The sequence below is a fragment of the Nitrososphaera sp. AFS genome, from assembly GCF_009898475.1.
GTDB lineage: Archaea > Thermoproteota > Nitrososphaeria > Nitrososphaerales > Nitrososphaeraceae > Nitrosopolaris.
On sequence record NZ_QURE01000010.1, the window covers coordinates 1 to 53516 of the forward strand.

Sequence of the window (53516 nt, forward strand, 5' to 3'; positions counted from 1 at the left end):
AAGAATTTGTCTCTTTAGCATAACTACAAAAGAAATAGAGAGAAGTACAGCGATTGATAGCGAAGATATTATGGTTGCATTTTGTATCATGTTAGCTGCAGTTGCTAACGTTGGGAAAATCATACGAAAATTCTCAAACAGACCCACAGGTAATAAGATAACGACCATTCCGACAAGGAATAAAGATGAATTCTCGCCGATGAAAGATACAACCCTTCCTTCTTGGTTAACTTTTCCTCTAATCTCACTTTCGCCTTCACCTTCATTTTCACTTGTATCAAAGGAGGCCTCTTCATTCCTATACTTTGCAGGTTCTGAAGATCTGCCGTCATGTTCACGGAGTATTTGCAAGCCTCCTTCGGTTATGGTATAATGTTTTGAATTCTTATTGATGTAAGTACCCATCCTTTCTAGATGGTAGTAAATTGATCCAGTTGATAGGCCAGTCGCGTCTCTGATCTCCGTAAAGCACGCTGATCCGTTCTTGTCTGCTATCGCCCGCAAGATTTTGATTCTAGTGCGTCTAGCGCGAAGTTGAGTCTCTCCAGTCAATGTCGATTATAGACTCCAAAATTATTTATCTCTTTCTCAGTGAGCCAGAAGCTATGTGCAATCCTTTTTAACTCTAGTTATACTACCTTACGTACTCGCAAGACTTATACACATAACTTATGTTACCATAGAGGATGTCAAAGTGGGGTCGTAGCGAAGCCAGGCATCGCAACGGGCTCCAGATCTAAGATCAGGGCTAGTTGAAGAGACCCGTGGGTCAAGGGTTCAATTGACTATAGTCAGCACTCAGTCAGGACAAATCCCTTCGACCCCACTTTAACTGGGCATTTGATGAGTAGTATTTATCGAGTCTGTTGAATACACTTTGTCAGTTCCGAATATGACCCGAAAGTATTTTTTGCTTCAGGAATATGCTTTTCGATTGCTTTGTATGCGGAATCCACAAAGACTCTAGTAGGATCCTCTTTTCTCACAAACTTTAAGATCTTCTTTGCTGTAGAACCTAACTTTCCAAAATAGATGACAGAACTTTCTTCAATGATTGAATCTGCATCTGCACACGTAACACCAAACTTGAGAAGATGAGCTTCTAATTTACCTGCGCAGTGGGCAAAATGCACAGAGTATGCGCTACTATCATATTCAGTCACTCAGACTTCACCTGACCCAATAAATAGGCTATAACTACCTTTTTAACATTCCACCATAGCTATGCGCTAGTGGTGATTGGTTTGGCCGATTCGCTTTATACAAAATCAATTCCCCTTAACATTTTGTCTGGATCTAAATTCATACCATGTGCCGAATCGAATTATTGCTACTCCTACCGCGATTACCCCTATTGAAATTGCCAGCAGATTTGGTTTAACCAATGTATTCAATGGATTTGGCGCTGACGAAGCCAAGGTACAATTGTGATCATGACAGTCATTTATAATAGGATATGCTAATAGGACAACGGAAATAATCACTAGCATTATCGCTCCTATGGAAGATAGGATTGCACCTGACTTTATGAAAACCTTTACGTCCAATGGAGACTAATCAATGAGTTATACAATTAATTGTTGGTAATGATGTCAACGGATTTGATTTACATCGATAGTAACAAATCGATAAGTGTTGTCCTTTGAGACTTTTCTAAATTGCTCATTATAGTAAATATATGGTAGTTCCTTGTTAATGTGATGATCCCAAAGCTCATGGATTGAATCAAAGTACTCCTTTCTTTTTTTACCCCTCATGCGAAGTATCTCGTGGCATAAGACATGGGAAAGCTTCGCGCAGTTTATATCGGCATAAAATCTTACGCGCTTAGATTCTGAACTTTCTGATTCCAGTCTTTTCCAGTAGATCATTCCGAAATTATCCGAGGAGTACCCTTCTGTCCGGCAATCTGTCCAAAATGGTTTAAAGTTTGCTAGATAGAAATGGTAGACCGACTTGCCACGCTCAATGTGATCCCTAGCTAGATAGCTGATGGACATTCTATCGAATATTCTTCCAGGAACGACTGGCAAGATATCAGCCTCAACGTTAAAATCCAGATCAAAATTGCGTTTTATCCACCATCTATAAAACCTCGTCATCGACGTAACATAGTCCCAATCATCCTTCTGTCTTGACACCCATTCATCGTTCCTTGCAACGTAGATGAAGAACAGTTTTGAAGGATACATGATGGTGATACCCTTCTTGAGATATATATTATAATAAACAACTACTTAATTGGTAGACTGCATCTCCCTTTAATTGGTTTATCACCCTTATCGATAGATTCTTAATGCGGCTAAATTAAGACCCATACGGGGTGAAATAATGGTGCTCACCAGATTGGGAACAATAATTCTTTTGGTGGCAGATATGAAAAGATCAATAGAGTTTTACAAAGACCTGATTGGGCTTCCGTTGAGGCAACAATCCTCCGAATGGACTGAATTTTTCGATGGTGGCACTACTTTGGCATTACACCCAGCAAAGAGGAAGGACAAGATAAATGCCTCTCCTACAATATTAGTTGGTTTTATGGTCAATGACCTAGACAATACAGTTAAGCGACTGAAAGAGAAGGGAGTGAAATTCTTTAAAGAACCAAGACAAGAGCCATTTGGCAAACACACTATATTTCAAGACCCTGATGAGCATTTAATTTCAGTTGTTCAACTCGAAACCAAGTCGGCCGAAGGGTTCGACCTGTTAGGATTGATAGGTGCTGAATAACTCGTGGTCATCATACTGATAGCAAGGTTAATTTGACCCTTGTACGATAAGTTGAATTAGCCGGCCATAGGGGCAGGGCGCGACCCGGTCCCATTCCGAACCCGGAAGTCAAACCTGTCGTCGCTGCTGTATTACTTACCTGCGTGAGCGGTTGGGAAGCAGCAGTGCTGGCACTTAATTTGGTATTCTATCTAGAAGATAGATGGGAGGCCATCTCACTTAAAAAGGACTTGAATATCTGAATTACTCCCATAACAGAGTGAGTAATGCAGACATATTTGGATATTAGACTTGTCCGTTCGATCGGTCAATGAGAAATTTTATCAAGGTACGAACTCCGAATCCTGTTGCTCCTTTGGGATTGTAGCTCTTTTCATATGTTCCGTCTTGAGTCCAAGCTGTTCCTGCAATATCTAAGTGTATCCACGGAACTTCACTTGTGAAATTGGAAAGAAATGCCGCCGCTGTGATAGCCCCTCCAGGTCTGCCCCCAATATTTTTAATGTCCGCTATACTACTTTTTATCTGTTCATGATGTTCTTCAAACAATGGCAATTCCCAAATTTTTTCTCCGGTTTTTTTAGATATCTGAATTAACTTTGCTATAAGCTGTTCGTCCGATCCAACGAGCGCAGCAACGTTGGCACCGAGGGCAATAATAGCTGCCCCTGTCAGAGTTGCTAGATCTATGATTGCTTTAGGTTGATACTTTGAAATACCATATGCGATCGCATCTGCAAGGATGATTCTTCCTTCAGCGTCGGTGTTCAGCACCTCCACGGTTTTGCCGTTATACATGGTTATGATCTCTCCCGGTTTATACGAGCTACTGGAAGGCATATTTTCGACAGAAGGAATGATACCTATTACATTTAACTTGAGACCTAATAATGCAACTGCTTTGAGTATACCTAGCACTGCACAACCGCCACACTTGTCATATTTCATCTCATCCATTTTATCGCCGGGTTTCAAAGAAATTCCGCCCGTGTCGAAGGTAACTGCCTTACCAACCAAAAGATATGGTTTTTGGCTGTTTGAACCACCGCTGTGTTTTAGAACTATCAATTTGGGTGGGTTATTGCTTCCTTTGCCTACGGACACTATTCCATTCAATCCTATCGACTCCATCTCATATCGTTCCAATATCGTCACTTTAATTCCGAACTCCTCTAGAGCTAAGGCAAGTTTGGCAATTTGTGCAGGAGGACATTCATTGGGCGGGAGGTTACACATGTCCCGAGTAGAGTTGACTGCCTCGGAAGTTAAATGGGTCTTGTCCGCAATCATTTGGAATCTCTCAGAGTCTGATTCGACCAAAATAGTGGCCAGCACAGGTCCAAAGTTTGAGGACGTACGATTTGTTTTATACCTTTGGAAGGAGTATAAGGAGAGATGCATACCTTCAACAATAGCTTCTATTAGCGAGTCATCAACTGTACTAAAAGGTAATACAGCTAACTCTTCAACGTTTGACTCCCTTGCATCCAGAACTGCTTTGCCTGCAATAAGTCTAGCTTTTTCGTCTGTAAATTTCTCCCTCTCTCCTAGACCAATTAGCATAATTTTTCTGATTGTACCATTTCCCATTAGCCTGAACATCATACGTGAACCAAAATTCCCTTTGAATTCATTATTTTCGATTACGTCGATTATTGCAGCTTTAACTGTTTCGTCAATAAACTTTGATTCTAAAATATCAGAAATACACCTATAACTAACTCCGCGGTTTGTATTTTATCCGAAAGAGATTCTCTTACCTCAATCCTGATCATGGTTTAGCGTAACTCTTTAATTATTTTAAATTATCTGGCCGGTAATTTGGCTAAAGTTGATCCTACGTTTTCATTGCTTTAAGTCTGTAAGTATATCTTTTTATTTTCCTTGCCCAGCTCTTCTTATGATCTGATTAGAGACGAAATGAGATGACAAGAGGTCGTGATAAATATGGGTTTTAGGATGCGCTATCTTGATCTTAAGAGGAAGATATGTGATATACGTATGTTGGCAATCAGCGGTATTGCAGAAGCTGGCTCAGGCCATCCAGGTGCTTCATTTTCTGCCGCTGAGATTATGGGTGTTCTCTATCTTCGAAAGATGCGTCATTTACCTGACAAACCAGATTGGGAGGACAGAGATTATTTTATCAACTCAAAGGGACACTCTGCTCCTGGATTCTTCGCAACATTGGCAACTGCTGGGTATTTTCCGCCAGAAGAAATGGAAACTCTACGCAAGCTAGGGAGCCGGCTACAAGGTCATCCAGTAAGATACACTCCTAACGAGGTTCAAAGTGTGCCTGGCATCGAATTTTCGGGAGGGTCTGAAGGGATCGGTCTTTCTGTCTCGATAGGCATAGCTCTAGCAAATAGGTTAGACGGAAGAAAGAATCGCGTCTTTACCTTAATTGGCGACGGTGAGTCCAACGAAGGCCAGATCTGGGAGGCAGCTATGGCAGCCGCCAAATTCAAATTGCATAGGCTAGTCGTCCTGCTAGATCGTAACCGCATCCAACAAGATGGTTTCACAGAAGATGTCATGCCACTCGATCCTACTCGCGATAAATGGTCAGCCTTTAATTGGAACGTAATTGAAATCTGTGGTCACAACGTAGAACAGATAACCGACGCTTTGAACAAGGCTAATGAAATGAAAGATAGGCCTACCATAATTATAGCAAATACCATTAAGGGGAACGGAGTCAAGCACATGACAAATAATCCTCAGTGGCACGGTAAAGCGCCCCCAAGAGAACATACTCCAATATTGCTAGAAGAGTTGAGGAGTGAATGTTTTATTGCGCCTTCGATTATAGCGGGCCGACAAGAGAATTATGAAGAGAAGATTAAAAATGCAGAACGAGGAGGTGCTGACATCATCCATCTCGATATAATGGATGGTAAGTTCGTACCTAATACTACTTTCTTTTCTGATACAATTAAGCAGCTAAGACGTATTACCACACTACCATTTGATGCCCACCTGATGATCGAAAATCCACTAGATCACATCCAAGATTATGTTGATGCCAGGTGTGATGTGATTACTGTTCATGCAGAAATGTGTAATGAAAGTCAATTTTTACAAATTATCGACAAATTGCTTTCAAACGGAATCAGCCCAGGAATTGCTCTCAACCCATCTACAGATATTCCATCTTGGCTCTATTCCCATCTGCATAATCTCGATGTGATTTTGATAATGTCGGTGAATCCAGGGTTCGCAGGCCAGAAGTTTATTCCTGGAATATTATTAAAAATCCACGACATTAATCAAAAGGTCCGCAAGCACGGATTCCGGGGTTATATTGAGGCTGATGGCGGGATTGATGCTACCATAGTACAAAAAGTGTACGAGGCTGGCGGCAGGATATTTGTGGCTGGAAATGCTGTTTATGGAAGCGGCGACATTCACGGTGCAATTATCCAGTTAAGACACAAGGTAAATGTAGCGCTTGAAAGAAAGCTATTGGATGAAGCAAACGCGATAGGTATAAGGAATGATTGGTTGAAGACACGTAAACATATATTGATTCCACTAGCAAATGAGCTAGGCATAGAGGAGGAATTGCATGCTCTTAAGTAATGAACAAAAGAAATCTGATATGAGAGGTGCTTACGGAGATGCCCTTGTAGAATTGGGGGCTGAGAACCAAAATATAGTTTGTGTAGGAGGAGACACGACAGATTCACTCAAGATCAAGAAATTTGGAGACCATTTTCCAGACAGGCTCTTTAACGTGGGTATAGCTGAGGCAAACCTTGTTTCAATTGCTGCTGGACTTGCGATTGCTGGTAAAATTGCATTTGCGAGTACATACGCCGCCTTTCTGCCAGGGCGATGTCTCGATCAAATACGCAATGCTATTTGCTATCCCAACCTTAACGTGAAACTCGTGGTTTCACATGCTGGTCTAACTGTTGGACCAGACGGTGCATCTCATCAGCAACTGGAGGATTTCTCGACTTTGAGAGCTATACCTAACATCCAAATAATTGTTCCTGCCGATGCGGTGGCTGCACGTTATTTGATCCGGTCGATTTCTATGATTAAAGGACCATTTTATGTCAGACTTGCAAGGCCTGCCAGTGAAGTGTTGTACGATGACAATGCTGTTTTCAGAGTAGGTTCAGGAAATATCTTGCTAGAAGGTTCCGATGCGACGATTATTGCTTGTGGCTTAATGGTGTCAAGAGCTTTAAATGCTGCCAAATATTTGAAAGCTAATTATGGCCTGTCTTGCAGAGTGGTTGATATGTTTTCAATTAAACCTCTAGACGCTCATTTGGTAGCTAAATGTGCGAAGGACACAGGGACAATCATAACGGTAGAGGAACACAATTTGATTGGAGGACTAGGCTCGGCAGTTGCAGAGTCATCATCGGAATCTTGTCCAATCCCAATTAAAAGAGTTGGGGTGCGAGATACTTTTGGAGAATCGGCGAGGGACGGAGAAATCGATGCTTTATTAGAAAAATATGGGTTGGCTACTAAAGATATCGCGCATGCAGTTATCGAATGTAGGAAAAGGAGTAAGAAATGAAGATTTTCCTGGATTCTGCCAATCTATTATTCATTAAAAAATATAACGATATGGGGATAATCGATGGTATCACGACCAACCCTACCTTACTGTCACGAGAAAGAGACAATCCGGCTATGTTAATGCGAGAAATTGTTAGCATTGTTAAGGGTCCTGTGAGCTTGGAGGTGACTGCAACACAAACCGAGGAAATGGTGGAACAAGCCCATCGTCTGAGGAAGTACGGTCAAAATGTCATCGTCAAAATTCCGATGATACCAGATGGGCTTAAGGCTGTTAGACAGCTCACGCATGAGGGCATCCCAACCAATGTAACACTTGTTTTTTCCGCTAACCAGGCGTTGCTAGCCGCAAAAGCTGGAGCATCATACGTTAGCCCATTTATTGGTAGGTTGGATGACATTGGTCAGGATGGGCTAGAAGTTATTAGGCAAATTGTTCAAATCTTTCGGAACTATGAGTTTGGAACAAAAGTTCTAGTTGCTAGTGTAAGACATCCACTTCATGTGATAGAGTCAGGAAGAATTGGAGCCGACGTAGTTACTTTACCACCTGAAATCTTGGCTAAGCTAATATTTCATCCCCTAACAGACAACGGCCTCGCTTCATTTCTTAAAGACTGGGAGCAGCTGAAGAAAGAAACCCCGAACGTTGAAATCTAACTAATCTCGCAGCAAATGTATCACTCTATTAGGTATGTCCTCCAATCTACTGACCGCAAGGCTCTTTTCATAGGTTAAGTACTTCAAATTTGAACCTATGCTAATAGCGTCGTTCAAATTCCTACCTAACCCCAGCGCGACCATGTGTATTCCCAATTTCCTGTATGATAGAACCATCTCACGGACGGCATCAAAATCCGAAGGCTCCCCGTCAGTTAGGGTCACCATGATATCTGGCTTGAATGATTTTACTATAGGATGTAACAAACCATACATTTCTGCGAGCGGAGTCCCTCCACTTGCACGTATCTGGGCGAGTCTACGAGCTCCAGTTGCCGACCACTTTACATTTTGCGGCTTTATTATCCAACATCTCAACTGTGTTGATTCTGTACTGAAAGCGTAAACTGCAAATCTAATTCCTAGATAATGCAAAGCCTCGCACAGGGCAACTGTCGCCCGCTTGTACTCTATCTCCACCTGTTCTATGCTACTAGAATGGTCTAGCAGAATTGCAACTTTTGTTTTGAGCGTGAGTTTAAAATCGGTCAGAAAATTATGAGAGAGCATTTCAACGTAGCTCTCAGGATCAAATTCCTCCCCTGACTCTTCGTGTCTTTCTAGCCACCCTGTTTTCCAATCTCTGAATTTAGCCTTCACTTTCCTGATTAAATCTGTATCATAGATAGGCGACGGATCTATATTCATCGTCTCAGGGACGCTTAGTCCTAAGTTTTCCAAGCTTTCGTAGCCTTTGTTTTCAGTCCGTTTGCTTTCCTTTAGTAATGATTCGTACTCTCTGAGTACTTCATTTCCTTCAATAATTTCGCTTGAACTCTTCTCGATATCAGCCATCTTGCTAGTTCTTTTTACGATTTTTTCAATTTGCTTTACAAGGTCACTCTGGTTCATACCTAATCCTATTAGTCTTGTTCTAGGAGTCAGTATAGCTACCGAAGTGAGGGCATCCAACTCAAGCATTTTAATCAATCGGGGTATATGTTTCTCAATCCAGTCTGTGCTGTGGCGATTCTTGATCGCATCGTCTACTGTCTCATTAGCAAATATAGATGCCCTTTTTACTTTCTCCAAGTCATTCCCGTACAATTCACCTTTGAGGTAGCCTGTAAGGAAATACTGAGAAAAGGCCTCAAGAATTTTTGATTTTCCGTAAATCGAATTGAGCAAAGGACGCGAAAGCCAGGACATCCCTTCATTAAAAATGAGTTCTTTAATCATCCCTTCCCAATTTTGTAGTCCGAGGATTTCAACTCGTTTGATCTCCAATGTATTGAGCAGAAATCCAAATGCATGTTCATTGCTCAATGTTTTGGATGAAAAGTGCATTCTCATAGATTCATGCCATAGACCGACCCGCCACTGTCTGTATTGTTGGAAACCACTCCCCAGATAGTAAGTAAGGAGGGGTAGGAAGATTTGATTCTTGTCGATTTTTGTGAACGGCATCTTGTCCTTGCTTAGTATTATGATTGCATTATCGTTGCCAGACCAGCGCCGAGTTAGAAATGTAGCGAGGTCAATTAAAACGTCGTTACGCAAATGCGTGAAATCTATCTCAGACATTATCATAGCGTGGGTTTACTCTACCTATTCAACGAAGATAGATGTTATCATATCCATAACCTTTTGATATTCAACTTCTCCCCACTGATCGTATGCATTGGCATAAACTATCTCAGCAGCCTGTTTTGCATTACTCCCAGTGTTAAGAAGCTTTGCGAAGGCTATCGATTCCCTTAAACTCGGGCTATAGTACAACTCCTCGATGGCGGCAGCTTCCCGTAAAATCTTTGCTAGCTTGATGGCATGACGTATATCTGTAATCTTGGATGAATCTACGGACGTGTGGCGCCTCACAATTTCAAGCTCAATCTCTTCAGGAGGGTATTCTAAACGTAACCTAATTGGAAATCTACTTAGGAGTTGAGGAGGAAGTTCTTTGGTTCCCACGTGGGATAGCGGATTAATTGTTGCGATTACCGACCACTCATGATTAGCCTTAATAATCTGCCCTTCAGCCTCCTTTAAGATGATTTGCCTCCTATCATCTAAAGCTTCATCTAAACGTAACAATACATCTGGTTCTGCAGCATTTAATTCATCTAGGTACAGTAACCCTCCGTTTCGCATGGATTTGACTAATATTCCTTCCACAAAGCCAACTTGTCCTTCTTCCAGGGTCTTAGATCCAACTAGGTGGGATTCTCTGGTTCGCAGACTGAAATTTACAGAGTACAGTTCCTTATTTAGCCCTGTGGCAAACTTCCTTACGAGGGTTGTTTTACCGGTTCCCTTTGGTCCAATAATTAATGCAAAAAGGCTGGCTTGGTATGCTTTGGTTAGAACTTCAAGGGCATTATTCCAATCCAGATAATCTATCTCCATCATGTTCCTCTCCATCACCATTTTGATAACCTCTTTGCTTAAAAAGCAATACTCATGTCAGAATCTTCAAATTAACATCTAGAACTCAAAACAGTTTTCTTGTTGCTAAGGTAGTCGGTCAGAAGTACTCTATCGAGTGTTGCAGGATTAATATAGTAAGACCTGCCTTTGACTCCTCTTTCAAAGTCGTTTATATATCCTAATAATGAATCTTCCTCACTAATCATAACTGTGTCGATTTGGACTTGATTCCTGCGACATTTTTTTGCTTCGGAAATTGTCTTCTCGCCTATATATTGGTCAACTTGTTTGTATCGATAGCATAAATAGACTATTTGGCCATTCCCATAATCGAAATTGGAATTAAGCTTATCTTTGTCAGGTAAATAAAAATGAGAGTATGGCCTTTGGGCAAGAATTCTGTCTTTTTCGATACTGTCGTCTACAAAACATGCGCTGGGATGTCCATCTGTTATTAACACTATTCGCTTATTTTCGGCACCATCTTTGTGAAGTATCTTACTTGCCAATCTTAAAGCAGATTGATAGTTCGTGTAATGTAAGAAATCGGACCCAGGTTCAAAAGTCTTTAAATATGGTATATCCCTGGGTCTAACCTTGAAAGCTAGCGCTCCAAAACCTACTATGAAAATGGAATCTGAAGGATAATATTTTTGATTCACCAAATAAAGCCCCCATAATGCTCTCTTCGCTGTTTCGATACGGCTCATATCGCCGAACATAGATGAATACCGCATCGTTGAGCTCAGATCTATACAATACACTACCGATACTCTGACGTCGTCTAGCGTTTCGTGTTCTTCTAGATCTATCTCCTCTACTTCTAATGGAATCTCTACTGAAGCATTGCTCTTTAGTCTACGAACAGTATTTAACAGCGATTTGGGCACATTTACGAGTCTTATGTCATCACCGCGCTCATAGCTCCTGGTCGAATCTAGAACTACCCCTCCTCTACCTAAATTCTTCGTTTCATGCGTTCCTAAGTCTCCTGCTTGCAGGGCTTTAGTAATGTCCTTCAAGATGTTCCTGCCTATGTTCATAAAGGCTTTATCAGTGAGCCACCTGTCTGACTCCTTTAGATAGCCTTTTTGAATTAGCTGTGCAACTATAGACGCACCTGATAGAGTATTTTCCCCAGTGGTCTGCTGATTATGGCTCATGTTCTGCATATCTTGTTCATGATGAGCCTGGCTAGCCACTAAACCTTGTAGGGATCGCTTAAGATCTTCGATAGATGGAGTTTTTTCCTTTAACGCTTCTCTCCCTATTAGCCTCAGCGTTTTGTCTAAAAATTCATTTGTTATTTCGCTTTGTTTCTGTTGAGTCTCCTTGTCGTCAACAGTAGCGGAGAAATATACGTATTCATTAGCATCTTTAGCATAACTAAGTGTCATCACGTCACTCCATAGCCATTTTGTGTCCTTGTTAAAATTGGGGGATCGACCCACCTGAGGCCCTCTAAGGCGACCTCTATGATAGCTGCGGCAAATTCTGCCTCTGCACTGTTCCTCATCAGTACTATGTCATTTTTTATGCCGAGCCTATGAGCAATTTCGGCAAATTCTTTTTGTTCTTTTCCAATGCACAATGACATATTAGATACGACTTTTTTCAAATCGGGAAATGTTTCCAGCTGTGATTGGTAATCCGCAGAATTGTGTTCGCTGTAACTGGGCGTAGTTTGGGATACAGTGAATGTCTTTCCATTGCTGAACTCATTTCTGAGCGCTGATAGCTGTTCATTAGTTAGCTTTTCGATATATTGAAACGAGACTTCCTTTATTGCATCATTTATTATTGACTTGAGGACATTCATCCGATTGTCGCGATTGTCCTCAATCTCAGTTAGCTCAAACTTAACTGATTGGTGAATACTATGAATATCACAAAACCTTGGCACGCCGGTTATCAAATGGAATATTGACCTGGTTCGTTCAGTTTCGCTTATAAGTAACTCCATGGAATGAATTCCTACTCGCACGCTGACCCCTTTTTCCTGATTAATGTCGCGATGAGTCCTTGCTAATTCTGCAATTTTTGCTATTGTTTTCAATATAAATACAGGAATAAACACGTTCGCGCTATCTGCAATTTTTGCCTCCTGTAGGATAATGAGCATCTCATCAAGCTTACTTTTAGGATAATGTGTGCTGATGTGACTACGCAATCTATCGAATAGTGGCTCGATTATTTTTCCGGAATGTGTATAATCGATTGGATTTGCAGTAGCCATTACCTTTACATCGGGCTTGAAAACTACAGGATATGACCCAGTAGTAAATTTTCCTTCTTGCAAGACACTTAATAAGGCAACCTGTTTACGAGGATCTAAGACGGGAAGCTCATCGATACATAGTATTCCATGTCTTGCTTGTAATAACTGGCCAGATGTATATGACTGGATGTCATACAATTCCACGCCTTTCTTGGCAAGCTTCATCGCATCAATCTGTCCGACCAAATCCTTTACAGAAATGTCTGGAGTAGCCAAAACGTACCTATATCTATGGAAGCCCTCTAACCACTTGATTTTTGTATCCAGTTTATTATTTCTGATCGATTCTTCGGATTCCTTGGAGACTATAAATTCCGGTGTAGTCCGAATAACTTCGACGTCATTGAGGAGACTGATTAGCTGTTCTTCGGGAATTGAGGTGGGAATGTCATTAGTAGTACTACCTTCGATAACCGGTATATGCGATAACAATGTCTGTGCGATTGATTCTACTATCTTGGTCTTTGCTTGTCCAATTTGTCCAACAAGGAGAATGTCATGTCCGGCCAAAATTGCTCTGTTAACAGCTGGGATGACTTCATCGCTGTAACCTATAAGTCCCCGATAAGGGAATTCATTCTTCTTTAATTTTGTCATCAGATTGCCGCGTAATTGCCGGTCGACAGACAGATGCTTGTAATTAACCTCCAACAGGTCTCGTAAAGTTCTGATTTGCCGATATTCTTCAGGAACTCCCACCATTATCTCTGCATAGGTCGGTTTAGAGGTGTATGAGTGGTGTACGAATTCCTCGGTTCCATTAGAACCCATCGAAACTGAGGTATATGCGTAGGCAATTTAAACTGATGAGGCTAACCCACTTGATCTGCTTATTTAGTGAAAGGAATTGATACACACTTGTTGTGTGGCTGCCAAAACCCTATGATGGCAAACCAAATTTCCCTCTATTCAGCTGAGAAAATCCTATTGAAATATTCTGATTGTTCTTGGGTCAACTCATTCGATTCGCCTTCAACTACATTGGCTATATCTTTGGCTAATTTCTTTTTGTACTCAAGCTGCATCTGGCGGGCAATTTGAATTCGCTGAGCTTGTGGCGATCCCGCTCCGTGCATAGATTCCGTCAAATATCCTACAGCGTTTCTCCCAAGTGTCATATTTTCGATTAGTCTCAATATCCTCACCCTATTTTCAGTCGAGATTCCTTTCTTACCCTTGAGGTATTTTTCCAATATTGGACCTGTTTCGGGACTCCTGAAATCCTTTTCAGATGGCATGGTGACCATCAAACCGCCTGCAATATCCTGCGCAAGTCTTGCTATTTCATAGGGAAAACGTGTGACATTGTGTTTGCAAACATTTGCCAACATGTCATCATTTTGATAATTACCAGAAGCAGTTTTGTGTGCCTGATAAGAAGAAGCTATTCCTGCCGAAAAAATTGTCTCGTTAAGGTGAGTCATTTCGACTAGTTTGTCCTTAATGTGAGAAGCATTCGCTACCCCATTGTAATCGGCAATAGCAGCTGAAGCACCAATTAGAACATCGCCAAGACCAGTTTTGCATACATAGCTCCTCCTATGATAACACGTGAATCGTTCCACGAGCATGGAAGCAAATTCTACTTCGCCTTGCATAAAGATTAATTCATTAGGGATAAAAACATTGTCTAGAATAATCATTGCTTCCTGACCAGAGAACTTTGCGTTTCCTGCATCCAGATCTCCTTCCATACTTCTTGTGTCACAAGACTGTCTTCCGTATATGTAAGTGATACCGTTCGCGTTGGTCGGGATTGCGCCTACAATCGCATATTCTTTATCCTCCTGTCTAAGCCTCATGGTAGGCATCACTATGATCCAATGTGAATTTATGCATCCTGTTTGATGTGCCTTGGCCCCGCTAACGTAGATTCCATTTGAATCCCTTTTCACAACATGTACAAACATATCAGGATCTTCTTGCTGTGAAGGTGATAGACTTCTGTCTCCTTTCACATCAGTCATCGCACCTCCTATCATCAAATTCTCCTCTTGGACCATCTTAATGAATTCAATCAGACGTTTATGATAATTAGTTTTGTATTTGGCATCTATTTCGAACGTAGTAGAATACAATGAATTTAGAGCGTCCATTCCTACGCATCGTTGAAAACACGTTGCGGTTAGCTGGCCCAACTTTCTCTGCATTCTGTTTTGGTTTACCAAATCCATGGTATTTTCAGTGATATGTAAAAATCTATTCACTCTTATTCCACTAATCGAAGATTGCGCGGATGCAATTTCAAAATCTCTTTCCGCTATATCATAGGTTTCTGCAACTGCATTAATAGATGGTCTAATCATGGGATGGTCAACAGGCTCTTCCACTAGCTCACCAAAGAGGAAAACCCTTAAACTTCTGCCCCTGAGACTTTGAATATATTCTGCCCCATTTCGGATAGGCATACCGATCATATTAACATGTTCTTATTATTATTTATATCTTGTTGGAAGTTTTTTGTTTAAAACCCTTGTATGTTGATAATTTTATATGGATATTTTTGAACTTCCCCTTTATCTATCGCTTCTCCAAGCAAAAAAAGAGACTATTCTTAATTCAGCTCTTCAAAGTTTTATGTTTGCCCGCCTGCAAAAATCCCACTATCCGTCGTAATCTTTTGCCTATCATTGTTCATTCCTCGAATTATGGACTGAAGATAGCCTAATTACACACTAACCTGGATGTTAGGAGTAATTTTTTTTAGGGCAGTATGTAGGTAGGTTCTATGGAACCAGAAAACATCAATTTGCTTAGCCTGATAAGAGACTGTCCAAATTTCCCAAAACCTGGCATCATGTTCAGAGACGTTAGTCCAGTGTATAGCAGCTATAAAGCTTTGAACTATGTTGCAGATCAGTTTGAAAATATCTTGAGGGATAATACTTTCGATACAGTAGTAGGTATAGAGTCAAGAGGATTCGTTGTTGCCACACTCTTGGCATTGAGATTTAAAAAGGGTTTGACCATGGTTCGCAAAGCCGGGAAGCTGCCTCGAGACACAATTAAAAGGGCATATGATATCGAATATGGCTCAGCTATCATGGAGATACAGCGTGATGCCTTATCTGAAGGCCAAACAGTACTAGTAGTAGATGACTTGATAGCTACTGGTGGCACGGCTCGGGCTGCAGTGGAACTAGTAATTGAGGCAGGGGGTAAAATCGCAGCGCTTGCAATATTAGTGGAACTGGCTAACCTTCTTGGAGCTTCGAAGCTTAGGGATATTGGATATACAGTTCACTCTCTGGTGGTGTATCAATAATAGATGGATGCAAGTAACAAAGCTGAAATCGGAATCATTGGAGGTACGGGAGTCTATAGCGCAGATCTGTTTGGTGCCGACAAACTCGTGAAGATCTATACTCCGTTTGGCGAGCCATCTGATCTCATTAATATCGGTGAATATGCAGGACGAAAAATTGCGTTCATCCCACGTCATGGGAGAAATCATACAATCCCCCCTCATCGCATTAATAACCGCGCAAACATTTGGGCCCTAAGAGACCTTGGAGTCACCAGAATAATTGCACCGTCTGCCGTAGGAAGCTTGAAAAGAGAATTCAAACCGGGAGATATAGCTATTCCACATCAATTCATCGACTTCACAAAGAGTAGAAGATACACTTTTTATGACGGCGGAGAAATATGCCACATTTCTACGGCAGATCCATTTTGTAGTGATCTAAGCAGTTTAGTGAAGGATTGTAGCATACGATTAAACTACGTTGCTCATCCAGAGGTAACCTATCTATGTATTGAAGGCCCGCGATTTTCTACTAGGGCTGAGTCACATCTGTTCAGAAATATGGGGGCTGATGTAATTGGTATGACAGTAGTTCCAGAATGTATTCTAGCGCGAGAAGCACAAATATGCTATGTTTCGATCTCTACAATAACTGATTATGACGTGTGGACAGAGTCACAAGTATCTTCCTCCGACATCTTGGAGGTATTGAAAAAAAATGTTGATAAGACAAGGCGTTTGATCAAGCAAATTATACCACTTGTACCTGATGAGCGACTTAACTGCAGCTGTGGACATGCTTTGGAGGGATCATTGCTATAAAATCTATTCTTGGAGTTTGAGAGCCTTAGGAAGAACCACGTCGCCCTCAATTATCTTTCTTTGTACACTTAGATGTATTTCATCTGGATCTAAACCTAATTTTCGAATTCGTTGTATCGTTTTCTTTGATAGATCTAAACTTATATTGTGACCCCCTATTCTTCCAAATGCTATAGCTCTAAATCTGAACTCTTGATCACCTATCAGAAAATGACCATTCAATTTGCTTGCAATTTCGCCTCCTGTGGTGCTATGAACAAAAACTGTTAATTTTTCATTGTTTTCTGACCACCTATGTCCCATCATTTTGCATCTTTCTCGCTTGTTATGTCGATATTGCGATTCACATTTTTTTCAACCAGAAAACTCCACCATTGATTATCTTTTATTTTGTGTTCAGCTACATCTACCAGAATCTCCGAATCATTTGAATCTCTAAACGTAAAAATTCCTCCGTTGATCAACTTTATCAATCTCCATCTATCCTGACCTTTTCGATCTCTGTTTATTGCAACGGCCCATTTTCTGTCTTTCTCGATCTTTGGCATCCCAATATTATCAGCAATTTCGAGGATCCCTAACCTTTTTTCTTCACAAAATAATTCCTTTGTAATCACACTCCGCCAAATATCGACGGCGCCAATAGTTTTTTGACCCTCATTTATGTTTATAACGCCAAAGTAAACCGCCTTGTCTTCGTTAGGAGGCTCTATAGACATCAACCGTTCAAATTACAATCATTCCTATTTAGTTCTTGCATCTTCGAATGGTCGCTGCAATACTGTTCCTAAGCTGTCAATTAGTAGGTTCTTCTTGAACGGTAAGTTGTCATTTTGGCAAAGTCTTCTGTAGCGGTTTACAATGGCAAATTTTGGATGTAGTGATTCGTACTCAGCAGAGACGTTAATGATCATTCCCTTCTCAACTAATGATTCCAATGTATCAAGTACTTTATTTTTTGAACATTTTGATGATTCTGCAATTTTTTCCAAATTCGACTTACCGTTCTTAATGATGAAAAGAAAAGATTCTGACTCTTCGTCGGAAAGCTTCAACTCCGTTATAAGATATTTTTTAACATTTCTAAGATTAATGACCAATGGTGTCGATGTATGAGATACATATGGGCCTAATAATTATATAATATTTAAAACAAACTTACATCTAGGCTTAAAACCTTATTATACATTAGAGATAATTTTGACGTTGGTTGCTTTCGTAAAAATGGTGGTCACTATCGATCTTACTTTCACTACCGACAGATTGAGAAATCTTATACAAAAGTCAATTCGCCAGAATAGCCCCATAGACCAAAACGGGTATACGATAGTATTGCAAGATGAACCGAACTTGAAGTGGGTTAAAGCTAACTTAGAGAAGTTGCTAGATGAAAATGATATATGGGATTTCGTCGTGGCAGAGAATACGGAAAAAGAAAATGAAATAGCCATTTTAAAGAAGGGAGATATAGAACAACTTGGGATTTACCTTTGCACACATTGTGGCGTTTCATTCGAAAGCGAAATACAGCGTATAGTACATCAGCGTATACATTATCTTGGTTAGTTTGATAAAAGACAGAACCGTGGTAAGGAAATCGTTCAATTCTCATGACCTTTTGCAATTAGTTAGATTCTTTTCAGAATCTGAATTTTACGCTTATTAACATATAATATATTCATATACTATTGTTCAAATTCCAAAATTTGTATTATTAATCTGGAGATCTATAAATATAATGCTATGAATCACTTATAATGTAGGCAGAAGTTATGAACCGCATGTCTTCACAAAAGACTGTAATCTTAGCAATAATCGCGGCGACTGTCTTCTTATTGGGCACATTTCAGTACGCCTCGGTTTTAGCTCAGCAAGCAGCTGGCGACAGCGTTACTATAGTGCCTAATGCATCTACGATAACTCCTGGGACCAAAGCCTTTTCTCCAAATCCAATTAATGTGAAAGTAGGCGACACCGTTACTTGGACAAATAAAGATACTGTGGAACATACAGTCACATCGGGCACCGGCGCAAGTGACACAAATAAAGGAAAAGAATTTGATTCTGGACTGGCTGGTCCAACGGCCCTGACTGCTACCGGAAAAACATTCTCTCACAAATTTGCCGCAGCAGGAACGTTTCCATATTTCTGCCAACTACATCCAGCGATGATGGGAAAAGTTATCGTGGCTTAACCCTTCATTTTTTTCTTTTCTCGTTTGGTAATTAGATTTAAATTTCAAAGTGCAATAAATCGATACTATACCTTTATAATTAAATTCTCTCAGAATTATAGACTCTTATCCCAAAGTGAAAGGAGGTTTTCGTACCGTGAGGCTAATATCTGAATGATTACAAAGCCGCTGCCTTCCCTTAAGCATATTGGATATAAATAAAATCTGGCTAGCTTATCAATCACGAAGCTATATAATGGCTTGATGTAAACCCCTGCCATGAGAGATGCTGCACACCCTACGCATAGGGTCGCTGTCTTGGATGAAGAGCTATGTCAACCCAAAAAATGTGGACTTGAATGCATTGTATATTGCCCTGTAAATAAAACAGGTGGCGAATGTATAGTACTTTCTGATGACCGCAAAAAGGCAGTAATCTCTGAGGAGCTTTGTACGGGTTGCGGAATATGTATCAAGAAGTGTCCTTTTGACGCGATTGTTATCGTTAATTTGGCCAAGGAACTTGGGTCAGAGAAGATACATCAGTACGGTATCAACTCGTTTAGACTCTACAAATTGCCAACTCTCAAGAGGGGACACGTAGTAGGACTATTGGGAAGGAATGGCATGGGCAAATCAACAATTGTTAATATCCTTGCGGGATCGATTAGGCCCAATTTAGGGAACTATGAGTCAAAAATAGAATGGGATCAAATTATAAAGACTTTTCAAGGCACAGAGTTGCAATCCCACTTTGAAAAAATAGCAGCTGGCCAAATGCGTGTGTCAATCAAGCCTCAGTTGGTATATCTCATCCAGGATGCTTTCAAGGGAACCGTGAAGGAGTTGATCAAAAAGTACGATGAGCGGAATGTGGCTGATCTTTTAGTAAACGACCTCGGTCTACATGGATTGCTTGACCGCCGCGTAGGGGAATTAAGTGGTGGGGAGCTACAAAGACTTGCAGTAGCTATCGCCTCAGCCAAAGACTCTGATTATTACTTTTTCGATGAACCTTCATCTTATAACGATGTCCATCAGAGACTTGTAGTTGCAAAAGTGATTCGGGGACTCGCGGAGATGGGTAAGAGCGTAATGGTTGTTGAACATGATCTAACTTTGTTGGATTATCTTTCAGACTTTATACATATAGTATATGGCGAACCAGGTGCTTATGGCATTGTCTCGGGATTGCAAGCCACAAAATTGGGTATAAACAATTTTCTAGAGGGATTCATACCCAGTGAGAATACCCGCTTCCGTGAGAAGGCCTTTAATTTTGGTACTACAAGCTCAACTGAGGATGTAATTGCTGATGCTTCAGTAGCGAATTACACGGATCTATCTAAAACGTTTCCATCATTTCGTTTGAAGGTATCGGCTGGTAGGATACGTCAAGGAGAGATAGTTGGGGTGGTAGGAGCTAATTCACTTGGTAAAACTACTTTCATGCGAATGCTTGCAGGTTTAATCAAACGAGACTCAGGTAAGATAGAGCTGCATGCCAGAATATCATTCAAACCTCAATATCTCTCCCAAGATTATGATGGCACAGTATATGATTTACTTTGTACAGCATGCGATGGTGTCGCTGACTTGTCTTCCAAGGAGGAGCAGATACTATTTCCTATTGGAGTTAAGAAACTCTATGAAAAAAACGTCAAAAGTTTAAGTGGAGGAGAACTACAAAAGGTGGCGATAGCTGTAACTTTAGCGCGCTCAGCTAATATATATGCATTAGATGAGCCCTCAGCCTTTTTGGATGTGGAAGATAGAATTGCGCTCGCAAAATTTTTACAACGCTTTGTAAGGGCATATGGCAAATCTGCTATTGTAATTGATCATGATATGCAGTTAATTGATCTCATTTCAGATTCTTTAGTTATATTTGACGGTAGACCAGGTATTGAAAGCTTAGCAAGTCAACCGTTTCAGAAGGAACAAGGTATGAATATGTTTCTAAGAGGACTTTCTATCACATATAGGAGAGATGAGAATACTGGAAGGCCAAGAATTAATAAGGAAGGTAGCAGGTTAGACCGGTCGCAAAAAATGTCCGGAAATTATTATTACACCAAATAAACTTCCTGATTCCATGCCGCATATGCTGAAAGATGCATTAGCCAGTCACCTGGTCCCATCAGAATTAGATATGATTTTCTCGGCGTTCGATATGATTGGGGACATCGTCATTTTAAAGATTCCAGATTGCCTACTGAAAAAAAAAAATATCATTGGTGATACTATCCTTACGAAAGTTAAAACAGCAAAATCTGTCTTCCTTCAGACCTCCGCGGTCAAAGGGGATTTTAGATTGCGCAATCTCGAATATCTTGCAGGAGAATATAAAACCGAGACAGAATACAAAGAACATGGCTGTCGATTCAAAGTAGATATTGCCAATGTCTATTTCTCTCCCAGATTGTCATCTGAACGGTTGAGAGTAGCACAATTGGTTCGAAATAATGAAGTAATAACAAATATGTTTGGAGGTATAGGAACGTTTTCCATTTTGATTGCAAAAATGAATAAAACATGTACAGTTTACAACATTGATTCGAATGTCCACGCAGCTAATCTGTGCAAATTTAATGCAAAACTCAACAAAGTTCAAGACAGAGTTATTTCGATCTTGGGCGATGCGGCGCACGTTGTAGAGACCGAGCTATCTGGGAGCTCTCACAGAGTCCTAATGCCTCTACCGGAGCGTGCCAGCGAATTTGTTTCCTCTGCGGTAGAGGCACTAACTGACCACAAAGGGATAATTCATTTTTTTTTTGCTCATGTTACTGCGAGGAATAAGAAACTTGGTTCCTCTGAAGGTGCTTTATCTGCAAAAAATGCATTCAAGAATTATGAGCATACTTTACTTCAAACGAAGGTAGTAAGAGAAGTAGGTCCAAGGCTGTATCAAACTGTCTCCGACGTACAGCTTTAACGGCTATCCATGATCCTCGTTATTTCCTTGGCCTGGAGCAGTTGTCATTGTGTAACCTATCCATGCCATGACTGCCAGTAGCGCCCCTACTGCAACCACTATTGTTGCCTTCAAGACAATCAAGCTGTATGAGGTGGCGAAGATTATGTATGAATATATGATGAAAGCTATAATCGATGCAGCAAGAAGCAATGTCCCAAGGAACCTTCCGCGTAATCTTCTGCCGTTCATCCCTCTTTGGACGCTTTTACTATCTTATTTACATATCTTTGGTAAATGAAGGTGTTCAGATTGCTCTGTTGTAGACTGCATCATGCAAATTCCAAAGCCATAAGATAGGCATCTTCCCCATCTCGATAATAAGTTCTAAGTCTTGATTTTATTTGAAATCCTAGCCTTTCGTACATTCTAACGGCCGCTGTGTTACTGATCCTGACTTCTAAATAAATCTCATCAGTGTTTCTCGCAATAACGCCGTTAATTCCCTCAATCATTAAGGCATTCCCCAATCCCTGGTTCCTGTGTTCATTTAGTACCGCAACTGATACTACATGTCCCTTTTTTACGAAACCTAGCTTGCGAAAGTTAGAGAAGCCAAACTCAATCTTGCACATTATGTATCCTACTACTTTGCTATAAAGTTCAGCAACTATGAACGATTCAGGCAATTCGCTCAGGATTGATTCAAAAAAGTAGTCTGAATAATGTTCTGGAAGGGTGAGCATGTTGATGTCCATTACTGTGGGAAGGTCTGCCGTCTCGCACCGGCGAATTATGTAGGGGCCCACCATACGTAGAGCTGTCTGCAACTAGATACTGATCTACTTCCAAATTATTTAATCTTATCAGCGTTACGCTATTTGGGGTCAGCAGTGCCACTGAGACAATCACTTTTAAGTAGGTTAGGAAATGGCTTTAGCATATATGGTTTGCGGCAAGGAGCTCCGAACTGCGAGGCTCTTGAAGGGCGGTAAGATGCTTTGTGTTCCGATGGACCATGGAATCAGCAGTGGCCCCATTAGCGGGCTGGAAAATATTCATGGTATGATTTACCAATGCGAGAAAGCTGGACTTACATGCATTCTCGTCAACAAAGGTATTATCAAAACGATGCCTGCCCCCATAAGTATTGGCTTGATAGCTCACTTGTCAGGTAGCACAACTTTGAGTCCTAATCCAAACAAAAAAGTTTTGATAGGAAGCGTTGAAGAGGCAGTGAGACTCGGTGCAGATGGCGTATCTGTTCACATTAACATTGGCGCAAAAGAAGAATCAGAAATGTTACATGATTTAGGTTCTATCTCTGACAAGTGTGATGAGTGGGGCATGCCTCTCATAGCTATGATGTATCCAAGGGGTGAAAATATCAAACACCCATATGATCCACAAATCGTAGCTCATGCAGTAAGAATTGGTGCTGAGGCAGGAGCAGATTTGATCAAAGCTGTTTACACAGGGGATATTGATTCGTTCAAACCGGTCGTAAAAAGTTGCCCAGTCCCAGTAGTAATAGCGGGCGGACCTAAATCAAAAACTGATCAGGATTTAATCGAAATGTGTGCTGGAGCAATGAAGGCGGGAGCTATCGGTGTCACTTTCGGCAGAAACATATTTCAGCATGTAAATCCACCAGCAATTATTCGTGCTCTGAGCGAAATTATTCTAAAAGGCAAAAACGTTCAGGAGGCCACAATCCATCTTGATAGTTACAAAAAATAAAGAAATAATAGTTAACCCGACGGTCGATAAATCAAACCTGTCGACTTTCCTGTCGAAGCTAAAGAATATTAAAATTCTCAACATGGATCCGAAATTAGTTTCTGGTAGTGGATTCCAGACGATATTTGAATCAAGAGAAGCAGATATGACCATTTGCAAATCAGTCGATGAGATGACAAGTTTAAAGGCAATTAACAAGATCGCAGGTTTTTTTAAAAAAGTCTTAAGCAACGAAGACCTTGAGGAAGTTATTTTAGCTTCAGAATCAGGTGCAGATTTCGTTATCGTTGATTCGGAAAATTGGAAAATTATCCCATTAGAAAATATAATTTCTAGGCTGCATAAATCCGGCACAGTTGTTTACACGATGGCTAAAGGTCAAGCTGAAGTTAGAACTATGTTTGAGATTTTGGAATTAGGGGTCGATGGTGTTATTCTTTCAACAGACGATCCAAGCGTAGTAGAGGCGTCGCAAAGCCAACTACATAATACCGGGACTCTGGATCTCAAACCCATCAAGGTTTTGGAAGTTAAAGAGCTTGGCAGCGGAGAACGGGTATGTGTGGATACTGCATCTATGCTAAGTAAGGGAGAAGGAATGCTGGTGGGTAGCAAATCAAATTTTATGTTTTTTGTCCACAATGAATCAGAGGGCTCTGCATTCACATCTCCTAGACCATTTAGAATAAATGCTGGTGCAGTTTATTGTTATACTTTGATTCCGGGCGGTAAGACCAAATATTTATCGGAAATTGAATCCGGAATGGAGATTCTTATATTAAACCAGCAGGGATTGCCTAGGCGTGCTATCGTCGGAAGAGCAAAGATAGAAACTCGACCTTTGAAGATGATCAAGGGAGTAATGAATGGGGAAATCGGTACAGTCATATTGCAAAATGCTGAAACGATAGCATTCATGACTACTGAATCCAAGTTGATACCTGTAACCGAGGTGAGGGTTGATGATGAATTACTTGGTTATGTTAGCCTCAAAGGTGGGCGCCATTTTGGAACAGAAGTTGACGAATACATTATCGAGAAGTGATCAACACCGGGATTATTTGGCGAATATTTTTTTAATCTGAAAGTCGATTATTTTAGAGTATTTAGGATATGGATATATAGACAAATTATCATGGATGCAGGTACAACGAAATCTAGAGAATATCATTATTGGAGGCAACTGCAAGGAGGCGTTGAAGAAAATTCCTCAAAATTCAATTCAATTGACTATTACCTCTCCACCGTATAGGAATGCAATTGATTATGGGATGCATGTGAGTGGAAATGGTGAATATTATCGTGGGCGAGGCAATATTGAGACAGGAGAGTATCTCGATGAAATGGTTGAAATTTTCAATGATAGGATCTTCCGGGTTACTAAGGACGGCGGATATTGCTGCATCGTCATTGCCAATGAAGTGGTTAACGGGACTATCCTGCCACTTCCGCACATACTTTTATCTAGGCTCGTCCGGACGCCGGGCAAATGGAACCTACATGAGGAAATTATTTGGCATAAAGTGACTGGTGGTACCAATAGATATGGTTCTTTTGTAATTAACCCTTACCCAAAGTATTATAGAGCCAATATTATGCATGAATTCATTCTAGTGCTACGAAAGGGAGATGTAAAGACTGGGCGAACTCAACGTGACGGAGCTCTTCCTGCAACCCACGAAGAATGGACTAAAGAGATAGCAAATTCAGTTTGGCACATTGCTCCAGTACCGCCAGGATATATCACACACCCTTGCCCCTTTCCTGAAGAAATACCATACCGGCTCATGAAATTATATTCTTACGAAGGAGATGTAGTTCTGGATCCCTTCAACGGGAGCGGTCAGACCACAAAAGTGGCCTCCCACTTCAACAGAAGGTACATTGGGATCGAAATAGTAGATGAGTATGTGCAGTTAGCAACTACTAGGCTCACTGAAGAGAAATTGCATATAAGACCGCAAGCGCTAATTGCAAATTGGAAAAAAATTCCCTCACACTATTCAGATTATACATAGGATTATCATCTTTAATTAGTTGTGGGACTATAATATTTAACGAGAAATGGCCGCATCTATTCCATCAAACATAAAGTCTTCTAAACCCCATCGTTGTAGTCGATGCGGTCGGATGTTCGAGACGGTGGAAGCTCTGAGTGCGCACGAGAGGATGGAGCATGACAAGCATAGTCACCCTCCTGCTGGAGTTGGCTAGCTATAATCAGACTTAAGATGACCTATCATTGAAGATCTGTACAACAATTGCCTCCTCTTCCTCTCTAGATCTGGAGAAGCAGATAAAGCAAGCCTTCGCAGACGGTACTAATTTCGTTGAAATTCGATTTGATTATTTGCCATTGTCCGAGATGCAAGAATCTCTAAGGATAGCAAACAGTTTTAGAAATAAAGCCGTCTTCACTCTCAGGCCTGATTCTCAGAAGGGCAAATTCTCAGGGAGTGCTCACGAAAGAGTCAATTGGCTAAAAGAACTTTCGTTATCTCGGCCAATGCTGCTTGATGTAGAATACGATACGCTAATAAATCATGAAGAGTTGGTTGATTTTCTAACGGATCATAAGGCCCGAATACTGGTCTCTTGGCATGACTTTGAGAGGACACCCGCAAATGAATCACTTCTAGACCTTATAGGGCAAATGAGAATATATGGCAACTTTCTAAAGATTGTTACTACTGCTGAGCACATACAGGACTGTATCAGATTGCTCGATTTCTATAAGGTGGTGACGAATCTAGATCTAATATTGTTTGCAATGGGAGAATTAGGTGTGCTATCCCGCATTTTGTGCACTATTTATGGGAACGCACCTTTTACCTATGCCTCCCTAGGAAAATCGGTGGTCCCAGGTCAACTCACTCTCCTTGAAATGAGAAAGCTGTATGAGGGAATGATTCTGTGATAGAATCTTCTGAAAATCCAATTGAGACGTATTGCATAATAGGTGATCCAATTGATCGCTCGCTTTCACCTGTAATGTTTAATACGGCCTTTAATTCTATTGGCCGAAGATCTACCTATATTGCATTTCGAGTGCCCAAAGGCGAATTACAAAGTTCGCTTCACTCACTCAAGGTTACAAAAATATCTGGCTTTAATGTAACAATACCACATAAGGTGGATATTTTACCATACATGGAAATATTGCATTCGGCAGCCAGAAAGGCAAATGCTGTTAACACGGTTCGGAACGTTGAGGGCAGATTCGAGGGCTATAATACTGATGTTCAAGGATTTATTGAACCTCTGAACCGGCGACATATAAGCTTGAACGGGATGAACATTCTCCTGATTGGATCAGGGGGAGCTGCTCGGGCAATAGTTACCGCTCTTTCGGATAAAGGTGGGATCTCACAATTAGTAATTGTTAATAGGACCCCTGTCAATGCTATGGATCTCCTTACATTGGCTTCCAATGTGGGATTGAAAGCTAAAACTGCGACCTTTGAGAATCTGGGTGCACTTGCTCTCAATTCCGACTTGATTATTAATTCTACGCCTCCAGGATCCGATTTTACTAAATCTCAATTAGATCACGAGCATATCCGTAGGGATAGTGTTGTGTATGATATAGTGTATGTACCAATGGTGACAAACCTACTAGAGCAGGCGAGAATCGCACAAGCTTCAATAATTTATGGATATGAAATGCTGTTAGCACAGGGCGCTAAAGCATTCGAAATCTGGACAGGTTTAGATGCTCCAGTAGGAGTGATGAAAAAGGCGCTTCTGGGTCCTTTCGGAGAGCCTTCGTGATAATAAGGAGAACACGTGCAACTATACATGGCGCTATCTCGATTGTGAATGCACTAGCAACCTTCCGGGGATCAGCATTAGGAATTTCTCTTCAAGTTGTCGCTGAGGCAGAGCTAAGATCTGGAGTCGGAAAATCCGGTCCTAGTTACAACTACGGAAAACTCATCCGGAATATTATCTATAACACAATACCTAAACAAGTGCTTGAGAAGCATTCAGTCCATATAAAAGTAGAATCCGAAATCCCTATTGGTTTTGGCCTAAAAAGCTCTAGTGCAGTTTCTAATGCAGTTGCTTTGGCGTGTAGTACTCTTGTAAAAGAAAAAGCAGATGATCGCGCGGTGTTGGATGTAGCCACGCGAGCCTCTCTCGACGCTGGAGTGACTATAACCGGGGCTTACGATGATTCCTCTGCTTGTTATTACGGTGGGTTCGTAATCACTGATAACCGCGTAAATGAGCTCATTTTACATGAGAAGGCTCCAGATGATCTCTTCGCAGTGATTTTTATTCCTAATCACAGGAGAGGAAACCTGACAAAACTGAGTACTATGTCAGAGCAGTTCGAAGAAGCCTTCAAATTGGCCACTTCAGGCGATTACTGGAAGGCAATGAATCTTAATGGAAAACTTCTGGCGACTGCCCTATGTACTGAATATGAACCCATGATGGATGCAATACACGCAGGGGCGCTGGGAGCAAGTATATCGGGCAATGGGCCTGCGATCGCTGCCGTTTCGTATGAAAGAAAAATAGCGGAGATTAGGGATGTGTTTAGTAAATTTGATGGCAGTATAATAGTTTCTAAAGTTAATAATGAAAAGGCCAAAGTGGATATCATAATTGGTTAGGATTCAAAGCGCAAAATCACGAATCAAAGGAATTATTAGGTGTCCATCAAGTAAAAGTTACAGCCATAGAGCCTTAGCTATATCTTCTCTAGTCGAAGGAGAATCAATTATTAAAAACCCCTTGTATTCGAGGGACACCCTAGCGACTGTTTCATCATGTAAGGCAATGGGTGTTAAAATTATCCAAGACAACGATATGGTATATGTCAATGGAAGGCATACTTTCGAATCTCCAGATGATGTACTTAATGCAGAGAATTCTGGAACCACCATCAGATTAATGACATCTATTGCTTCTCTAGTAAAGTACGGTTCTACGGTGTTGACTGGAGATGAAAGTCTACGTAAGAGACCCATGCAGCCCCTGTTGGATTCTCTTAAGAACTTGGGTGTAAAGGCCTTTTCCACGAAAATGGATGGTGCACCTCCAATTGTCGTCACGGGAGGCGGAATAAAGGGAGGATCGACTATTTTAGATGGCAGTGTCTCAAGTCAATTCGTCTCTTCACTTCTAATCTCATGTGTTTACGCTGATTCTAATGTAGAGATACAAATCAAGGGAATCCAAGTTTCAAAGCCTTACATCGAGTCCACCATTGAGACGATGAAGGCTTTTGGCGTCAGGGTGGCAAATGATGATTTCAAACAGTACTCATTGCAACCTGCTCGATACAAGCCTACCGTTTTTAATGTTCCGGCCGATCTATCAAGCGCAGCTTTAATTCTAAGCGCAGGTATTCTGATCGGCGATGATGTAAAGGTCATTGGGATTGATTTCAGTTTACCTCAGGCTGACTTGGGTATTGTAAAAATTATTGAGGAAATGGGTGGACGAATCAAGGCTGACCACCAAAAAGGCGAAATTCGAGTCCAGGGAACAGAACAGTTGAGTGGTGGTGAGTTCAACCTTTCAGATAGCCCTGACCTGCTTCCTGTTGTGGCTGTCATGGCTTTAAAGGCAAGATCCCCTGTAACAATATCCGGCATAGCTCATGCTCGCTTGAAGGAAACAGATAGAATAGCAAATATTGCTTCGCAGTTAACCAAATTCGGCGCGACTATCAAAGAAGAGAAGGATCATCTAATAATAAGTTCTCCTAAGACATTGAAGAATGCGTCTCTTGACTCATTTAATGACCACAGGCTTTTTATGGCATTCACTGTTGCGACATTGTTAACAAATAAATCTACAGTGGCAGGTGTTGAATCAGTCGAGGTGTCATACCCAAATTTTATTCAAGATCTTACAACACTTGGGGCCAGACTTAGGCCGTCAGTAGACCGAGAGTAAGTTAAGATTACTACTGTATTTACTATTTTCCATTACTTTAAAAAGCTAATACATATAGAACATAAGTAAGTCGTGACTAGAAGAAATGCCAGGAAATACACTCGGCGAACGATTTGTAACGATGAGTTTCGGTGAAAGCCATGGGAGATGCCTTGGGATGGTGCTAGATGGTTGCCCGGCAGGTTTGCCTCTTCAGGAATCAGATATCCAGCCACAGCTCGATCGAAGAAGACCTGGTACTTCAGTTGTCACGACACAAAGAAAGGAACAGGACAAAGTGGATATAATTTCAGGGACTTACAATGGTTTCACTACCGGTGCTCCTATTTGCGCCATTCTCTGGAACCAGGATCAAAATTCAGCACATTATGAATTGATCAAAAGTAATCCCAGGCCTGGACATGCCGATTATCCTGCCATGATAAAGTACGGTGGTTTTACTGATCATAGGGGTGGTGGCAGATTTTCAGGCAGACTTACAGCAACCTTGGTAATGGCAGGATCAATAGCTCAGAAGCTACTTGGATATTCGTTAGGAGTAGAGACGACGGCTTATACTACAGCTATTGGCGACATCAGAGCAGAGCAAGTAGATCTGATTACGGCTAAAAAAAATAGATACACAAATGATGTAAGATGCCCTGACGTTGCTAAAGCAGAAGAAATGAAATCGGCGATTATGCGAGCGAAAAAGGTCGGGGACTCGCTGGGGGGGATTGTAGAATGTATAACTACAGGAGTTCCTGTAGGGATTGGAGAGCCAATATTTTCGTCATTAGAATCTGATTTAAGCAAAGCTCTATTCAGTATTCCTGCAGTCAAAGCGGTAGAATTCGGCTCAGGTTTTAATGGCACTCGCATGAGAGGTTCAGAAAACAATGATCCTTACTTCAAACAAAATGACAAGATCGTAACTACAACCAATAATTCTGGGGGCATTCTAGGAGGGCTGTCAAATGGGATGCCTATTGAATTAAGGGTCGGGTTTAAACCTGCCTCATCTATCGCGAAAACTCAGAAAACTATTAATCTTATCACGGGAGAACAAACTGATCTTAGCGTACCTGGCAGACATGATCCATGTGTAGTTCCAAGGGCTCCTCCAATAGTGGAATGTGTTGTATCAATGGTGTTAGCGGACCTTGCTCTTAGGGGAGGATTTATTCCACCAATATTGCGTAGGTGATTGAAGATTAGTGCACCAGAAGAATTAGACGAAATCCGATCTGAGATACGTAATATCACTTCAGATATCATTCGTAAAGTACAGAAAAGAAACGAGCTCTGCAAACAAGTTGGCGAGATCAAAAACAGGCTAAAAATTGATGTCAGGGATGAAAAAGTTGAACAGGAAATAAGGCTGCTTGTTTCAAATTTATCTAACGAAATTGGGATAAGTCCGGATTTTACAGGGAGGCTTCTAAATATCCTACTCACAGAGTCTGTAAGATTACAATTGAAGGAGCAACGTGACCAGACCAGGTTTGAAAATCATTTAACCATATTTTCAAAAGCTAAAGAGCTCGAGGCTGCTGGTAAAAAAATCATCCACATGGAAGTTGGAGAACCAGATTATAGTCCTCCTGAGCCTGTAAAGTCGGCCCTTTCTAGCATTTTTGAATTGAAAAGGTATCATTACACCGAAACCAAAGGCATAATGCAGCTACGTACGTCAATAGCTCGAATGAGCAGTAACGGTTTAAATCCGAACAATGTAATAATCACCCCTGGCGGAAGGTTTGCTGTATTTGCGGCCATCTCATCATTATTGGTGCCAGGAGATGAACTTATCTGCATTGAACCTGCCTGGCCAGCTTATGCAGAGTGTGCCTGCTTACTTGGCTCTACAGTCAGCTCGTTGCGAACAACTCTCGAAGACGGTTGGAGTCCAGATCTAGGGAAGCTTGCGAACATGATTAACCCTAATACCAAAATGATTGCGTTGAATTATCCAAACAATCCGACAGGAAAAATTCTTGAAAAGAAGATCCTTAATCAAATTGTGTCAATAGCTAAAGATCACAAATTGTATATTCTAAGCGATGAGGTGTATCGTGATTATGCCTTCACTAAATTCGTAAGTATAATGGAATATGGATATGAAAGAAGCATAATGGTCTCTTCCTTTTCAAAAGGCCATGCTATGACGGGTTTCAGAGTAGGTTATGCGATTGCGAAGGAGAATATTATAGATAGAATGGCCAAAGTTCAGGCAACAGCGCTTACAAGTGTTGCTGAGCCTATGCAGTACGCCGCCCTTGCTGCTGCCGAAATTAGCCCAGCAGAAAATACAGACCGTATGAAGAGGCGACTGGACTTGATTTGCGAAAAACTACACGAGATGTCCCTTTGCTTTGCAAAGCCTGACGGCGCATTATATGTGTTCCCTAAATTGTGGGACGGACTATCCGATCATAAAGTAGTACAAAGAGCTCTCAATCTAGGTGTGGCTGTGGCGCCAGGAAGTGGATTTGGTGGTCAATATGGTCAATTTATTAGAATCTCTGCTTGCCAGAGCAATGATAAGCTAGAAGAGGGATTGGACTTGTTAAACGCCGTCTTACGCTCAAATTAATAGAGCTATGCTTAAACAGATTGCAATTATAGGTGCCGGCGGCAGGATGGGTATTTGGTTTTCCAGATACCTGAAAGGGAAAGCAGTCACGCTTTTGCTCCATGATATCAATTCGAGCTGTCTAAAGCAGTCCAAAAATGTGGTTGTATGTGACAATTTAGAAAAATGTGTCCGAAATGCTGATCTAGTGTTGGTTTGCGTCCCAATTTCAGAGATGTCTGATACTCTTAAAAAATGTACATTTAGCATGAAAGCCGGTGCTATCCTCGCTGAGATTTCATCACTGAAAGGCAAATCATTTAAGCAGCTCAAAAAGGCTTCTAAAGCTGTTCAGCCTTTATGCATTCATCCCATGTTTGGTCCAGCTGTCAACAATTTAGGCTTAATGAAGATTATATTGGTTCCTGTCATAGATGAATCCGTTGAGTTGCGAATTTTAGAAGAATTATTCAAAGGTGCTACTATTGGAATTATAAGAGATCCAAAGCTTCACGATAAGCTGATGGCAACTATACTAGGCCTTACATATTTCACTAATCTAGCATTCGCTAACTTTATATCAAAACAAGATTATCGATCGCTAAAAAAATTCTCCGGCACAACTTTTAGGATCCAGTCTATGCTATCTATGAGTGTCTTAATCGACGATCCTGATCTAATTTTTTCTCTTTTATCAGAGAACTATATGGTCAGTGACCACATTCACAAATTTATGATTGAAGCTGGTAAGCTGGAAGGGTATCTTGTTCAGAAGGATCGGAAGAAAGTCAGGTCATTACTTGAAGAGATAAGATCAATGTATCAAAGAAATAACCTTGAAGAGTCTTATGCCAATATTTATCGTATGATGTCGTCTCTGAACAAAAAATGAGGGCATTGTTGTATGAATACTTACCTTACCGATGAAGGCTCTATTGAATTGAGCGTGATACATTGTGACCAAGTAATTACCAGAGTAGTAATTTTCGGATAAGTACGTGATAGTGGACGGTAAGTATTACCGTTATTACGTGGTGGAAAATGTTTAGAGAAAATTTTCGATTGTTTGTTTCTTTGGCAAGTTAGTTTTTTGATTTTTTTATTCACATGACTATTATCATTTTATCCAGAAAATGACCAAACGACCAGAATTTGTGAAACTTCACATTCAGATTATATAGATCTGGAAGTTTCTGTTCTTTATAGTAAGTATGGGGCTTGGAATTTCGAACAACTCTATAATTTAATCATAATATCAATAAATAGCATGAATCATCATCTGGTACTAAAATGGAGTCACGCAGTACTGACAATCACAATCCTAGTAAAGCGGAGCCAAATAAACTAATTGAAGAGACCAGCCCATATCTGCTTCAACATGCATATAATCCGGTCAAATGGTATCCATGGAGCAAAGAATCAATTCTGAAAGCACAAACTGAGGATAAGCCTATCTTCCTTAGTATAGGCTATAGTGCATGCCACTGGTGTCATGTGATGGCTCATGAGTCATTTGAGGATCCGGCAATTGCAAAAATAATGAACGAGAATTTCGTGAATATAAAAGTTGACAGAGAAGAAAGGCCTGATGTAGACGACATATATCAAAGGGTTTGTCAGCTCGTGACTGGGACTGGAGGCTGGCCACTCTCTGTGTTTTTGACTCCTGACCAGAAGCCATTCTACGTGGGCACATATTTCCCCAAAAATGCTAGATACGGTACCCCGGGTTTCGGTACAATCCTTAGTCAGCTGGCAAATGCGTATAAGGACAAGAGAAAAGAAATTGACACTGCTACAGTGGAGTTCTTGCAGGCATTGGAAAGCTCGAGCAGAGACGCGATACAATCAAGTGGTGTCACAATTGATCAATCAACTTTGGATGAAGCTGCAATTGGGTTGTTACAAATTGGTGACCCTGTTTATGGTGGATTTGGACATGCGCCAAAATTTCCAAATCCGTCGAATTTACTATTCTTACTGCGTTGCTACGATATATCTGGGATCAATAAATACAAGGATTTTGTCATCCTCACGGCAGATAGAATGGCAGCAGGCGGAATTTACGATCATATCGGTGGTGGATTCGCACGATATTCCACAGACCAAAAATGGCTTGTTCCACATTTTGAAAAGATGCTTTACGATAACGCACTGCTCGCGCAAGTATATTCAGAGATATATCAGGTCACCAGGGATGACAAATATTTGGATGTCCTGACGAAGACCTTGGATTACGTGTTGCGTGAGATGATGTCTCCTGATTATGGATTTTATTCTGCACAAGACGCAGACTCGGAAGGAGAAGAGGGAAAATACTACGTTTGGTCAAAACAAGAGATCGTCGATTCTCTTTCTAATGAAATGATTTCTAATATTTTTTGTGATTATTATGGTGTTTCGCAATTTGGCAATTTTGAGGGCGAGAACATTCTCAATGTGAGAACCAGTGTTTATGAGCTGTCGCGAAAGTACGGTCAACAGCCGGAAACTGTAAAGCGAATGATTAGTGAAGCAGCTTCGAAACTATTCAAGATAAGGGAGCAACGAGTCAAACCGGGCCTAGATGATAAAATTCTGACAGCCTGGAATGGCCTAATGATCTCTGGATTTGCAAAAGGATACAGAGTAACGAATAACAGACGATATCTTGAAATGCGGTTGAATTTATACAAACTAGACTAAGTAATTCTGAAAGTAGATTGTTTAGGACATTTAAGAATGGCGAATCTAAACTCAACGGATATCTTGATGACTATGCATTCTATGTAAATGCGTTATTGGATGTATTTGAGCTCAATCCAAACCATCTATATCTTGAACAAGCTATAAAACATACTGATTTCATGCTTGAACATTTCTGGGACGCAGTCGATCGCAATCTTTTTTTCACCACTGACGACCACGAGAAACTTATTGTTAGGACCAAGAGCTTGTATGACCTTGCACTCCCAAGCGGCAATTCAGTTGCTGCCTCAAACCTGCTGAGATTACACGTATTGACCCAAAATTCTAACTACCTTGAAAAAGCCGAGCAGATTATGGAAAGCGGATCCAAAGCATCAATTCAAAATCCCTTTGGATTTGGACAATTATTGATAGCCATATATATGTACTTGAAAAAGCCTATTGAAATAACGATCAGAGCAGAAAATAAGACCGGCGAAGGCGAAAACATGGCGGAGTGGCTGAATAAGCAGTTTATCCCAAACGCAGTAACTATATTCGTAGGCAATAATTCACAATTAAGTAGTCTACAAAAATACTCTTTTTTTAGGGAAACCAGTTTAACCGGTAAAAAACAAGACTTTGCTGTGATTTGCAAAAACTCCGCATGTTCATTGCCTCTTTATTCGTTAGCTTCAATGCAACAGAAGCTGAAGTCATTGCTATGAAAGATGACGTTATTAGGTGCTATGCGGCTATGTCTTTCGAATGTCTATTGAGATTTTGTCGCCGACCCTAGGGCTTCCAATATTCTCATAGCGTCTTCTAGGCATAGTAATTTGAACTATGGTTTCCGCGTAGGTTTTTACTACAGTCTGTGGTTGCGAATTCAATATCGCCTCTAAGATTGGTCGTACTTGGTTCTTCACCTCATTGTCTGTAATCACTCGATCAATAGATTCTAGCATCAATTGTTGTTGCGAGACTGCTTCAAGCTCTACGTCCTCGCTTAGAGTGAGCGCCACATTAACACCGGTATCAACTATTTGATTGATTCTATAGCGTGCAGAATCTTCCAATTCAAATTACTACAATTAAATAAGCTTAATAATACTTATCGATGATTTGTGACTGTTCGATCAAGAATCGCCGCTCAATAACAGAATTTGCTAACCGCAGGGATATAGAAAGTAACTGTTGGACATGGCATTTAATTATTTTCTAAGATGAATTTTAGCGATTCCGTTAAGATAGTTGATATGTTCCACTGTAGGATTATTTGCAGAGTCTGGTAACTTGGCAAATAATTCATATCTTCTAGAGCCCGTGGTAGAAATGCGGACTCTCTTGCCCTCGGTTTCATACGCTGCATGAATCTCTTCAGGAGATGAAATACCGTGTATGTGTGCTATGATTTCAAAAAAATCATCTCCTTCAATCACCTCGGGCTCAAGAGAGTATCCAGGATCCTCTATCTTTGGTCTTATCTTTTGCATCTTTCTGACGGGCTGAGCCAATGACGGTTCTCGGTGGCTCATCAAGTACTTCCAAGCATACCCTGTTCCAACTCCTGCAATAAATCCTCCAATGTGCGCCAGATAGGCTACTCCACCCGATTGACCAATTAAACTAAATATTATTTGTAAAATAAACCAAAAAGGAAGAAACGCCAATGCAGGTATGCGTACGGTAGTTATAATAAATGCGACTACTACAGTGTAAATTCTGGCCCGAGGGAATAAAATTAGGTACGTTCCAAGTACTCCTGAGATTGCGCCGGAAGCACCTATAGCTGGAATATCTGCCATTCCAGTTGCCAATGCATAAGTGCTATGAATAAGAGCGGCGAAGATCCCCCACATGATATAAAGAGCCAAGTATTTAATATGACCAAATCTATCTTCTACGTTATCTCCAAAGACATATAGGAAAATCATGTTTCCTGCGATGTGCAATATTCCTCCATGGATGAACATTGATGTGACGATACGTGGAATGTCTCCTTGAAGAACTAATCTTGGTATTGCTCCATATTCTAGGTAAATTTCGGCTGTGGATCGTCCACTAATAAAATTGTTGGTCACCAATACCTCCCATGTAAATACGGCAGCGTTGAGTACTATGAGACTATAGTTGACATATGGCCTGCCTTGAGTGCGCCCAGCATCATCATGGATAGGGAACATAATTCGAATCCTTTAAAGCGGCTATTTGTAAGATTTCTATAAAATTAGCTTCAGAATCCAAATGGGTTCCTGTTCGGCATTTCACCATCGCCTTTCTCGCTATGTGCTTTTCTTGAGTGCCTATTCAAGCGTTCCTTGTCTTCAAATTGTAAATTACAGTACTTACACTTGAAGACTTTACTATTAGTTTCTTTCTTTTTGAATAAGTCTATCTTAAACATTACTTAATAATTCTAATAATTCATTATAAATTAATCTTACGATAATACAAAAACGCCTCTAAGTTGCGAAATGATCAAGTAGGCAAAATCACTTCGATCTGATGATTTAATCCATAACGATCATAGTTAGAGTAGATTTTACCCCGTTAAGTTTGCGAAGTTTCCACGTTATCGTTTCCTTGACTCTTTCCATCGTGTTCGCTTCAACTTGGGCAACTATATCATAAACCCCATAAACTTGATAAACCTCCTTCACTCCATCAAGCTTTTTTAGCTCGTTCACAATCGAGTCCTCGCTTCCTAGCTCAGCATTCATCAGTACAAAGGCCTTAGGCATATGAGCCTATTCTATTGTGAAATATAAAAATGTGATGTGATTACTCGGTCTAATCTAATCAGTAGCAACTAGTGGCAACTGCTACTGAGTAGAAATATTATATGCCTGACTTAGGCAAAAATCGGTTGTAAAAATTTTCAATCCCACATCAAATTGTATGGCGGCTTAATCAAGGTACTTAAGCGGTTGACCTGCCTAGATTACTGGAAGTAAGAGTAGTTTTCAATGTGATCACGGAGCTAATCAAGTTTAGTTTCATTTCTAAAAGACTAAAGGTGTGTAATCTAACATATTTTACTTAGAATGAAAATCAGCCATTGTGACTTTCCTGAGGATCTCCTTTACGATGCAGAAAACTTTGTTTGGTGTAAGACAAACACTGAGAGTGGAATGATGACTATTGGCATCATAAATTGCCTTGGCTATATCAGTGGTAAATTGTCCAATATTAATTTGAAACCTATTGGTATTACTGTGGAACGCGGAAAAAGTATAGGCACCATCGAGAGCTCGCGATATTTTGGTGTGGTAAGATCTCCTGTAAGTGGTAAGATTATCGAAATTAACTCATCTCTTTCGCAGTTGCCAGAGCTCGCAAATAAGTATCCGTATACACAAGGTTGGTTTGCGAGATTAAAAGTCACCAAGATTGATGAGGGAATAAAGAGCCTGAAGAACATAAAGAGCTGTAGCGATGAAATTGCGGCACTAATTCAAAGGCACCACATCATTTGCTTTGATGCTTTTCCAGACTTTGAGTTGTTCGAAATAGGAGTGGAATGTGCTGCTACACTAGCGAAGCTTGACGAATTATTAGAAAAAATCGCAGTTGGTAGTGTAGTTCATTTGGTCTCAGATGATCCAACTGCAGATTTGGAGATGATTAGATGGTCTGAACAAACTGGACAATCATTATTGGATTCAAGAAGGGAAGGAAACTTGTTCCATTTCACGGTCAAGAAAACGCAAGGCGAGATAGCTGAATATGATTTGAATCGGTGACCTTTATATTTCAAACAAAAGCTATTAAGTATAGGTTGGCAATTTCTTTCATTCATAATTGTTGAAAAGCCTTATGTTTGACTTGTGGGATCATTTTACCGTCAATCAAAGAATTGTCACTATCTGGATTAGTTATCGCAGTAACAGCTAGCCGAAGGGCAGAGGAGCTTGCGAGAATCATTAGATCTTTTGGGGGCGTCCCCTATCTCGTTCCAACCGTCGGAATTGAGGTGAATCCGCGTCTAAATAAAGAGACTGTTCTTACTACCATTAAGAGATTTAAAGAAAAAGTAGATTATGCGGTTTTCATGACAGGACCAGGGGTTTATTCTTTAATGTCCTCCGCTAGGGATCTTAAATTAGAGGGAGATCTGCTCCGAATGCTACAGGAGGTACAGGTTATAGCTAGGAGTGCTAAGCCCAAGGAAGCCTTAGCCACTTGCGGGCTAAAGGCCAAGATCACTATACCAAACGACAATACTTTTGAAGGAATTGGCAAGTTATTGGTCTCTATGGGAGTGAGTGGAAAGAAGGTCTATATCTTCTGGCATGGCTCACACTCATCTTATTTGAGACAAACACTCGAGGATCAAGGGGCATTAGTCTTTGAAACTCATACATATACGTATTCGACTGACGTTAACGAAGGTGGGGCAGAAATTCTCAAAATGATGGGATATGAATATGTGAATCCAAATGAAGCCAGAGTGATAAAGTTTATCGAAGACATTTTTGCTTCTAAGGTGGACGTAATAACTTTTACAAGTCCGCCTGCCGTAAGCCAACTTTTTACGATAGCCTCAAAACATGGACTAGTCGATTCTCTGGTAAAAGCGCTCAATAAGAGCGTGATTGTGGTTGCAATTGGTCCTGCGACGCTGAAAGTTTTGAAGGAAAATGATGTGTATGTCGACGTTTTACCAGAATATTATAAGATGGGATTTATGATTAAGGCTCTGGCTAACTTTGTAGGGACTAGTGACGGCATGACGAAGGCAAAAAAATAAAATTATCATACATGAACTCGGATGATTCTCTGGCTGGCTGTTAGATATTCAGAAATAGGTCCTTGAATTTTTGGGCATCTTCCCATGAGCCATACTTTAGCAATTCATTGAGGTGAGAATTCTAGAGAAAAGATGTGCTCCGTTGCGGTTTAAGATAAATTTGACTATTTGGGCTGCTTCTTGAAATTAGTTCATGTCAGTTGGGGAGACTTCATTAGATAGTTGACTAGGACGAGAATACGCTGGACTTGGATGCATCCCATCTACTACCGAGGGCTTTCTATTTATCTTATAGATCCATTCCCTGCCTCTCTTATTTCTGGACAATTTATTCTTCTCAGAATACCTAGAAAGGTAAGTCGAAACCACGCTCAAAACTATTGGTTCTTGGTATTCATCTTCATAGAGCTCTAAAATATCTGAAGTGGTGAATGTGCTATGCGGGAACTTCTGTTCTATTAAATTCCATATTTTGGAGCCTACGGAGGTAAGGTTTTGCCTCTCATTTAATTTCTTAGTTTCATCTAGAGTACCACTGCCTTTAACCTCCAGGAGATCTAGAACCTCAATAAATTTGATGATTTTATTCTTGGAAATATTGCCTTCTAGCGCAAGATCATATTTCCCTCCATCCTCATCCTCAAGCGAAATCTTGATTTTTTTTCTATTCATTATTAATCTAAAGGGTTACAGTCATTTGTGCAACAACTCCCCGCTTTTTAATGGGACTTGTTATAATATTCGCAACAAACAGCTAAGCTTTTTTTAGCTTCTGTGTCGCTCTTCTATCATAAGGTATTGATAAGCGTCGGTGAAATAAACCATTCCCCAACGTCTAATAAATTAATTACATGACCTTAAATGCGGTTTGATTAGATCTGCATCATGAATGTGAGTAAAAAGGAAGCTTTAGGATTTTCAATTTTGGTAGTGTTGGTGTCAACGTATTGGCTAGCCCATGTGTCCAGCCAATCTGCATTTGCGTCGGAATCTCGTGTCAGTAAACCACAATTTAGTATCACTTTGATAAGGAGCCCCGATCATATCGGGCCTGTGAATATATCTGTTAATAATACTGTTGTGGCTACAGATATTGATACAAATCAAAAAAGTAAATTGGTTGTGCCGATAACGATTCCTGGCACTCTCCTGAATGGTGTTATAAGGGTTTGCGCTACTGGAGTCACGCCACCGGCGCCGCAGATTTGTACCAATATTCAGAATTTGAAGCAAGGGGATAAAAGTGTAGCAACGCTTGACATGTCAAAAGCTATATCTGGGTAGTGCAATCATCGTGAGATTAACGCTGGGGTACCGTTTATATGTAATCTACGAGGACGTAAACTAGTTGGAAATAGATCGAACTGACAGAAATGATCCCAGTTTTAGGAAACAAAGGAAAACTACTAAGAAGGGTATTATCTTAACAGTAGCGATCGTTGCTGGGATCGTATTGGCAAGCTTTGTGGTTTACTTTATACCATAAGTGTAAATTTGGAATACCGCTAGTGGTTTTATCTGTAATCCAATGAATGCGTGCCGATTGAGTTTGAAAATAAGTTGATCTGAGTCCCACTTGGGATAACTTTGCCGTTGCGCGGTTGTGATAATTGCTTTAGATGTTTTGAGAATATATTCAAGATTCACTCATTCTCTCTTCAAGCAATAATATATGATGACCGATTTAGCCTATAATCAGTCAGAATTTCCAAAAACTCACCGCCACTTTTTCCCTCCCGACTGGCCAGTCCTCAGGCTCACTATAACTCTAGAAAAACGAGTGAAGAAGGTGGGATGATGATTCAAACAACATAACCTTCAAGTGTTCATGTCTGAGTTTACTATCAAAGATATTTTACTATAAGTTGAGACTTTTGCGTTACTATGAATTCGTACTAGATTCAAGGTGCTTACACATGTTCTAAATTCCAGTGAGTTACAAATCTCTGCTGGTTATCCTTCAACTTGGAGTTCAAGTGAAGACTGAAATAAAGCATGAATCTCCAACCTATTTCGTCACATTCGCCGCAATTATGAATATAAGATGAGGAATAGTTATATGCTTCTCCTACAATGCATTTTGATGCACGTTTAAGCTCGAAATACCAACGAATCCACGTAAGCGACATTGGTTTAGGTAGCTTCCCCGCGCATTCTTCGAACCTCTTTGCCCACGTTGGAGAAATATCGCTAAAAGACAAAGCCACTTCCTTCGGCTTAATTTGTTGAAAAGTGACTACATCTTGAATCATTGATATTAAATGCCGTTTATAGTATTTGAAAATTGTCGTTCCGATAAATCAAGATCGTCTATTTGTGTCTGGATTCGAACCTATTAGTATATTTATTGTTATGGTATTTCTTGATGCAGGGCTATCAGGTAAATCTTGATCTCTATCTTTGTCGCCGGTGTCTCTTTTCAATCTTTTCAAGAATTCTATATAATAAATAGACCTGTCTACTAGTTACTACCTGAGTATCCGAGATATGTTTTACTTTGCTTTTTGTAAGGCCATCTGCGTACTGCATATAATGGTACAGAAATTTGTTTCCCTTTACCCAGGGCAGAATTGCAATCCTTTTACATTATTAGGCTAGCAGAACTATACTCACACACTTACCAACGTGCGCTAGATCTATCCAAGAAACATTATTTAAAAGCTCAAACAAAGAAGTTTGGGTTCTCATGATCCAGACAGTTAAAGACATTTCGAAAAGGATAGTCGAGAAAACAGAGGAAACGACTTCGGTCAAGGAAATCGCAAATCGAATGAAGGACAAAAATGTAAGTTCATTGGTCGTTGTCGATGAACTGGGGAAACCTGTGGGCTTGGTTACTGAACGCGATCTAGTCAGAAAGGTGTGTACCCTAGACGTACTTTCCAAGTCAGTGAGAATTGGAGAAATAATGTCGTCTCCTGTAATTACGATTGCTTCAGATAAGTCACCGTCAGATGCGGCCGATGTTATGTTGCAAAAAGACGTAAGGCATTTACTGATTCTAGATAAAGATAAATCAAATGAATTTGTAGGCTTGATTACACCACTTGATTTTCTCAGGCCTCAACAATCTATAGTAAGCGAAGACAAAGAAGCTATAGAGAAGGTTTTGGATACCTACGAGGCAATATCCTATTATTAGTACATATCGAGTTTAAGGGTGGTAACACCAATGGGGTAAGCCCACATAGGTCAGGCTGTCGCTTCATCATAATTCCACGAAGTCTACCTCAATATCCATGTGACTAGTATTACTGTGACTTTGGTTTAATGTGGGAAAGTCAAAAATAGAACTATATACAGAGTAAATTAGGAATAAAGATGATGGATTGAATAATATAGCTTGTCCATTGCAATGGCTATTCAGTATATTAAAGCAGCCCACCAAGCAATCAATGTCTATTCAATCTAATTAAATCCATTTAATTGACTCTGTGTAAGGCTTGGCTTCTCTTAATATCTTTTTGGCACTTTTATACGTCAATTGATTGATAGCCAAGTCATATTCTTTCCACGAAAAGTCGCGATGCTCGAAGGAGAGCCGAACATCCCTTATGCAAGTCTTAGCAAGGTAGAAAGTAACAAATTTGTGAATAAGCTTACTTGATCGCTTGTAATAATATTCTATAGTGGATACGAACCCATCCACAAAAATAATCTCATTGATCCCTGTTTCTTCGAGTATTTCGCGGGTAGCTGTTTGTAATCCGTTTTCGCCAGTTTCAACGTTTCCCTTAGGAAAGTCCCAATGCCCTGAACTATAATTCAGTAGCAAATATTCTACTCTTCTAAGATCACTGTTAAATGAGCACAGTACCGCTCCTGCAGAAATTTCGTCAGCCATGTAATTCTATTTTCAAAACGCGCTCTTCAACTTTCCCTTAGGCTGTCTGGCTAGACATGTGCTTAATTAATTCTTTTTGACAGTATCAGATGAATCGTCCGAGTCTTCTGCTATAAGGTAATTATGGATATCTTCCCACTCTTGTTGGGATAGCCATCTGCTACAATACCACTTCCGTAATATCGGATCATAATCTCCATGTTCTGGCACTAGGTGTTGATTAGCATTTCTGCTAAATATACTTAAACTCAATGAAGTCTCATTTGCCATATCTTCGCTTTCTTCTTTGGTATGTTCTAATTGCCCTCATCAAGTCTATTTTACGAAATTCCGGCCAGAATACGTCCATAAATACTAATTCGCTATAGGCGCTTTGCCAAATTAGAAACCCACTCAAACGTTTTTCCCCAGATGTTCTCAATATCAAATCAGGCTCAGGTTGTGGCAAGTGGGAAGTATATAAGCACGATTCGATTATCTTTTCATCAATATCTTCCACACAAAGTTCGCCCATTTTTGCCATTGATGCTACTTTCTTAACAGCATCAACGAGCTCTTCCTGTCCGCCATAAGCTAAGGCAATGTTTAAAAACATAGAGTCGTAATCAGCCGTATTAGCTTCCAATTTCCTCAATACCTCTTGGAGATCAGGCGGTAAAAGTTTGACGTTGCCTATTGCTTTGATTTTCATCCGACGCCGATGGATTCGAATATCGTTTAGAAGCCTTTCTAATTTGATTTGTAGCAGATGGTAGATGTTATCTACTTCGTCATCTTTTCTATCTAGATTTTCAGTAGATAATACATAAAGAGTCGTAATTCTAATACCTAAATCGTGTATCCAATTTAGTAATTCTTCAGCTTTGTCTGCACCCTTGAAATGACCTTTTCTTATTCCCATGAAGTTATATTTTGCCCATCTTCTGTTTCCATCAAGTATGATCGCAATGTGATTTGGTAGAGAGTTTTTGACAATTTGAGATTCTAGTCGCCTTTCATATAGGTTATACAGGCCACTATGCTTAAAGAAAGTCTCTGCGAGCGCTCTGCTGCCAATATCCTGTATCACGATCTATGTAATGCTACGTAGCCGATGATTTTACTGTTTTGTAGTTATTGAGACATTTGTAGATCAATGCTTAAGAACCTCCCCACCCTTCCTATTCTTGAAATATTGGAATAAGAAAGTAGCTGCGACTAGAGTGACCGCCAAGCCTATCAACAATGAGGAAATAAGATTAAAAGGATTTGTTCTTTCTATAAGAACTGAAGTAAATTGTAGTATAGGAATATACAATAACGCCAGTACCACGAGTCTCAAAATATCAGACATTGTTAAGATGCTTCCTTTAAACCAGTTACTCAAAAGCGATCCTGCCAGTATTGTAGCGATACCTATCCACAATAACGTGATTGTCCCATGAACGAAGCTGCCTACTATAATCCTATTCGTTATTATGTGCAATGCTCCCATGTTCGGCACGATTGCTTCGTTAGGAATACTTGACAGGCCGTTTGCGATGGAAACGACGATGATTAGAATTCCGGCGAAGGTTGAAAAGATCCGAATAAAGCCTGTTGGAGTAGGTCTGCCAAGAGAACTTAGGGCTTTATCTATATCAAAAGCTCTAATGATGAAAGCTAAACCTAGGATACTGAACACTAGCGCTAAGGCTTCTTTTGTAAGTCCAAAAAAACTCGCTAGGCTAGTTGCTACCAAAAGAGCGCCTGGAACCCCCAAGAAGAATTTCGAATATCGGGGGTCATAGGCGAGCATTTTTAGATATCTTCCAAACACAGCATAAGAGTATTCGACGCTTCTGCTGTGTTTGATAATTATACGTTGAATGGAGATAACTGGAACTATGGTTTGGATAACTGGTACAACTGTCTCATCATCCTCGCCGTCGGATATAAGTACGGCACCGTCAGCACGATACATACTCAGAACGTTTTGTATTTCTATGCCTATCTTCTCATCTGCCTCGATCCCGCGGTTAAATTTTCCTGCCACAAGAGCCACTTGTGAACTGTATCCTTTCGCGATGAGTTCTTCGTATGTTTTGATTGCTGCAAAGATCGCATTTGCGTCAGGATCTTCTGGATCCTCTATGGCTAACCTAACCCCTGCATTGATGCAAGGATCTCTCCCAACTACTGGGGTTTCGATGCCGCCTTTGGAGCCTATATCGTCGTCCCGATCTATGCATAAAACCAGGATTTTACTATGCGTTGAAGACGGTGCAGTAGGTGACATTCTGGATAACCCTGCTCCATTTATTTTCGCCGGGGTATTGATATTAGCCACTATTGACACCAGTTATTGTACAATCATGAAATGACCCTACCAGTTAATTAATTTTAGTCAGACTGAATAAATATTGGACTGGAAAGTTCGGTTGTGATGAAAAATAACAAAGTAGTTGAGTTGGGCTTATAGGTTTGCCACTTGATATACTAGTTGATATAGGGATTGCTGCGATGTAAAAATAGCTGTCGAATCTCCTCCCCAAGGTGCCAGTACCACGTACGTATTCAATGGTTAAGGGTTTCTCGTAACTGAGTTAGGGCCCTGACGGGTTCTTTTGACTGAATGATTGCCCGTCCAACGATAAAGTAATCGGTCCCACTAATTGATGCTTGTTTCGCATCGCCGCCTTGTACCCCTAGCCCTGGCGAATAAATTGGAATCTTGTCAGCTCTGCAGGAGACTTCTTTTAGGATATGAGTCTGATTTGCACCTATAACCATTCCATCTACTTGACTTTTGATGGCATATTCGAGAAACCTTCTATAAATCGGAGTAACCTGATTATTGCCTTCAAATAAATTGGCACCAAAACCGAAATGTGCTCCTACATGGCTCATATAAATTAAAGCAAGTATGCCGCACTCCAATCCATGAGCTTGTAGTACTGTAGCTTCTAAGCCATCTGGTCCAATAAACGGGTTTACGGTAAATGCATCAAATCCCATTTTTGCCAAATGAGCTATAGCAACCTCATTTGTGCTCGGGATATCATTTAATTTGATGTCTGCGATGGATTGAAGGCCGTAGGAATGCGCTAGTCCATTTATTTGCAACAACTCTGAGCGTGATAATGGTAATATCAAATGAAAATTGAGCTTCACAGCACAAATATGCTCTTCTAGAGAAGATATTGTCCTTATTGCAGCTTGTAAATCAGGGCCATCTGTTAAGTCAACTGCCAAAATTATGCGGCTCCTTTTGAGCCTACATGCTTGACCCATCCTATTGATAAACACGAGTGAATCAGTCACTTATATCGACCAAAGGATGTTTTGAGGCGAGTCTTATCAGCTTCAAATAAATGTAACCATGTTCACCTATCCTATTACAAAAAGACGGTTGCTCTACTCTTTGACTAGAATATCGCAAAAATGAATCAGTTGGTTCCTCTTCTAGAACCAGATAATAAAAATAGGAGATACTATCGGCCTCTATAAAACTGATTGCGGAGCCAACCACAAACTTGTCCTTGTCCTTAAATGATAATAGAGGGAGAGGTGGCTCGTCGTACATCGTCTTGTATGCTGCAACCTTGGCTAAACTTGAAAGATCCCTCAATTTTATAGCTATGTAGCCTGATTTTTTATCCAGTCTTGCCTTTCTTGTTAGTGAAGAGGGAAATTTGTCTACATTTATTATAGGTGTATAAATAAAACTCGGGTTACCTACCGAGTCAACTATAGCTACTTCCTCCGTTGTACCAGTAAGTCGGTACGCCATATACTGACCGTAATTCTTTTCATCATTTTCTGCGAAATATATTACTGGCCTGCCATCTATGAAGTCGGTCTGAACTGCGTAAACAAAACGTTCATTCAAAACTAGTGAGAATGCAGGCATTGGCGTGCGTTCTAATGCACAGACTAACCTACCAAAACTGTGCAAATCAAGCAATTTCACATAGCATGGAGACTTTAGTCGCAATTTTTACTACAGATACTATTTGTGCTATTAAAAGTCATTCGCAATCTCAAACATTACTATCTAATTGGCTGGCTGGCTATATTCAAAGGCTGAAAGATGTAGAAAGATAGGCCATATATTGTGCAATCAGTTATACCAAAACCTTAGATATTCTCTCTTTGCCGTGAGCCTGCAGATGCATTATTACATTTCCAAAGATAGAGACCAGTTGCCATGAACAAGATTACCTACGCCCTTCTATCGATTATCTGATCTAGTTCAGTCCCTGTTCCAAGAAGTACGACCTTAAGCCCGCTCTCTCTCTCCACATCTTCAACAAAATTTTTAGCATTTTGTGGTAACTTTGAGAAATCCGTTATACCTGCAGTCTCAGGAAACAGAATGTCTAACTTGGTAATTGCTATTTGGGTTGCTCCATTTAGTTTAATTGCTCTTCTAGCCAGTCCAGTATCAAACGGTGAGGCTCTTCTTTGCCTGCCAGTTACACTGCCGTATTCTAACCAACCTCTAGCTTTAGCGTCATCACTAGAAATCTCACCCTCCAACGGCCCTTTTCCTACTCGAGTAACGTAAGCCTTGAATACAATGAGGACGTCGTCAACCCTTTTGGGCCCAATTCCTATATCTGAACATATTCCAGAAGCAGTAACGTCTTTGGAGGTCACGTAAGGGTAGCCACCGTGATATAGAGAAAGAAAAGTCCCTTGAGTGCCCTCTACCAACACCTTTTCTCCATTATCGATAGCTTCATTAACAGCGCCGCTGACGTCTCCGATGTATGGGATCAATTCTGGTACATCTTTAGCAATTTTGAGCGATCGCAGAGCCCTGTCAGAGTTAGCAGGACCAGTGCCAGTTCCTGTTGTACCTATATTGTTCTTTAAGTGCTCTGCTTCGATGTCTCTTTCGATATGGATTTTCTCAATAACTCCTGATTGTGAATCAATCAAAGTTCTATTTGAGGCACTGAATTCGCTAATCTCATTTGACAGAATTTTAGGGTCGATCAAAACTCCTGCACCTATCATCAATCTGGTCGATGGATTAAGAGCCGCACTTGGTAACATCCTAACTTTGTGAGTCTTGCCTTCGTACGAAAAAGTGTGGCCTGCATTCGGGCCAACTCCACCTCTCACTGCAATTAATGGACATTCTTTTTTGGCAAGGTAAGCAACAATCTTTCCCTTCCCCTCATCACCATAGAAGCCTCCAACTATCACAAGACAGGCCATATGAGACTCTTCTAGGAGCTGACTATTTAAGCCTAGTTTATGGGAATTGGACCGGGGGCGCGCTGAATGTTCGAATTTGGTTCATAGAATTAAATATTAGAACATCGACGTAAAGCCAGCGGTGAATTCGGTTTCTAATGAAGCTGTGAGTATCATTCAGATATTGGCCAATTTGCATGAATTTGTACGAGAACCTACTCTTCGTAAAAAGTTAACAGAGTTTTACGAATTTAATGACTCTGAGATGCGTCAAACCATTTTTTTGGCATTAAATGCAGTATCTTCTATTGAGCCTGAGAAATTAACTGCGGTGGTAACTACATGGATGAAGGTTTTATCTGAATTTGATACTCCAAAAATTGTCTTAATGTTAAGGCTGTATTGCGAAGAGATTTACCGCGACCCACAAATAATAAACAAGCTAAATATAGGCAGTTTAATCGGAGCATTTCTTGCCCTGAACGATTCCAAGCGAGAAAAGTTCATTATTTGCCTTAAGGAGGCAATACTAACATTGCCCAATGCAAATAAGTTCATACAGAGAATACCGGGCGTTGCTTTGAATGTTCTGAAGATTAGCTGATGGGGTAATATCCAGCCAATAATTGGCTATTCTGGACGCTTGTCAGGATTCTTTTGGAGCTCACCTTGAGACTTTTCTAAACCAAAGAATGCCTTTTCGTACTTTCGAAGTGCCTTTCTATGCTCAGGAACTGACATATCAAGCCTCATTTCATTCATTACCATGACTGCGTAATTGGTCCATTCTTTCCAGCAGTCAGGGCACGAAGGATATATTGTTGAGCTAGGATCGTCGACATGCTTCTCGTCAAATTCTTTTCCGCATTTAAGGCAGACTTTCATCATTTTGCAAATGGATTGGGCACACTATTTTATTCTTTATGTCCCTCTAAATCTACATTCGACATAACTTAGGAGAAGTTGGCTTACACTACACTGATGTAATACCGCACAATCGAACAAACCAATGTCAGCGCATTTATGCGAATCGGTATAGTTAATTTAATTTACTTATCGTTGTCTTTATTATAAGAATGAAACCGCTTCACATGATTACGCATTGCTTCCATACCTTCGACTTTGGTATTGCATTGTTTGCACTCATACGAGGTTCCAGTTCCGTGCATAATCTGAACGTGCTGCATAAGGAATTCAACTCTCCTAAACTTGGCGCCACATTCTTCACAAACGTGTTTCTTTAAAATTCCCATCTTGGTTTAATTAGCGCTTTATCCGCTTTTGATCGTCCCAGCATGTTCTACATAACTGACCTTCTAAGTTCCACTTGGGTTTTGGATTATACCGTACAAATCCCAGGTGGCTATTACAGATACTACAATAATTAAGCCTTTTTTCATACTGTGAGGATTTCGTCTCAAAGCAGGCCTTGCAGAGTATGCTCCCACTTTCCATATTCCATTGCCATCGTGCCTTATTCTTATCTGCTTCCTCAAGGATTTCTTTTCTGCAAAGACTGCAGTATTCAGGCTCCTGTTCTAGTCTAGTCTTCTCTTCTTGCTGTTTCAGAATAAATTCTTTAGTCATTTCCGTATGGCAACTACTACAGAAGGTTCCTTGGACATTCCATTCTCGGCGAGGTTTGTATCTATGATTTGGCAATTTACCACATCTGCTACACTGGGTTACATGCTTCTTCCTGAACAGATGCAAATTTGTCTACCCATTGTAGACTGGTAATCATAGGCACTAAATACTTGACGGAATGTTGGAACAACACAAACTTAGAAAATAGGTAATTAGCTAGAAAATAGCAATTTTGCGCCCATCTGTCATTTAGGAGTCCTTCCATACACATATGCCCCGATCTGTTCTTTGTAGGGAGCAACTATTTTTCAAATGGGTAGCTTCTCGCATCAAATCCCCCAAAACTCTTTTAGGTCTCAATAAGTACTTGCCGGACTTACGGTCAGTTAATAGAAAAGGCCTCGTTACTCCAGCGAACCACTTTATTTATCGATTAAAGTATTCATCTGGAGATGATGAATTAATCATTTTCACCTAAATTAGGGAGCGGCTCGGCTCGAGGGAAACAACATTTAGACGCAAACCATATGATACGTATCGATTAAGCATGTACTATCAAATCCGAACTATGAGAATTCCTATTCATAATATTTTAATAAAACTGTGCTGATTCGAATTCTGATATATAATAATGAAAAAAATTGAAGCAGTCTTTCCACCAGCAAGATTGGTTAGAGCATTTGATGCGTTGGAAAAGGAAGAAATTGGCGGACTGACATATTTTGAATCTAAAGGCAGAGGACAGCTACCAAGGCCGATGCTTGCTTCGTCAAGAGGGACTTCTACCTTTACTCCAGAATTTAATGCGAATTCGACTATGTTAGTTGTGGTAAGGGACTCGCTTGTTGACAAGGTAGTGAATACTATACTCGAGGCAACGAGCACAGGCTTGGCAGGTGAAGGAAAAATCTTTATCTCAGATGTAGATGATGCGATAGATATTGGATCCAAAGCCCGTGGGGAATCAGCGATATAAAAATGGCGGTATAGAAAATTACTATATTTATTCTGATTATTTCAAATCGCCATTAAAGGTTCACTAAGTTATATCAATTTCTAAAAATAGCGTCTTACACTGAAATACCTGCAAGCTTTAAAGCGTTTAAAACAGCTATTGTTATAGCAACGCAAAGCATAGGTCTCCATGGCATTGCTGGCATTTTTGGTGCAGATAGCTTAATCTGATGATTGTCGACAATGTTCGCAATATAATCTCTTACCTTGGCATTCCAGATTCTGTATTCTATCCTATGTTTTCTCAGGATGGATTCTATTTCATAGATAACCGGTGCCCTGACTGAACGAATATGCTGTATGTACTTTCTGGAAATTTCAACTTCTGCCTGAATTGCTATTATCCCTTGTTGATGGACTTCCAATAATCTAACATGTAGCTCCCATGGCTTGCTTAATTTCTTCGCGAACCCGCTTCCTATCTGAAAGGGCTTTTTGTTTTCGAATTTCACACGTCGGAAGCCCTCAGAAGTGAGAGTGTTTATAATTTCGTCCTTCTTTATCTTGACCATCAAGCTCAGGTGGTCAAATTGAATTTCCTCGTGATGTATGAAATCGTGCATACGACCTTTTACTACGCTTATCCGCCTTGGATATCTTGTCAGAAATTCCGACATGAGTTAGCAATCCCACATCTTCAGTATCTGGAGGTATTAAAATGGCAAGAGATCATATAAATTGATCAGCAGAGAAAAATAGGTCGACCCAAAATTACTATATCGAGGATTTAATTGCTGAATACTCGTAGCTTAAGTAGTGGCCTCCATTTCCCAACATATAAAGAGGCACCCAGCACCTATTTTTTCTCTTGCCTATTACATCGATAAGACGTTGAGGAGCTGCCGATACATCTTTCCCATTCATAGGCATTTCTCAACCCTGATTCTTGCTTGACTTCCGGGGTTAGTCTGCTTCGTCAGCTTCGTCACGCTCGGATCACCATACTCATGCTTCGGCACAAGTCATCGCCAGAATAAAAATAAATTCGATTTGATTAACTGGCCGTGGAGAAAAGCCGGGTGTGTTGTTTGCTTGGTACACGCTTTTAAGCGAGATAGTTTTGTTCTAGAACCTTTTTACATGTTTCTTGAACTCAGACGACCACAACCAAGAACAATCAGTTCAAGCGGTTGTTTATTGAGGCGATACCACCTGATTCAAATTCAAAACTAGCAAGGTAGACAGGCAACAAACAGTTTGTCAATTGCATGTTATTTCATACGAAAATTCAATATTCCAATCCGTCTGTGCAGCCATGAATCGGTAGTAATATAGGGATATTTACTCTACTGTATTATTTCACATCATACTAGCAATTCTGCAAATAGGTTAACCGGAACACCGTTCGCCCTGAGTCCAACTCTGATCTTTCCTGGTTCATATTCAATATCTCCAATACTATCTCTAAATCCTCTTGACGCTAAATGGATTCGATTGCATTTTAAATTGATTGTACAAGTTCCATTCTCCTCGTTAAAAATCCCAGAAACAAACTGGATGTGTCCTGCACTAGCTAAATCATACAACTCCCTACAGACTGGTTTAATAACCGCCCAAGCTTCACTTTCGTTTAACTGTTTACTCAAGCAGCCCGATAGTCACGTTATCCATAGATTAAGATATCCGTCTGCTTGAATCGTCAGGACTATCAGGTTCAATCACAGCTACGAATCCAAACACGAATGCCATCTATTTCTTGCAATTAAGCAGAGTTGACGATTCCTCCTTGGAATGAAACGATTGAGCACTCGGGGAGGTAGATGTTCGGACCACTATTTATCGCTGATGTAGTTGATAGGTGTTTCATGCTTAATGTTAACTTAATGATAACGTCAAGAAAGTTGTACGTAACAAAATTTGGTGGCAGAGATATGTTTATTCGAGCATTAACCTTTCATTGACTTGATACCAAACATTCAAACACGAATAAAGTGGCTATTATTCTCAATTACGTAATCCTCTCAAGTATAGATCTATCTCTGGGTCAATAGCCATATCCCTCCATGAGAGCTTTCTGTCAGTAGGCACTACAACTACCCCCCTCAATACAATAGCCGGGGTGGATTCGTTACTCTCACCCATCGCTGATACAGCCACTGTTGCCAAGCTATCCGCTACTGCCTTAAGGCTGACTCTGAGGGCCTTCCCAAATAGATCTCTAGACCCCCTAAGATCCTCTACAGGTTCGAATCCTGAACAAGCAATAGCGATTCCAACAGTGCCGATTCTCCCTGGCATTAATCGACTGTCTGCAACGAGTATTCTTATGTTAACACCCTTGTGAATTAGGAACTGTCTTCTTAGTTTGTGTGCTGTTTCGAATGGTCTATCTGGATATAAAACTACGTTGCCAAGAGGCACATTGGATTTATCTATGCCTGCATTAGGCGCCAGAATGCCATCCTTGACTGAAAGCAAAAAGCCGGGTACACCTTTGAAAACGTAATCAGCCTCTCTTAAGACAATCTCAACTAT

Annotated in this window: 62 protein-coding genes, 1 tRNA gene and 1 rRNA gene; 31 read left to right on the top strand and 33 right to left on the bottom strand. The window is 40.5% G+C overall.

The window, feature by feature from the left end; translation table 11 throughout:
- On the bottom strand, nt 1-552 hold a 552-nt coding region (locus tag DYY65_RS02265; RefSeq protein WP_162476374.1), incomplete at its 3' end, for a winged helix-turn-helix domain-containing protein.
- Between the two features lie 144 nt (nt 553-696).
- Here DYY65_RS02265 and DYY65_RS02270 point away from each other — a divergent pair.
- Nucleotides 697-826: transfer RNA gene (locus DYY65_RS02270), tRNA-Trp, on the top strand.
- A 28-nt stretch (nt 827-854) separates the two neighbouring features.
- Here DYY65_RS02270 and DYY65_RS02275 read toward each other — a convergent pair.
- The 3 genes from DYY65_RS02275 to DYY65_RS02285 all read right to left on the bottom strand — a co-directional run bounded on the left by DYY65_RS02275 (nt 855) and on the right by DYY65_RS02285 (nt 2192).
- Nucleotides 855-1163, bottom strand: coding sequence for a hypothetical protein (locus tag DYY65_RS02275; RefSeq protein WP_162476375.1), 309 nt, complete (start codon nt 1161-1163; stop codon nt 855-857).
- Nucleotides 1164-1268: 105 nt separating this feature from the next.
- Complete coding sequence (locus tag DYY65_RS02280) at nt 1269-1547, bottom strand: hypothetical protein (RefSeq protein ID WP_162476376.1); 279 nt, start codon at nt 1545-1547, stop codon at nt 1269-1271.
- A 45-nt stretch (nt 1548-1592) separates the two neighbouring features.
- Entirely contained in the window at nt 1593-2192 is a 600-nt protein-coding gene (locus DYY65_RS02285) for a hypothetical protein (RefSeq protein WP_162476377.1), read from the bottom strand.
- 139 nt (nt 2193-2331) lie between these two features.
- On the opposite strand from DYY65_RS02285, the gene DYY65_RS02290 reads away from it, so the two are divergent.
- Both DYY65_RS02290 and rrf read left to right on the top strand, forming a co-directional pair.
- On the top strand, nt 2332-2733 hold the full coding sequence (locus DYY65_RS02290) for a VOC family protein (protein ID WP_162476378.1): 402 nt from the start codon (nt 2332-2334) through the stop codon (nt 2731-2733).
- A gap of 56 nt (nt 2734-2789) precedes the next feature.
- A 5S ribosomal RNA gene (gene rrf / locus DYY65_RS02295) occupies nt 2790-2909 on the top strand.
- A gap of 109 nt (nt 2910-3018) precedes the next feature.
- Here rrf and DYY65_RS02300 read toward each other — a convergent pair.
- Entirely contained in the window at nt 3019-4440 is a 1422-nt protein-coding gene (locus DYY65_RS02300) for a leucyl aminopeptidase (RefSeq protein ID WP_370519278.1), read from the bottom strand.
- 240 nt (nt 4441-4680) lie between these two features.
- On the opposite strand from DYY65_RS02300, the gene DYY65_RS02305 reads away from it, so the two are divergent.
- The 3 genes from DYY65_RS02305 to fsa are packed head-to-tail and all read left to right on the top strand — an operon-like array spanning nt 4681 to nt 7938.
- Nucleotides 4681-6318 (top strand): ribulose-phosphate 3-epimerase, encoded by a 1638-nt coding sequence (locus DYY65_RS02305; protein WP_162476379.1) that lies wholly within the window; start codon nt 4681-4683, stop codon nt 6316-6318.
- Entirely contained in the window at nt 6305-7276 is a 972-nt protein-coding gene (locus DYY65_RS02310; RefSeq protein ID WP_162476380.1) for a transketolase family protein, read from the top strand. Before DYY65_RS02305 ends, DYY65_RS02310 begins: the two co-directional genes overlap by 14 nt.
- On the top strand, nt 7273-7938 hold the full coding sequence (gene fsa / locus DYY65_RS02315) for a fructose-6-phosphate aldolase (protein WP_162476381.1): 666 nt from the start codon (nt 7273-7275) through the stop codon (nt 7936-7938). The genes DYY65_RS02310 and fsa overlap by 4 nt, the downstream gene beginning before the upstream one ends.
- Here the strand turns inward: fsa and DYY65_RS02320 are convergent, their stop codons facing one another.
- The 5 genes from DYY65_RS02320 to DYY65_RS02340 all read right to left on the bottom strand — a co-directional run bounded on the left by DYY65_RS02320 (nt 7939) and on the right by DYY65_RS02340 (nt 15051).
- A complete protein-coding gene (locus DYY65_RS02320) occupies nt 7939-9522 on the bottom strand; it encodes a VWA domain-containing protein (RefSeq protein WP_162476382.1) in 1584 nt (527 codons plus the stop codon).
- A gap of 24 nt (nt 9523-9546) precedes the next feature.
- Nucleotides 9547-10347, bottom strand: coding sequence for an AAA family ATPase (locus tag DYY65_RS02325; RefSeq protein WP_162476383.1), 801 nt, complete (start codon nt 10345-10347; stop codon nt 9547-9549).
- Between the two features lie 68 nt (nt 10348-10415).
- Nucleotides 10416-11762 carry a hypothetical protein gene (locus tag DYY65_RS02330; RefSeq protein WP_162476384.1) on the bottom strand — a complete coding sequence of 449 codons (1347 nt, stop codon included), beginning with the start codon at nt 11760-11762 and terminating at the stop codon, nt 10416-10418.
- Nucleotides 11762-13414, bottom strand: coding sequence for an AAA family ATPase (locus DYY65_RS02335; protein ID WP_162476385.1), 1653 nt, complete (start codon nt 13412-13414; stop codon nt 11762-11764). Before DYY65_RS02335 ends, DYY65_RS02330 begins: the two co-directional genes overlap by 1 nt.
- A 134-nt stretch (nt 13415-13548) precedes the next feature.
- Complete coding sequence (locus tag DYY65_RS02340; protein WP_162476386.1) at nt 13549-15051, bottom strand: 4-hydroxyphenylacetate 3-hydroxylase family protein; 1503 nt, start codon at nt 15049-15051, stop codon at nt 13549-13551.
- A gap of 320 nt (nt 15052-15371) precedes the next feature.
- Between DYY65_RS02340 and DYY65_RS02345 the strand changes: the two genes are divergently transcribed.
- Together DYY65_RS02345 and mtnP are read left to right on the top strand one after the other, a co-directional pair.
- Nucleotides 15372-15908 (top strand): adenine phosphoribosyltransferase, encoded by a 537-nt coding sequence (locus DYY65_RS02345; RefSeq protein ID WP_162476387.1) that lies wholly within the window; start codon nt 15372-15374, stop codon nt 15906-15908.
- Nucleotides 15909-15911: 3 nt separating this feature from the next.
- Nucleotides 15912-16712, top strand: a complete 801-nt coding sequence (gene mtnP / locus DYY65_RS02350) for an S-methyl-5'-thioadenosine phosphorylase (RefSeq protein ID WP_162476388.1) — start codon at nt 15912-15914, stop codon at nt 16710-16712.
- 3 nt (nt 16713-16715) lie between these two features.
- Here the strand turns inward: mtnP and DYY65_RS02355 are convergent, their stop codons facing one another.
- Genes DYY65_RS02355 through DYY65_RS02365 form a run of 3 tightly spaced genes read right to left on the bottom strand, consistent with a single transcriptional unit; the run spans nt 16716 to nt 17812 of the window.
- Nucleotides 16716-17018, bottom strand: coding sequence for a hypothetical protein (locus tag DYY65_RS02355; RefSeq protein ID WP_162476389.1), 303 nt, complete (start codon nt 17016-17018; stop codon nt 16716-16718).
- Nucleotides 17015-17431 (bottom strand): hypothetical protein, encoded by a 417-nt coding sequence (locus DYY65_RS02360; RefSeq protein ID WP_162476390.1) that lies wholly within the window; start codon nt 17429-17431, stop codon nt 17015-17017. The genes DYY65_RS02355 and DYY65_RS02360 overlap by 4 nt, the downstream gene beginning before the upstream one ends.
- Nucleotides 17432-17455: 24 nt before the next feature.
- Nucleotides 17456-17812, bottom strand: coding sequence for a helix-turn-helix domain-containing protein (locus DYY65_RS02365; RefSeq protein WP_162476391.1), 357 nt, complete (start codon nt 17810-17812; stop codon nt 17456-17458).
- Between the two features lie 106 nt (nt 17813-17918).
- Here DYY65_RS02365 and DYY65_RS02370 point away from each other — a divergent pair, with 106 nt between their 5' ends.
- From DYY65_RS02370 to DYY65_RS02385, 4 genes are all read left to right on the top strand, one after another.
- Nucleotides 17919-18278, top strand: coding sequence for a hypothetical protein (locus DYY65_RS02370; protein ID WP_162476392.1), 360 nt, complete (start codon nt 17919-17921; stop codon nt 18276-18278).
- A 215-nt stretch (nt 18279-18493) separates the two neighbouring features.
- Nucleotides 18494-18907: a cupredoxin domain-containing protein gene (locus DYY65_RS02375; RefSeq protein WP_162476393.1), complete on the top strand. Its 414-nt coding sequence runs from the start codon at nt 18494-18496 to the stop codon at nt 18905-18907.
- A gap of 258 nt (nt 18908-19165) precedes the next feature.
- Nucleotides 19166-20968 (top strand): ribosome biogenesis/translation initiation ATPase RLI, encoded by a 1803-nt coding sequence (locus DYY65_RS02380; protein WP_162476394.1) that lies wholly within the window; start codon nt 19166-19168, stop codon nt 20966-20968.
- A gap of 22 nt (nt 20969-20990) precedes the next feature.
- Nucleotides 20991-21824 carry a class I SAM-dependent methyltransferase gene (locus tag DYY65_RS02385; RefSeq protein WP_162476444.1) on the top strand — a complete coding sequence of 278 codons (834 nt, stop codon included), beginning with the start codon at nt 20991-20993 and terminating at the stop codon, nt 21822-21824.
- A 3-nt stretch (nt 21825-21827) separates the two neighbouring features.
- Here DYY65_RS02385 and DYY65_RS02390 read toward each other — a convergent pair whose 3' ends face one another.
- Nucleotides 21828-22055 (bottom strand): hypothetical protein, encoded by a 228-nt coding sequence (locus DYY65_RS02390; RefSeq protein WP_162476395.1) that lies wholly within the window; start codon nt 22053-22055, stop codon nt 21828-21830.
- An 80-nt stretch (nt 22056-22135) separates the two neighbouring features.
- Nucleotides 22136-22633 (bottom strand): ribosomal protein S18-alanine N-acetyltransferase, encoded by a 498-nt coding sequence (rimI, locus tag DYY65_RS02395; RefSeq protein ID WP_162476396.1) that lies wholly within the window; start codon nt 22631-22633, stop codon nt 22136-22138.
- A 115-nt stretch (nt 22634-22748) separates the two neighbouring features.
- Between rimI and DYY65_RS02400 the strand changes: the two genes are divergently transcribed.
- From DYY65_RS02400 to DYY65_RS12130, 12 genes are all read left to right on the top strand, one after another.
- Nucleotides 22749-23543, top strand: coding sequence for a 2-amino-3,7-dideoxy-D-threo-hept-6-ulosonate synthase (locus DYY65_RS02400; RefSeq protein WP_162476445.1), 795 nt, complete (start codon nt 22749-22751; stop codon nt 23541-23543).
- Nucleotides 23524-24588, top strand: coding sequence for a 3-dehydroquinate synthase II (locus DYY65_RS02405; RefSeq protein ID WP_162476397.1), 1065 nt, complete (start codon nt 23524-23526; stop codon nt 24586-24588). The genes DYY65_RS02400 and DYY65_RS02405 overlap by 20 nt, the downstream gene beginning before the upstream one ends.
- Before the next feature lie 94 nt (nt 24589-24682).
- On the top strand, nt 24683-25561 hold the full coding sequence (locus DYY65_RS02410) for a DNA-methyltransferase (protein WP_162476398.1): 879 nt from the start codon (nt 24683-24685) through the stop codon (nt 25559-25561).
- Nucleotides 25562-25785: 224 nt separating this feature from the next.
- On the top strand, nt 25786-26460 hold the full coding sequence (locus DYY65_RS02415) for a type I 3-dehydroquinate dehydratase (protein WP_162476399.1): 675 nt from the start codon (nt 25786-25788) through the stop codon (nt 26458-26460).
- Complete coding sequence (gene aroE / locus DYY65_RS02420; RefSeq protein ID WP_370519270.1) at nt 26457-27314, top strand: shikimate dehydrogenase; 858 nt, start codon at nt 26457-26459, stop codon at nt 27312-27314. Before DYY65_RS02415 ends, aroE begins: the two co-directional genes overlap by 4 nt.
- A complete protein-coding gene (locus DYY65_RS02425; RefSeq protein WP_162476400.1) occupies nt 27311-28165 on the top strand; it encodes a shikimate kinase in 855 nt (284 codons plus the stop codon). Before aroE ends, DYY65_RS02425 begins: the two co-directional genes overlap by 4 nt.
- Nucleotides 28158-29456 (top strand): 3-phosphoshikimate 1-carboxyvinyltransferase, encoded by a 1299-nt coding sequence (aroA, locus tag DYY65_RS02430; protein ID WP_162476401.1) that lies wholly within the window; start codon nt 28158-28160, stop codon nt 29454-29456. Before DYY65_RS02425 ends, aroA begins: the two co-directional genes overlap by 8 nt.
- An 85-nt stretch (nt 29457-29541) precedes the next feature.
- Nucleotides 29542-30642, top strand: coding sequence for a chorismate synthase (gene aroC, locus DYY65_RS02435; protein ID WP_162476402.1), 1101 nt, complete (start codon nt 29542-29544; stop codon nt 30640-30642).
- Nucleotides 30643-32031 carry an aminotransferase class I/II-fold pyridoxal phosphate-dependent enzyme gene (locus tag DYY65_RS02440; protein WP_162476403.1) on the top strand — a complete coding sequence of 463 codons (1389 nt, stop codon included), beginning with the start codon at nt 30643-30645 and terminating at the stop codon, nt 32029-32031. It begins immediately after the preceding gene.
- Nucleotides 32032-32038: 7 nt separating this feature from the next.
- On the top strand, nt 32039-32902 hold the full coding sequence (locus DYY65_RS02445) for a prephenate dehydrogenase (RefSeq protein ID WP_162476404.1): 864 nt from the start codon (nt 32039-32041) through the stop codon (nt 32900-32902).
- Between the two features lie 398 nt (nt 32903-33300).
- Nucleotides 33301-34695, top strand: coding sequence for a thioredoxin domain-containing protein (locus DYY65_RS02450; protein WP_201449274.1), 1395 nt, complete (start codon nt 33301-33303; stop codon nt 34693-34695).
- 17 nt (nt 34696-34712) lie between these two features.
- Nucleotides 34713-35405 (top strand): thioredoxin domain-containing protein, encoded by a 693-nt coding sequence (locus DYY65_RS12130; protein ID WP_201449275.1) that lies wholly within the window; start codon nt 34713-34715, stop codon nt 35403-35405.
- A 27-nt stretch (nt 35406-35432) separates the two neighbouring features.
- Here DYY65_RS12130 and DYY65_RS02455 read toward each other — a convergent pair whose 3' ends face one another.
- The 3 genes from DYY65_RS02455 to DYY65_RS02465 all read right to left on the bottom strand — a co-directional run bounded on the left by DYY65_RS02455 (nt 35433) and on the right by DYY65_RS02465 (nt 37421).
- On the bottom strand, nt 35433-35756 hold the full coding sequence (locus tag DYY65_RS02455; RefSeq protein ID WP_162476405.1) for a hypothetical protein: 324 nt from the start codon (nt 35754-35756) through the stop codon (nt 35433-35435).
- A gap of 135 nt (nt 35757-35891) precedes the next feature.
- Entirely contained in the window at nt 35892-36863 is a 972-nt protein-coding gene (locus DYY65_RS02460) for a rhomboid family intramembrane serine protease (RefSeq protein WP_162476406.1), read from the bottom strand.
- Nucleotides 36864-37190: 327 nt separating this feature from the next.
- Nucleotides 37191-37421 carry an Lrp/AsnC family transcriptional regulator gene (locus tag DYY65_RS02465; RefSeq protein ID WP_162476407.1) on the bottom strand — a complete coding sequence of 77 codons (231 nt, stop codon included), beginning with the start codon at nt 37419-37421 and terminating at the stop codon, nt 37191-37193.
- Nucleotides 37422-37724: 303 nt separating this feature from the next.
- Between DYY65_RS02465 and DYY65_RS02470 the strand changes: the two genes are divergently transcribed.
- The gene (locus DYY65_RS02470; RefSeq protein ID WP_162476408.1) at nt 37725-38423 is read left to right on the top strand and encodes a sulfurtransferase TusA family protein; all 699 of its coding nucleotides are present in this window, start codon (nt 37725-37727) and stop codon (nt 38421-38423) included.
- 77 nt (nt 38424-38500) lie between these two features.
- On the top strand, nt 38501-39430 hold the full coding sequence (locus DYY65_RS02475; protein ID WP_162476409.1) for a uroporphyrinogen-III synthase: 930 nt from the start codon (nt 38501-38503) through the stop codon (nt 39428-39430).
- Between the two features lie 186 nt (nt 39431-39616).
- Here DYY65_RS02475 and DYY65_RS02480 read toward each other — a convergent pair whose 3' ends face one another.
- A complete protein-coding gene (locus DYY65_RS02480) occupies nt 39617-40102 on the bottom strand; it encodes a hypothetical protein (RefSeq protein WP_201449276.1) in 486 nt (161 codons plus the stop codon).
- Between the two features lie 219 nt (nt 40103-40321).
- On the opposite strand from DYY65_RS02480, the gene DYY65_RS02485 reads away from it, so the two are divergent.
- Nucleotides 40322-40714 (top strand): hypothetical protein, encoded by a 393-nt coding sequence (locus DYY65_RS02485; protein WP_162476410.1) that lies wholly within the window; start codon nt 40322-40324, stop codon nt 40712-40714.
- Between the two features lie 64 nt (nt 40715-40778).
- Nucleotides 40779-40916, top strand: coding sequence for a hypothetical protein (locus tag DYY65_RS02490; RefSeq protein WP_162476411.1), 138 nt, complete (start codon nt 40779-40781; stop codon nt 40914-40916).
- A gap of 424 nt (nt 40917-41340) precedes the next feature.
- Here DYY65_RS02490 and DYY65_RS02495 read toward each other — a convergent pair whose 3' ends face one another.
- The gene (locus DYY65_RS02495; protein ID WP_162476412.1) at nt 41341-41631 is read right to left on the bottom strand and encodes a hypothetical protein; all 291 of its coding nucleotides are present in this window, start codon (nt 41629-41631) and stop codon (nt 41341-41343) included.
- A 485-nt stretch (nt 41632-42116) separates the two neighbouring features.
- On the opposite strand from DYY65_RS02495, the gene DYY65_RS02500 reads away from it, so the two are divergent.
- Complete coding sequence (locus DYY65_RS02500; RefSeq protein WP_162476413.1) at nt 42117-42572, top strand: CBS domain-containing protein; 456 nt, start codon at nt 42117-42119, stop codon at nt 42570-42572.
- Nucleotides 42573-42842: 270 nt separating this feature from the next.
- On the opposite strand, the gene DYY65_RS02505 is transcribed toward DYY65_RS02500, so the two are convergent.
- The 7 genes from DYY65_RS02505 to DYY65_RS02535 all read right to left on the bottom strand — a co-directional run bounded on the left by DYY65_RS02505 (nt 42843) and on the right by DYY65_RS02535 (nt 48461).
- The gene (locus tag DYY65_RS02505) at nt 42843-43274 is read right to left on the bottom strand and encodes a bis(5'-nucleosyl)-tetraphosphatase (RefSeq protein WP_162476414.1); all 432 of its coding nucleotides are present in this window, start codon (nt 43272-43274) and stop codon (nt 42843-42845) included.
- Nucleotides 43275-43340: 66 nt separating this feature from the next.
- A complete protein-coding gene (locus tag DYY65_RS02510) occupies nt 43341-43526 on the bottom strand; it encodes a hypothetical protein (protein ID WP_162476415.1) in 186 nt (61 codons plus the stop codon).
- 7 nt (nt 43527-43533) lie between these two features.
- Nucleotides 43534-44343, bottom strand: a complete 810-nt coding sequence (uppS, locus tag DYY65_RS02515; RefSeq protein WP_370519273.1) for a polyprenyl diphosphate synthase — start codon at nt 44341-44343, stop codon at nt 43534-43536.
- 63 nt (nt 44344-44406) lie between these two features.
- Entirely contained in the window at nt 44407-45582 is a 1176-nt protein-coding gene (locus DYY65_RS02520) for a DUF373 family protein (protein ID WP_370519274.1), read from the bottom strand.
- Nucleotides 45583-45809: 227 nt separating this feature from the next.
- Nucleotides 45810-46487, bottom strand: a complete 678-nt coding sequence (locus DYY65_RS02525) for an orotidine 5'-phosphate decarboxylase (protein ID WP_162476416.1) — start codon at nt 46485-46487, stop codon at nt 45810-45812.
- A 61-nt stretch (nt 46488-46548) separates the two neighbouring features.
- A complete protein-coding gene (locus DYY65_RS02530; protein ID WP_162476417.1) occupies nt 46549-47145 on the bottom strand; it encodes a hypothetical protein in 597 nt (198 codons plus the stop codon).
- A gap of 311 nt (nt 47146-47456) precedes the next feature.
- On the bottom strand, nt 47457-48461 hold the full coding sequence (locus tag DYY65_RS02535; protein WP_162476418.1) for an adenylosuccinate synthetase: 1005 nt from the start codon (nt 48459-48461) through the stop codon (nt 47457-47459).
- Nucleotides 48462-48582: 121 nt separating this feature from the next.
- On the opposite strand from DYY65_RS02535, the gene DYY65_RS02540 reads away from it, so the two are divergent.
- On the top strand, nt 48583-49044 hold the full coding sequence (locus tag DYY65_RS02540) for a hypothetical protein (protein ID WP_162476419.1): 462 nt from the start codon (nt 48583-48585) through the stop codon (nt 49042-49044).
- A 26-nt stretch (nt 49045-49070) separates the two neighbouring features.
- Here the strand turns inward: DYY65_RS02540 and DYY65_RS02545 are convergent, their stop codons facing one another.
- From DYY65_RS02545 to DYY65_RS02555, 3 genes are all read right to left on the bottom strand, one after another.
- On the bottom strand, nt 49071-49328 hold the full coding sequence (locus DYY65_RS02545; RefSeq protein ID WP_162476420.1) for a Fe(2+)-trafficking protein: 258 nt from the start codon (nt 49326-49328) through the stop codon (nt 49071-49073).
- 161 nt (nt 49329-49489) lie between these two features.
- The gene (locus DYY65_RS02550; protein WP_162476421.1) at nt 49490-49693 is read right to left on the bottom strand and encodes a C2H2-type zinc finger protein; all 204 of its coding nucleotides are present in this window, start codon (nt 49691-49693) and stop codon (nt 49490-49492) included.
- Between the two features lie 63 nt (nt 49694-49756).
- Nucleotides 49757-49936 (bottom strand): hypothetical protein, encoded by a 180-nt coding sequence (locus tag DYY65_RS02555; protein ID WP_162476422.1) that lies wholly within the window; start codon nt 49934-49936, stop codon nt 49757-49759.
- A 722-nt stretch (nt 49937-50658) separates the two neighbouring features.
- Between DYY65_RS02555 and DYY65_RS02560 the strand changes: the two genes are divergently transcribed.
- Complete coding sequence (locus tag DYY65_RS02560) at nt 50659-51003, top strand: P-II family nitrogen regulator (RefSeq protein ID WP_162476423.1); 345 nt, start codon at nt 50659-50661, stop codon at nt 51001-51003.
- Nucleotides 51004-51097: 94 nt separating this feature from the next.
- Here DYY65_RS02560 and DYY65_RS02565 read toward each other — a convergent pair whose 3' ends face one another.
- From DYY65_RS02565 to DYY65_RS02575, 3 genes are all read right to left on the bottom strand, one after another.
- Nucleotides 51098-51658: a hypothetical protein gene (locus DYY65_RS02565; protein WP_162476424.1), complete on the bottom strand. Its 561-nt coding sequence runs from the start codon at nt 51656-51658 to the stop codon at nt 51098-51100.
- Between the two features lie 687 nt (nt 51659-52345).
- Entirely contained in the window at nt 52346-52627 is a 282-nt protein-coding gene (locus tag DYY65_RS02570) for a hypothetical protein (protein WP_162476425.1), read from the bottom strand.
- Nucleotides 52628-52985: 358 nt separating this feature from the next.
- The coding region (locus DYY65_RS02575) for a coenzyme F420-0:L-glutamate ligase (RefSeq protein ID WP_162476426.1) at nt 52986-53516 on the bottom strand (531 nt) is incomplete at its 5' end.

Excerpts from the sequence above, each read along its gene's own strand:
- DYY65_RS02285 (WP_162476377.1), bottom strand. The coding sequence starts at position 2,192 with ATGTATCCTTCAAAACTGTTCTTCATCTACGTTGCAAGGAACGATGAA.
- DYY65_RS02290 (WP_162476378.1), top strand. The coding sequence starts at position 2,332 with ATGGTGCTCACCAGATTGGGAACAATAATTCTTTTGGTGGCAGATATG.
- DYY65_RS02305 (WP_162476379.1), top strand. The coding sequence starts at position 4,681 with ATGGGTTTTAGGATGCGCTATCTTGATCTTAAGAGGAAGATATGTGAT.
- DYY65_RS02310 (WP_162476380.1), top strand. The coding sequence starts at position 6,305 with ATGCTCTTAAGTAATGAACAAAAGAAATCTGATATGAGAGGTGCTTAC.
- fsa (WP_162476381.1), top strand. The coding sequence starts at position 7,273 with ATGAAGATTTTCCTGGATTCTGCCAATCTATTATTCATTAAAAAATAT.
- DYY65_RS02320 (WP_162476382.1), bottom strand. The coding sequence starts at position 9,522 with ATGTCTGAGATAGATTTCACGCATTTGCGTAACGACGTTTTAATTGAC.
- DYY65_RS02325 (WP_162476383.1), bottom strand. The coding sequence starts at position 10,347 with ATGATGGAGATAGATTATCTGGATTGGAATAATGCCCTTGAAGTTCTA.
- DYY65_RS02330 (WP_162476384.1), bottom strand. The coding sequence starts at position 11,762 with ATGACACTTAGTTATGCTAAAGATGCTAATGAATACGTATATTTCTCC.
- DYY65_RS02335 (WP_162476385.1), bottom strand. The coding sequence starts at position 13,414 with ATGGGTTCTAATGGAACCGAGGAATTCGTACACCACTCATACACCTCT.
- DYY65_RS02340 (WP_162476386.1), bottom strand. The coding sequence starts at position 15,051 with ATGCCTATCCGAAATGGGGCAGAATATATTCAAAGTCTCAGGGGCAGA.
- DYY65_RS02345 (WP_162476387.1), top strand. The coding sequence starts at position 15,372 with ATGGAACCAGAAAACATCAATTTGCTTAGCCTGATAAGAGACTGTCCA.
- mtnP (WP_162476388.1), top strand. The coding sequence starts at position 15,912 with ATGGATGCAAGTAACAAAGCTGAAATCGGAATCATTGGAGGTACGGGA.
- DYY65_RS02355 (WP_162476389.1), bottom strand. The coding sequence starts at position 17,018 with ATGATGGGACATAGGTGGTCAGAAAACAATGAAAAATTAACAGTTTTT.
- DYY65_RS02360 (WP_162476390.1), bottom strand. The coding sequence starts at position 17,431 with ATGTCTATAGAGCCTCCTAACGAAGACAAGGCGGTTTACTTTGGCGTT.
- DYY65_RS02375 (WP_162476393.1), top strand. The coding sequence starts at position 18,494 with ATGTCTTCACAAAAGACTGTAATCTTAGCAATAATCGCGGCGACTGTC.
- DYY65_RS02380 (WP_162476394.1), top strand. The coding sequence starts at position 19,166 with ATGAGAGATGCTGCACACCCTACGCATAGGGTCGCTGTCTTGGATGAA.
- DYY65_RS02385 (WP_162476444.1), top strand. The coding sequence starts at position 20,991 with ATGCTGAAAGATGCATTAGCCAGTCACCTGGTCCCATCAGAATTAGAT.
- DYY65_RS02390 (WP_162476395.1), bottom strand. The coding sequence starts at position 22,055 with ATGAACGGCAGAAGATTACGCGGAAGGTTCCTTGGGACATTGCTTCTT.
- DYY65_RS02400 (WP_162476445.1), top strand. The coding sequence starts at position 22,749 with ATGGTTTGCGGCAAGGAGCTCCGAACTGCGAGGCTCTTGAAGGGCGGT.
- DYY65_RS02410 (WP_162476398.1), top strand. The coding sequence starts at position 24,683 with ATGCAGGTACAACGAAATCTAGAGAATATCATTATTGGAGGCAACTGC.
- aroC (WP_162476402.1), top strand. The coding sequence starts at position 29,542 with ATGCCAGGAAATACACTCGGCGAACGATTTGTAACGATGAGTTTCGGT.
- DYY65_RS02445 (WP_162476404.1), top strand. The coding sequence starts at position 32,039 with ATGCTTAAACAGATTGCAATTATAGGTGCCGGCGGCAGGATGGGTATT.
- DYY65_RS02450 (WP_201449274.1), top strand. The coding sequence starts at position 33,301 with ATGGAGTCACGCAGTACTGACAATCACAATCCTAGTAAAGCGGAGCCA.
- DYY65_RS02460 (WP_162476406.1), bottom strand. The coding sequence starts at position 36,863 with ATGTTCCCTATCCATGATGATGCTGGGCGCACTCAAGGCAGGCCATAT.
- DYY65_RS02465 (WP_162476407.1), bottom strand. The coding sequence starts at position 37,421 with ATGCCTAAGGCCTTTGTACTGATGAATGCTGAGCTAGGAAGCGAGGAC.
- DYY65_RS02470 (WP_162476408.1), top strand. The coding sequence starts at position 37,725 with ATGAAAATCAGCCATTGTGACTTTCCTGAGGATCTCCTTTACGATGCA.
- DYY65_RS02480 (WP_201449276.1), bottom strand. The coding sequence starts at position 40,102 with ATGAATAGAAAAAAAATCAAGATTTCGCTTGAGGATGAGGATGGAGGG.
- DYY65_RS02500 (WP_162476413.1), top strand. The coding sequence starts at position 42,117 with ATGATCCAGACAGTTAAAGACATTTCGAAAAGGATAGTCGAGAAAACA.
- DYY65_RS02505 (WP_162476414.1), bottom strand. The coding sequence starts at position 43,274 with ATGGCTGACGAAATTTCTGCAGGAGCGGTACTGTGCTCATTTAACAGT.
- DYY65_RS02530 (WP_162476417.1), bottom strand. The coding sequence starts at position 47,145 with ATGCCTGCATTCTCACTAGTTTTGAATGAACGTTTTGTTTACGCAGTT.
- DYY65_RS02535 (WP_162476418.1), bottom strand. The coding sequence starts at position 48,461 with ATGGCCTGTCTTGTGATAGTTGGAGGCTTCTATGGTGATGAGGGGAAG.
- DYY65_RS02545 (WP_162476420.1), bottom strand. The coding sequence starts at position 49,328 with ATGATGAAAGTCTGCCTTAAATGCGGAAAAGAATTTGACGAGAAGCAT.
- DYY65_RS02550 (WP_162476421.1), bottom strand. The coding sequence starts at position 49,693 with ATGGGAATTTTAAAGAAACACGTTTGTGAAGAATGTGGCGCCAAGTTT.
- DYY65_RS02560 (WP_162476423.1), top strand. The coding sequence starts at position 50,659 with ATGAAAAAAATTGAAGCAGTCTTTCCACCAGCAAGATTGGTTAGAGCA.
- DYY65_RS02565 (WP_162476424.1), bottom strand. The coding sequence starts at position 51,658 with ATGTCGGAATTTCTGACAAGATATCCAAGGCGGATAAGCGTAGTAAAA.